49 protein-coding genes (1 of these 49 running past the window's edge) are annotated in these 57,671 nt (G+C 61.9%); 21 read left to right on the forward strand and 28 right to left on the reverse strand.

The annotated features are described in order from the left end of the window. Nucleotides 1-41: 41 nt before the first annotated feature. Entirely contained in the window at nucleotides 42-374 is a 333-nt protein-coding gene (locus tag K3174_RS17130) for a hypothetical protein (RefSeq protein ID WP_221554795.1), read from the reverse strand. A 652-nt stretch (nucleotides 375-1,026) separates the two neighbouring features. Here K3174_RS17130 and K3174_RS00010 point away from each other — a divergent pair. Next, entirely contained in the window at nucleotides 1,027-1,962 is a 936-nt protein-coding gene (locus tag K3174_RS00010; protein WP_221554796.1) for a hypothetical protein, read from the forward strand. A 168-nt stretch (nucleotides 1,963-2,130) separates the two neighbouring features. Here the strand turns inward: K3174_RS00010 and K3174_RS00015 are convergent, their stop codons facing one another. After that, complete coding sequence (locus K3174_RS00015) at nucleotides 2,131-2,835, reverse strand: helix-turn-helix transcriptional regulator (protein WP_221554797.1); 705 nt, start codon at nucleotides 2,833-2,835, stop codon at nucleotides 2,131-2,133. A 221-nt stretch (nucleotides 2,836-3,056) separates the two neighbouring features. Here K3174_RS00015 and K3174_RS00020 point away from each other — a divergent pair, with 221 nt between their 5' ends. Further along, entirely contained in the window at nucleotides 3,057-3,659 is a 603-nt protein-coding gene (locus K3174_RS00020) for a response regulator transcription factor (protein ID WP_221554798.1), read from the forward strand. 34 nt (nucleotides 3,660-3,693) lie between these two features. On the opposite strand, the gene K3174_RS00025 is transcribed toward K3174_RS00020, so the two are convergent. Further along, entirely contained in the window at nucleotides 3,694-4,206 is a 513-nt protein-coding gene (locus tag K3174_RS00025; protein WP_221554799.1) for a septal ring lytic transglycosylase RlpA family protein, read from the reverse strand. A gap of 902 nt (nucleotides 4,207-5,108) precedes the next feature. Continuing rightward, a complete protein-coding gene (locus K3174_RS00030) occupies nucleotides 5,109-6,323 on the reverse strand; it encodes an argininosuccinate synthase (RefSeq protein ID WP_221554800.1) in 1,215 nt (404 codons plus the stop codon). Between the two features lie 143 nt (nucleotides 6,324-6,466). On the opposite strand from K3174_RS00030, the gene K3174_RS00035 reads away from it, so the two are divergent. Further along, a complete protein-coding gene (locus K3174_RS00035; protein ID WP_221554801.1) occupies nucleotides 6,467-7,834 on the forward strand; it encodes an acyltransferase family protein in 1,368 nt (455 codons plus the stop codon). Between the two features lie 6 nt (nucleotides 7,835-7,840). Here K3174_RS00035 and K3174_RS00040 read toward each other — a convergent pair whose 3' ends face one another. Then, nucleotides 7,841-9,136 (reverse strand): SAM-dependent methyltransferase, encoded by a 1,296-nt coding sequence (locus K3174_RS00040; protein ID WP_221554802.1) that lies wholly within the window; start codon nucleotides 9,134-9,136, stop codon nucleotides 7,841-7,843. A gap of 65 nt (nucleotides 9,137-9,201) precedes the next feature. On the opposite strand from K3174_RS00040, the gene K3174_RS00045 reads away from it, so the two are divergent. Then, a complete protein-coding gene (locus K3174_RS00045) occupies nucleotides 9,202-9,657 on the forward strand; it encodes a DUF1801 domain-containing protein (protein WP_247711784.1) in 456 nt (151 codons plus the stop codon). Here K3174_RS00045 and K3174_RS00050 read toward each other — a convergent pair whose 3' ends face one another. The 9 genes from K3174_RS00050 to rlmN form a co-directional block, all read right to left on the reverse strand. After that, nucleotides 9,658-10,398 (reverse strand): molybdopterin-dependent oxidoreductase, encoded by a 741-nt coding sequence (locus K3174_RS00050; RefSeq protein ID WP_221554803.1) that lies wholly within the window; start codon nucleotides 10,396-10,398, stop codon nucleotides 9,658-9,660. After that, nucleotides 10,395-11,060: a cytochrome b/b6 domain-containing protein gene (locus tag K3174_RS00055; RefSeq protein WP_221554804.1), complete on the reverse strand. Its 666-nt coding sequence runs from the start codon at nucleotides 11,058-11,060 to the stop codon at nucleotides 10,395-10,397. Before K3174_RS00055 ends, K3174_RS00050 begins: the two co-directional genes overlap by 4 nt. Beyond that, complete coding sequence (locus K3174_RS00060; protein WP_221554805.1) at nucleotides 11,057-11,827, reverse strand: SDR family oxidoreductase; 771 nt, start codon at nucleotides 11,825-11,827, stop codon at nucleotides 11,057-11,059. The genes K3174_RS00055 and K3174_RS00060 overlap by 4 nt, the downstream gene beginning before the upstream one ends. Nucleotides 11,828-11,929: 102 nt before the next feature. Next, entirely contained in the window at nucleotides 11,930-12,316 is a 387-nt protein-coding gene (locus K3174_RS00065; RefSeq protein WP_221554806.1) for a glycine zipper 2TM domain-containing protein, read from the reverse strand. A 267-nt stretch (nucleotides 12,317-12,583) separates the two neighbouring features. Continuing rightward, complete coding sequence (locus K3174_RS00070) at nucleotides 12,584-13,015, reverse strand: glycine zipper 2TM domain-containing protein (protein WP_221554807.1); 432 nt, start codon at nucleotides 13,013-13,015, stop codon at nucleotides 12,584-12,586. A gap of 130 nt (nucleotides 13,016-13,145) precedes the next feature. Beyond that, complete coding sequence (locus tag K3174_RS00075) at nucleotides 13,146-13,793, reverse strand: MOSC domain-containing protein (RefSeq protein ID WP_221554808.1); 648 nt, start codon at nucleotides 13,791-13,793, stop codon at nucleotides 13,146-13,148. Nucleotides 13,794-13,973: 180 nt separating this feature from the next. Further along, a complete protein-coding gene (locus K3174_RS00080; protein WP_221554809.1) occupies nucleotides 13,974-14,570 on the reverse strand; it encodes a class I SAM-dependent DNA methyltransferase in 597 nt (198 codons plus the stop codon). Then, complete coding sequence (locus K3174_RS00085) at nucleotides 14,567-15,547, reverse strand: acyl-CoA thioester hydrolase/BAAT C-terminal domain-containing protein (protein ID WP_345719546.1); 981 nt, start codon at nucleotides 15,545-15,547, stop codon at nucleotides 14,567-14,569. The genes K3174_RS00080 and K3174_RS00085 overlap by 4 nt, the downstream gene beginning before the upstream one ends. A 70-nt stretch (nucleotides 15,548-15,617) precedes the next feature. Next, the gene (gene rlmN / locus K3174_RS00090; RefSeq protein ID WP_221554811.1) at nucleotides 15,618-16,874 is read right to left on the reverse strand and encodes a dual-specificity RNA methyltransferase RlmN; all 1,257 of its coding nucleotides are present in this window, start codon (nucleotides 16,872-16,874) and stop codon (nucleotides 15,618-15,620) included. 288 nt (nucleotides 16,875-17,162) lie between these two features. Between rlmN and K3174_RS00095 the strand changes: the two genes are divergently transcribed. Next, on the forward strand, nucleotides 17,163-17,828 hold the full coding sequence (locus tag K3174_RS00095) for an outer membrane protein (protein ID WP_221554812.1): 666 nt from the start codon (nucleotides 17,163-17,165) through the stop codon (nucleotides 17,826-17,828). 59 nt (nucleotides 17,829-17,887) lie between these two features. On the opposite strand, the gene K3174_RS00100 is transcribed toward K3174_RS00095, so the two are convergent. The 3 genes from K3174_RS00100 to K3174_RS00110 are packed head-to-tail and all read right to left on the reverse strand — an operon-like array spanning nucleotide 17,888 to nucleotide 20,767. Next, complete coding sequence (locus tag K3174_RS00100) at nucleotides 17,888-18,370, reverse strand: invasion associated locus B family protein (RefSeq protein WP_221554813.1); 483 nt, start codon at nucleotides 18,368-18,370, stop codon at nucleotides 17,888-17,890. After that, entirely contained in the window at nucleotides 18,363-18,842 is a 480-nt protein-coding gene (locus tag K3174_RS00105; RefSeq protein WP_221554814.1) for a GreA/GreB family elongation factor, read from the reverse strand. Before K3174_RS00105 ends, K3174_RS00100 begins: the two co-directional genes overlap by 8 nt. Nucleotides 18,843-18,865: 23 nt before the next feature. Beyond that, nucleotides 18,866-20,767: a lytic transglycosylase domain-containing protein gene (locus tag K3174_RS00110; RefSeq protein ID WP_345719547.1), complete on the reverse strand. Its 1,902-nt coding sequence runs from the start codon at nucleotides 20,765-20,767 to the stop codon at nucleotides 18,866-18,868. 137 nt (nucleotides 20,768-20,904) lie between these two features. Between K3174_RS00110 and dapA the strand changes: the two genes are divergently transcribed. Then, nucleotides 20,905-21,786 carry a 4-hydroxy-tetrahydrodipicolinate synthase gene (gene dapA, locus K3174_RS00115; protein WP_221554816.1) on the forward strand — a complete coding sequence of 294 codons (882 nt, stop codon included), beginning with the start codon at nucleotides 20,905-20,907 and terminating at the stop codon, nucleotides 21,784-21,786. Between the two features lies 1 nt (nucleotide 21,787). On the opposite strand, the gene K3174_RS00120 is transcribed toward dapA, so the two are convergent. Further along, entirely contained in the window at nucleotides 21,788-22,861 is a 1,074-nt protein-coding gene (locus K3174_RS00120) for a succinylglutamate desuccinylase/aspartoacylase family protein (protein WP_221554817.1), read from the reverse strand. Between the two features lie 93 nt (nucleotides 22,862-22,954). On the opposite strand from K3174_RS00120, the gene smpB reads away from it, so the two are divergent. From smpB to alaS, 8 genes are all read left to right on the forward strand, one after another. After that, nucleotides 22,955-23,437: an SsrA-binding protein SmpB gene (smpB, locus tag K3174_RS00125; RefSeq protein WP_221554818.1), complete on the forward strand. Its 483-nt coding sequence runs from the start codon at nucleotides 22,955-22,957 to the stop codon at nucleotides 23,435-23,437. Nucleotides 23,438-23,567: 130 nt separating this feature from the next. Further along, nucleotides 23,568-24,176, forward strand: coding sequence for a DUF2062 domain-containing protein (locus K3174_RS00130; RefSeq protein ID WP_221554819.1), 609 nt, complete (start codon nucleotides 23,568-23,570; stop codon nucleotides 24,174-24,176). Beyond that, nucleotides 24,173-26,647, forward strand: a complete 2,475-nt coding sequence (locus tag K3174_RS00135; RefSeq protein ID WP_221554820.1) for a hybrid sensor histidine kinase/response regulator — start codon at nucleotides 24,173-24,175, stop codon at nucleotides 26,645-26,647. Before K3174_RS00130 ends, K3174_RS00135 begins: the two co-directional genes overlap by 4 nt. Nucleotides 26,648-26,791: 144 nt before the next feature. Further along, nucleotides 26,792-27,856 (forward strand): recombinase RecA, encoded by a 1,065-nt coding sequence (gene recA, locus K3174_RS00140; protein WP_221554821.1) that lies wholly within the window; start codon nucleotides 26,792-26,794, stop codon nucleotides 27,854-27,856. A 197-nt stretch (nucleotides 27,857-28,053) separates the two neighbouring features. Further along, nucleotides 28,054-28,680, forward strand: coding sequence for a glutathione S-transferase family protein (locus K3174_RS00145; RefSeq protein WP_221554822.1), 627 nt, complete (start codon nucleotides 28,054-28,056; stop codon nucleotides 28,678-28,680). Nucleotides 28,681-28,875: 195 nt separating this feature from the next. Then, nucleotides 28,876-29,898, forward strand: a complete 1,023-nt coding sequence (locus K3174_RS00150) for an NAD-dependent epimerase/dehydratase family protein (protein WP_221554823.1) — start codon at nucleotides 28,876-28,878, stop codon at nucleotides 29,896-29,898. Between the two features lie 4 nt (nucleotides 29,899-29,902). Next, on the forward strand, nucleotides 29,903-30,733 hold the full coding sequence (locus K3174_RS00155) for a class I SAM-dependent methyltransferase (RefSeq protein WP_221554824.1): 831 nt from the start codon (nucleotides 29,903-29,905) through the stop codon (nucleotides 30,731-30,733). Between the two features lie 72 nt (nucleotides 30,734-30,805). Then, a complete protein-coding gene (alaS, locus tag K3174_RS00160) occupies nucleotides 30,806-33,469 on the forward strand; it encodes an alanine--tRNA ligase (RefSeq protein WP_221554825.1) in 2,664 nt (887 codons plus the stop codon). Here alaS and K3174_RS00165 read toward each other — a convergent pair. The 4 genes from K3174_RS00165 to K3174_RS00180 form a co-directional block, all read right to left on the reverse strand. Further along, nucleotides 33,466-33,969 carry a hypothetical protein gene (locus tag K3174_RS00165; protein ID WP_221554826.1) on the reverse strand — a complete coding sequence of 168 codons (504 nt, stop codon included), beginning with the start codon at nucleotides 33,967-33,969 and terminating at the stop codon, nucleotides 33,466-33,468. The genes alaS and K3174_RS00165 overlap by 4 nt on opposite strands. A 3-nt stretch (nucleotides 33,970-33,972) precedes the next feature. Beyond that, a complete protein-coding gene (locus tag K3174_RS00170) occupies nucleotides 33,973-35,733 on the reverse strand; it encodes a cation:proton antiporter domain-containing protein (protein ID WP_221554827.1) in 1,761 nt (586 codons plus the stop codon). Nucleotides 35,734-35,782: 49 nt separating this feature from the next. Continuing rightward, nucleotides 35,783-37,438, reverse strand: coding sequence for a carbon-nitrogen hydrolase family protein (locus tag K3174_RS00175; RefSeq protein WP_221554828.1), 1,656 nt, complete (start codon nucleotides 37,436-37,438; stop codon nucleotides 35,783-35,785). A gap of 111 nt (nucleotides 37,439-37,549) precedes the next feature. Further along, a complete protein-coding gene (locus K3174_RS00180) occupies nucleotides 37,550-38,770 on the reverse strand; it encodes an NADP-dependent isocitrate dehydrogenase (RefSeq protein WP_221554829.1) in 1,221 nt (406 codons plus the stop codon). Between the two features lie 369 nt (nucleotides 38,771-39,139). Here K3174_RS00180 and K3174_RS00185 point away from each other — a divergent pair, with 369 nt between their 5' ends. Then, nucleotides 39,140-40,084: a glycoside hydrolase family 113 gene (locus tag K3174_RS00185; RefSeq protein ID WP_221554830.1), complete on the forward strand. Its 945-nt coding sequence runs from the start codon at nucleotides 39,140-39,142 to the stop codon at nucleotides 40,082-40,084. A gap of 4 nt (nucleotides 40,085-40,088) precedes the next feature. On the opposite strand, the gene K3174_RS00190 is transcribed toward K3174_RS00185, so the two are convergent. From K3174_RS00190 to K3174_RS00210, 5 genes are read right to left on the reverse strand one after another with little or no spacing between them, the layout of a single operon-like run. Beyond that, the gene (locus tag K3174_RS00190; RefSeq protein WP_221554831.1) at nucleotides 40,089-40,892 is read right to left on the reverse strand and encodes a transporter; all 804 of its coding nucleotides are present in this window, start codon (nucleotides 40,890-40,892) and stop codon (nucleotides 40,089-40,091) included. Further along, nucleotides 40,889-41,851: a response regulator gene (locus K3174_RS00195; protein ID WP_221554832.1), complete on the reverse strand. Its 963-nt coding sequence runs from the start codon at nucleotides 41,849-41,851 to the stop codon at nucleotides 40,889-40,891. Before K3174_RS00195 ends, K3174_RS00190 begins: the two co-directional genes overlap by 4 nt. Beyond that, nucleotides 41,848-43,314, reverse strand: coding sequence for a hypothetical protein (locus tag K3174_RS00200; RefSeq protein ID WP_221554833.1), 1,467 nt, complete (start codon nucleotides 43,312-43,314; stop codon nucleotides 41,848-41,850). The genes K3174_RS00195 and K3174_RS00200 overlap by 4 nt, the downstream gene beginning before the upstream one ends. Further along, nucleotides 43,311-45,197 carry a glycosyltransferase family 2 protein gene (locus K3174_RS00205; RefSeq protein ID WP_221554834.1) on the reverse strand — a complete coding sequence of 629 codons (1,887 nt, stop codon included), beginning with the start codon at nucleotides 45,195-45,197 and terminating at the stop codon, nucleotides 43,311-43,313. The genes K3174_RS00200 and K3174_RS00205 overlap by 4 nt, the downstream gene beginning before the upstream one ends. A 2-nt stretch (nucleotides 45,198-45,199) precedes the next feature. Then, nucleotides 45,200-47,140 carry a cellulose biosynthesis cyclic di-GMP-binding regulatory protein BcsB gene (locus K3174_RS00210; protein ID WP_221554835.1) on the reverse strand — a complete coding sequence of 647 codons (1,941 nt, stop codon included), beginning with the start codon at nucleotides 47,138-47,140 and terminating at the stop codon, nucleotides 45,200-45,202. Between the two features lie 224 nt (nucleotides 47,141-47,364). Here K3174_RS00210 and K3174_RS00215 point away from each other — a divergent pair, with 224 nt between their 5' ends. Continuing rightward, nucleotides 47,365-49,773, forward strand: coding sequence for a PAS domain-containing protein (locus tag K3174_RS00215; protein WP_221554836.1), 2,409 nt, complete (start codon nucleotides 47,365-47,367; stop codon nucleotides 49,771-49,773). A gap of 39 nt (nucleotides 49,774-49,812) precedes the next feature. On the opposite strand, the gene K3174_RS00220 is transcribed toward K3174_RS00215, so the two are convergent. Further along, nucleotides 49,813-50,391: a TetR/AcrR family transcriptional regulator gene (locus K3174_RS00220; RefSeq protein ID WP_221554837.1), complete on the reverse strand. Its 579-nt coding sequence runs from the start codon at nucleotides 50,389-50,391 to the stop codon at nucleotides 49,813-49,815. Nucleotides 50,392-50,509: 118 nt separating this feature from the next. Between K3174_RS00220 and K3174_RS00225 the strand changes: the two genes are divergently transcribed. The 5 genes from K3174_RS00225 to K3174_RS00245 form a co-directional block, all read left to right on the forward strand. Continuing rightward, a complete protein-coding gene (locus K3174_RS00225) occupies nucleotides 50,510-51,670 on the forward strand; it encodes an efflux RND transporter periplasmic adaptor subunit (RefSeq protein ID WP_221554838.1) in 1,161 nt (386 codons plus the stop codon). 2 nt (nucleotides 51,671-51,672) lie between these two features. Beyond that, nucleotides 51,673-54,885, forward strand: coding sequence for an efflux RND transporter permease subunit (locus K3174_RS00230; RefSeq protein WP_221554839.1), 3,213 nt, complete (start codon nucleotides 51,673-51,675; stop codon nucleotides 54,883-54,885). Then, nucleotides 54,882-56,291 (forward strand): efflux transporter outer membrane subunit, encoded by a 1,410-nt coding sequence (locus tag K3174_RS00235; protein WP_221554840.1) that lies wholly within the window; start codon nucleotides 54,882-54,884, stop codon nucleotides 56,289-56,291. The genes K3174_RS00230 and K3174_RS00235 overlap by 4 nt, the downstream gene beginning before the upstream one ends. An 81-nt stretch (nucleotides 56,292-56,372) precedes the next feature. Continuing rightward, entirely contained in the window at nucleotides 56,373-56,849 is a 477-nt protein-coding gene (gene moaC / locus K3174_RS00240; RefSeq protein ID WP_221554841.1) for a cyclic pyranopterin monophosphate synthase MoaC, read from the forward strand. Further along, nucleotides 56,846-57,671, forward strand: the 5' portion of a protein-coding gene (locus K3174_RS00245) for a molybdopterin molybdotransferase MoeA (RefSeq protein WP_221554842.1). 353 nt of this gene lie beyond the right edge of the window; only the first 826 of its 1,179 coding nucleotides appear in the window; it begins with the start codon at nucleotides 56,846-56,848; its stop codon lies off the right edge, out of view. Before moaC ends, K3174_RS00245 begins: the two co-directional genes overlap by 4 nt.

Here is a 57,671-nt window from a genome sequence, read left to right on the forward strand (position 1 = left end):
GCCATCACGCCCAAGCACGGGCATCAAAACGGCCCAAGGCTCTACTCGTAAATGGTAGAAACTTCGGGCTCAGACCAAATTTTCTGCATTTCAAGATAGCACGCGCGGTACTCGGCGGCCTTTCTTTCGAGCACACCTGTCGCCAAGAACGTCGAGGAAGCAAATATCGCTATTGAGCCTGCGGCAAAAATTATCTCATAATTGGATATACTTATTGCCTTAGACGATATCGCAATCGAAGCAACAATCATTAAAAATGAATACCAAATGATAATCACATTCGCCAATCGCGAGTAGAGTCTATACCTATCTTCGGCCTTTATTCGAGCTTTATAGGTAAGGTAAATACGATTTGACTGCTTTGCTTCAGTCATGAGGTGGTGGGCGCATACAATGTAACACTAGTTCCTCATTGAAGACAGCATTGCTCAGGCGAACTCAACTGTAAGGACAACCTCTGAAAAGGCTAGTGACCGAAGTCACTCCGCCCACCGACAGTGTAGTTAATCGCTCAGAGCAAACGCGGCAATAGCTGCGGGACAGACGAAGCTCGGGCACGCAATTTCGAGTTCTGCGTCTGCTCTCACGCTTGCTCGCCATTTTCCTACAAACCCCCGCATGTATAAAGGACCCGGTTCCCTGCCACTTTGCCCACAGGTGAACCCATGCCCTACCAACCCGCTCATAACGGTCTGCTCGTCTCCCCGACGCCCGCGCCGGTAGCTCCCGAACCCGCGGCGACGCCCGCCGCTCCCGCGCCCGAGCAACCCGTCGATCCGCGCGCGCGTATCGTCTCCGCGCGCGCGTATCGTCGCTGCGCTCCACCGGCGGGGCGAGGGCGGCCACCACCCGCAAACCGCCTCTTCCAACGAGGAGGGGGCTTCCGCCACTCCGCCACCCGCACCCGCCGCCAACCTCCCCGCGTGCATCGCCGATCTCCCCGAGGACGATACCCGCGCGCCGCAGACGCAGTTCACGCTCGACCTGCAGATCGCCTTTTTCGAGGCGCTGGCGGTCAGCGGCAGCGTGCGCTCCGCGGCGAAGCGGGTGAAGGTGTCGCACCAGACCTGCTATCGCGCGCGCCGCAACTCCGCCGCCTTCGGGCGCGCCTGGGATGCGGCGCTCGTCGTCGCGCGCGGCTCGGCCGAGGCCAAGCTGGCCGATTGCGCCATCGACGGCGTGCGCGAGGAGGTGTGGTATCACGGCGAACTGGTCGGCGAGCGCACGCGCTTTTCCGAACGGCTGCTGCTCGCCCATCTCGGGCGGCTCGACCGCATGCGCTCCGACGCGCGGATCGATGCGCTGGCCGAGGATTTCGGCGCCATGCTGCGCCGCATGCGCGCGGGCGAGCCGATCGATGTGGAGGTGAATGAGGCACACGGTTCCGCTCACCCTGCGCCTGCATCCCCTAACACCGCTCATCCTGAGCCTGCATCCATCAACACCGCTCATCCTGAGCCTGTCGAACGAGGATGGTCTGGCTCTGCCACCCTTCGACAGGCTCAGGGTGAGCGGGCCGGTGTCAGGACCCCGAAGTTTTCTTCGCCTGGACAGTGTAACACCCGGTCCATGTCTCCCGGCGGGGAGGTGCCGGACGTGCGGGCGGAGCCGCCTTGCGACTGCCCCGGCACGCGGCATGGCTTCGATGGCGGGCGGACGCATTACAGCAACGGGCCGGACGGGCCCGAGCCGGTGATCAATCTCGACGGCTCCGGCCCCTGCTGCGACCGTCCGCGCTGGCCCGGCTGCGCCGAGTGCCCGCATTACTCGCCCGTCAGCCGCGAGCTGAACGCAATGAGGGACGACCGGCCCGCCGATGCGCCCAGGATCGACGAGATGGGGGGCGATCCGCTGGAGATCGAGCAATGCCAGCTGACCGCGTTCAGGTCGGGGGCCTTGCCCGACGGCGGGCCGGCTCGCCGCCCCGCATGGACCGCACGGCTCGTCGCAGATGCGGGATAGCGACAGTGGGCGGGCGATTGGGTGGAACGGGGGCCCGGCCGCGGGGCGCGACGATCCCTCCCCTCCCTGAAGCGCCCCGCGGTCGGCATCCTCCACGGCGGAGATACCGATGCGTTATCAGACCCTTGCCGCCATCGCCGCGACTGCCAGCCGCCGCGATGGGCGCGCTCAGATCGAGATGATGCCGTATTTGAGCCCCTTGACCGCGGCGGCCGACCGGTCGGTCACCTCCAGCTTGCCGAACAGCCGCTGGATATAGGTCGATACGGTAGGCAGCCCGATGCCGACGATCCTGGCGATCTCGGCATTGGTCTTGCCCCGGGCGATCCAGTGCAGGATCTCCACCTCGCGCGGCGCCAGCCTCGGCCGGATCGCGCGGGACTGGGTTTCGAGCTGGTCGAGCCGCGTATGCGCCGCCTGGACGATGACCTCGATCTCGTCCAGATCGGCCGTGTCGAGCACGCCCGGATCGGTCACTTGCCCGAGCGCGAACATGCCCATGTGCTGGTGCACGCCGAAGGTCGGGATCAGGAACCCGTCGGTGACGCCCGCCGCGCGCGACCGTTCGATGAACTCGCGCTCCGCCGTGCTGAGCGTGGTTTCGTCTTCGATCTTCGACAGCCGGAGCGGGCGCAAGTGCCGCGCGACATGCTGCGGGAACGGATCGGACTTGCTCAGGCCTTCGGCCTCGTAGATCGCCTGCCAATCTGCCGGGAAGCCGCGCATGTCGAGCACCGTCTTCCCCGGGTCCTGGCGCGAAGGGACGATATAGCCGAATGCCCCGAACCCCATGGCGCGGAAGTGATGCCACAACATGTCGAACAACGTGCCGCGGTCGGGGCAGGACTTGATCCGTTTGAGCAGTTCGATCATGGTCGGCTCCTGTGGATCGGGACTCACAAAGCAGTGCCTTGCCATGTCCCCCTATCGAATGACATCCATAAGAACGACATCGATTCGGATGGCATAAGCGTACATGTCATCCGTAGCGTTGTCATTCCGGTAAACGGCTCGCGAATCAAAGACCTAATCATTAACCCTTAGTTGACCATTCGGGGCGGCACTGGCACCGATGGGATAACAGGGTCGAAAACTTGAACGTCAGAACCTTCATCGTGGTGGATCGCGACTTTGGAAGTCGCAACAAACTGGTCCGCAATCTCTCGCACAAGGGGTATGTCATCCCGCTCGACCGCATGGACGAGCTGGGCGATCAATGGCCTGAAGATGCGTGGGTATTCGTCGGCGACGAAGGCGGACAGGTCCTTGCCACGGCAGAGGTGCTGGGCAAGGCGATGCAAAGCTATCCGCTGGTCGCCTACGGCAAGTCCCCGATCATGAGCCGGGTACTCGAACTCATCAACGGCCCCTGCATCGGCTACGTCCAATGGCCTGTGGACGGGGCAGAATTCTGGCGCACGTTCGAAGCACTCGAAAGGCGCATTCCCATGCACTCCGAAGCGGCGCAGGTCGCCGCCCGGGCCCGACGCATGCTGGCAATGCTCACGGATCGCGAGCGCGAAATCGCACATGGCATCTCGCACGGCCTGTCGACCAAGGAAATGGCCGGGCCGCTTGGTATCAGCCCCCGCACGATCGAGGTGCATCGGGGCAACATCCTTGCGAAGCTCGATGCCAAGAACATGGCGGATCTGGTCAGGCTGGTGGTCGAGGCAGAGATCCCGTCGACCGATTAGCTTCGCTCGGCCGGTGAATGCCGGCGCGACCGCTCTAGGGTAGCAGCGCGAGCTCGACCGATCCGCGTCCAGGGCCGATCAGGCCGAGTTCGGTCGCGGCGGCACGGCTCACATCGATGACGCGGTTGCCATGAAAGGGGCCGCGATCGTTGATGCGCACGGTTACCTTCTTGCCGTTGCGCGGATTGGTCACTTCGACAAGACTGCCGAAAGGCAAGGTGCGATGGGCAGCGGTCATCGCGTGCATGTCGAACCGTTCGCCGTTGGCGGTACGGCGGCCATGGAACCGGCGACCGTAATAAGACGCGACACCGCCGTCGATCGGGGTCGCTGCAGGCGGCAATTCGACCGTCGGCTCGATGGTGCTGAGATCGACCACATGCGCTGCCGCATCGGGCGAGGGCGGCAAAGCGGAATGCGCGGCAAAGCTGGCGTCGAAATCCGTCGAAACAGCGGCGGTGCGAATATTCTCTTGCGGCTGAGCCGCAGTGGCGGGCAGCGCCAGGGCTGCCAGAAATAGAGTGCTGCGAAACACGCGAATGGCCATGATTGGCACCTCCCGTTCGGGTCCGGCGGCTATACGGGACTGCGGCGCGAGAGTCCTTAACGTGCGCGTCAACCGCCCCATTCGCGCCACAGTTCGTCGCGCTTCGGGAACGAAGATGCGCTTTCCTACAGCATTTCGGGGATGCTAGCGATGTGGGATACCAAAGATTGATATGCCGATCGCGCGGCTCTTTGAACTCGTCGAACAGCAAATGGGGCCGGCATTGCTGCCGACCCCACTCTCACCGATGCGTGGTCATGTCCGAAGACAGGAACTTGGCATCCGATGTTTTCCCTTTCGGGTGCCCAAAGGCATCCGTCCGGTTCTGTCACCGGCGCTCGCACCGGCATCCGGCTCCTCCCTCCAGCCTACCCGGTCGAGTGCGCCAGGTCCGAAAACCCTCGCTTCTGTCCCAGGCCGACCTTCAATGGGCGGCTCCGCGATCGCACCTTCCGTTGATGGTCGCCTGCCTTAAACGGTTGCATCCGCAATCCAGTCCGAAGACCTTTTCGCAATATGCCTCCTCGGCGTTCGACCGGGTCGGTCCGATCCATAAAAGAAGACCTCTGCGCTCCGTCATCGACCTACTTGCATCCGACCGAAGTCCTCTGCATGCCGGTCTCAGGAAACACATGGACAGCTTCTTCCATGTCTTTCCGGTCTGGAATTTCTCCTAGATTTCAGATCGTTAGATCGTCTATCCGGTAGAGCTTCCACGCCGTTCCGATAACTTGAAGCTGCCCCCGATCAGGCGATTCGGCAAGCTGGCAAGACCGGACTTATCCACTTTCCCCCGAATCCCTTGTGGAGGGGGGTGGAAAAATCAACGGTTCGTCGCAAAATCGTAATGTCGGTCACGAAAGCTACGCAATATCGCGCCGCATTGCGAGGCCTTCACGCAATTAGCGATCGCGTTTGGCCAGCAGCCTCAGCCGCAGCGCGTTGAGCTTGATGAAGCCTTCCGCATCTTTCTGGTCGTACGCGCCTGCATCGTCCTCGAACGTCACATGCGCTTCGGAGTAGAGCGAGTTCGCCGATTTCCGCCCGACGACGCCGGCAACGCCCTTGTAGAGCTTGAGGCGGACCGTGCCGCTGACCTTTTCCTGGCTCAAATCCACCGCCGCCTGCAGCATCTCCCGTTCGGGGCTGAACCACAGACCGTTATAGACCAGCTCGGCATAGCGCGGCATCAGCTCGTCCTTGAGATGCGCTGCGCCGCGATCGAGCGTGATCTGCTCGATCCCGCGATGGGCGCGGGCGTAGATCTCGCCGCCCGGTGTCTCGTACATGCCGCGACTCTTCATGCCGACGAAACGGTTTTCGACCAGATCGAGCCGGCCGATCCCATGCTTGCGGCCGAGTTCGTTGAGTGCGGCGAGCAGGGTGGCGGGGCTCATCGCCTCGCCGTTCAGGGCGACGCCATCGCCTCGCTCGAAATCGATCGCGATGTATTCTGGCGCGTCCGGCGCGTCCTCGGGGTGATCGGTGCGGGAATAAACATAGTCCGGCGTTTCCTCCCATGGATCCTCGAGGACCTTGCCCTCGCTCGAAGTGTGAAGGAGGTTCGCATCGGTCGAAAACGGGCTCTCGCCGCGCTTATCCTTGGGCACGGCGATCTGATGCGCCTCGGCCCAGGCGATTAGTGCGGTGCGGCTGGTGAGGTCCCATTCGCGCCACGGAGCGATGACCTTGATGTCCGGATCGAGCGCATATGCCGACAGCTCGAAGCGCACCTGATCGTTGCCCTTGCCGGTCGCACCATGGGCAATGGCGTCGGCCCCGGTCTCATGTGCGATCTCGACGAGGTGTTTGGAGATCAGCGGGCGCGCAATGCTGGTGCCGAGCAGATAGTCGCCCTCGTACCGGGCATTGGCGCGCATCATGGGGAACACGAAATCGCGCACGAACTCCTCGCGCAGATCCTCGATGAAGATGTGCTTGTCCGGGATGCCCATCGCGCGGGCTTTCTCGCGTGCCGGCCCGATCTCCTCGCCCTGACCGAGGTCGGCGGTGAAGGTGACCACCTCCAGCCCGCGTTCGACCTCGAGCCATTTGGCGATGACGGAAGTATCGAGACCGCCGGAATAGGCAAGGACGACGCGCTTGATATCGGACATGGGGGTACCTTGTTGTTGCCGGCGCGCGGCTAGCAGGGGTGGGGGAGAGCTTCAATGCTTTCGAAAGCATTTCCGCCGCAAGAGCTTGCAGATCGGCGCGAGGCACCCGATGTTCGGGAGCGCAAGGGGATGGAGGGGTCGCAATGCTGACAATGTGGAAGAAGGCGCGCGAGATGGCCGAACTCGCACCGCCCGAGCGCAACCGCTGGGTCGACTTCCTGAGAGCTTTGTCGATCCTTGCCGTGGTGTTCGGTCATTGGCTGATGGCGGGCCTCTACCTCAACGACGCTGGCGAGTTGCAGCGCGGCGACCTGCTCAGCGTGTCGTCTTGGGCGCACTGGCTAACCTGGGGTTTCCAGGTGATGCCGGTGTTCTTCCTCGTCGGCGGCTATTCGAACTCGGTCAGCTGGGAAGCGACGCTGCGAAAGGCGGGTAAGGGGCAGGTCGGCAAGTATCGCGATTGGCTGGCGAGCCGGGTGCAGCGTCTGATCGCGCCAACCTTCCCGGTGTTGCTGCTCTGGGCGGTGCTGGCGGTGGTGCTGACCCAACTGGGCCTCCCGCGCGAGCAGATCCGAATGGCGACCGAGGCAGCGCTGATCCCGGTATGGTTCCTGGCGGTCTATCTGCTCGTCACGGCGGCGACCCCGCTCACCTATGCGGCGTGGAGGCGTTTCGGGTGGCTGAGCTTTGCGTGGTACATCCCGGCAGCGATGCTGGTCGACTGGCTGACCTTCGCGCAGAGCGTACCCTATCTCAACTTCACCAACTTCCTGTGGGTGTTTCTCGCGATCCACCAACTGGGTTTTGCGTGGCGCGAGGGGCGGTTCGACAACCGCCGGTTCGCGGGCCTGTGGTTCGCGGTCGGGGCGATCGTGCTGGTTTCGATCACGGTCTATGGCTTTTACCCCGTCGCTATGGTCTCTGCCCCCGGAGGCTTCTCCAACTCGCTCCCACCGACACTTGCGCTGTTTGCGCTGGGCGTTGCGCAGACCGGGCTGGTCCTGTCGCTCGAGCCAGTGGGCCGCCGGATGCTCGATAATCTCAAGGTCTGGACCGCAACGGTCTTGATGAACGGGATGATCATGACCGTCTATCTGTGGCACCTTACCGCCTTTGTGCTGGTGATGACGGTCGTGTGGCTGGGCCTTGGCGGCCTGGGGCTCGACAGCGTGCCGGGCAGCGCCGCATGGTGGGCCTCGCGCCCGATGTGGTTGGCGATCTACATCCTGGCGCTTCTGCCGATGATCGTGGTCTTCGCCAAGCATGAGCGCACGTTCCGCCCCATCCGGCAGGGGCGCACCGTACCCAAGGCAAGGGTGGTGGCAGGCGTGTTGCTGATCTGCGTTGGATTGGCGGCGACTGCAGGGGTGACCATTGCGAGCCCGGACAGCCTCTCGGGGATACGCTTGTCGGTGGTCGCCGCGCCGTTCGTGGGCGCGGCGCTGCTGGGCTTCGGACCGATCTACGAGTTCATCACGCGGCGGCGCGAGAAGCGTGAAGGGGCAGCCTGAAGCGAGCTACTCCGCCGCTTCGCGCAGCGCCGGATCGAGATGCCAGCGCGGCACGTTGCCCTCGTCGGCGGCTCGCAGCCGTGCGCTCTCCGCCTCCACATATTCGCGCGTCATCGGGATCGCTTCGCGGTCCTTCACATACTGGACCTGCCAGTTGACCATATTGCCGTGGCGGAAGCTCTGCTCTGCTCCGGCGAGGTAGAACAGCCACATCCGGTAGAAGCGCTCATCATAGAGATCGATAATCTCCTGCCGGTGTAGCACGGTTCGGTTGTACCATTCTTCCAGCGTATGGCTGTAGTGGAAGCGCATCGCCTCCACGTCCATGACCTGCCAGCCATACTTTTCGCTCTGCGTGACGAGTTCGGACAGGGCGGGGATGTAGCCGCCGGGGAAGATGTACTTGCGCGTCCACTTGTCGGTGAAGCCGGGAGGTCCCGCGCGGCCGCAGCAATGACTGATCATGACGCCGTCCGGCGCAAGCAACCGCGCGGTATGTTCATAGAATTGCGGATAATGCGGCGTCCCGACATGTTCGAGCAAGCCGACCGAACTGATGCGGTCGAACTGCCCGCGAACGTCGCGATAATCCATCAGTTCGAACCTGACCTTGCTGGCGACGCCCGCCTGCTCGGCGCGTTCCTTGCAAAAGGCGATTTGGTCGGGAGCGAGAGCGACGCCTGTGACTTCGACGTCGTAATGCCGCGCGAGATAGAGCGCGAACCCGCCCCAGCCGCAGCCAATGTCGAGAATGCGCTGGCCGGGCTTGATGTACATCTTGGCAGCAAGATGCGCCTTCTTGTCGAGCTGGGCCTTCTCGAGTGAGGTCGCCCACGGGTCCTCGCGGTAATAGGCCATTGTGTATTGCCGGTCCTCGTCGAGAAACAGCTCGTAGAGACGGCGGGTCAGATTGTAGGTGTGCTCGGCGTTTCTGCGCGCCTTGGTACGCAGGTTTATACTGTCCGTCTTGGCGACCAGTTTCTGCGCTGCGCTGCGCAACGGGCCCCGGGGTTTGAGCGCGGCTCCATCGTTGCGCTTTGCATTGCGGGTAACGAAGAGAATGAGGTCGCGGATATCGTGAGGCTCGTCGACTTCCAGCCAGCCCCACATGAATGCCTCGCCCGCTCCGACCTGCGGATAGCGGGCAATGTGGTTGGCCGCCTTCTTGTGCGTCAGACGAATCCGCAATGGCGGTTCGTTTCCGTCGGGCGAACCATAGTTGTGAGACGTGCCGTCGTAATTGGTGACGACCATGTGTCCCTTGGTGATCGCAGCTTTCAGAAACTTGTCGAGCAGCCACATAGGTGCAAGTTCTCCCGTTGAATTCCCCTAGCGTGCAGACTGTGGCACATGGGGCGTCGAGTCAATTGAAGCGAGCATTCGAGGTGGTGGAAGCGAAGACGCAGATTACCGAGATCGATCCGCTGGATTTCATGGCGACCATCGAACCGGAGCAGAAACGCCGAGAGTCCGAGGTGCTCGACGCGCTGTTCCGCCGGGTGACCGGTGAGGAGCCGAAGATGTGGGGGCCGAGCATCATCGGCTACGGTACCTATCGGACGACCTACGCCAGCGGGCGCGACGTACACTGGATGCGCGCCGGTTTCTCACCGCGGAAGGCGAAGCATTCGCTTTATCTGATGGGCGGCTATTGCGATGCAGAAACCGGCGAGAAACATGCCAATCGACTGGCGCGTTTGGGCAAACATACTCGGGGGAAGAGCTGTCTTTACGTCAACAAGCTGGCCGATATCGACCTTGGCGTACTCGAAGAATTGATCCGCGAAGACTGGCGAGAAATGAGCCGGCGGTACCCGGACTGATCAGATGCCGGCATACCACTGATAGCCCGCCCGGTCTTCCCAATACCCACCTTGGCCATCGCCGATGCCGTCCAGGCTTGCGACCGCTTCGACGGCAGTGAGATACTTGGCGTGTTTGTACCCCAGCTGCCGCTCGATCCGCATCCGCAGGGGTGCGCCATTACGGATCGGCAAAGGCTCGCCGTTGAGGGTATGTGCGACGATGGTCTGCGGGTGGTAGGCGTCGATCAGATCGACACTCTCGTAATAATCGGCTCCGCTCAGATTGTCGGCGCAGCGAAAGACGATGAACCTGGCGTCTTCGCTCAGTCGAGCAGCATCGAGCAGTACCGATAGCTGCGGTCCGGTCCATTCTCCGATCGCGCTCCAGCCCTCGACGCAATCGTGCCGAGTAATCTGGGTACGTTGCGGCAGCCTGCGGATATTCTCCAGGCTGAGACTTAGCGGGTTGGCGACCAGTCCGCCGACTTCGAGCCGCCAGTTTGCGAAACCCTCCTCGACATGGCGTGGATAGTCGCCGTTCTGCGGATCGGTGGAGCCATTGCCGCGGAAGAAGGGTGAGATGGCGCTTTTGGGATATTCGGGGGCGAGCGCTTCCCGGTCGACCAGCAATCGGTGCGCGCTCTTATGCCAGCTTTCGGCGGCATTCAGCACCGCCTTCCCGGCGTCCGTTTCGGCGATCCGGTTGCACCCGGCGACGAAGGCTGCTCCGGCAGCGACGAGGAAGTTGCGGCGTTTCATACCTCGCGACCTCCCGTTATCATGTCGCGTATCTGGCGGATCGGCCCGGCCAGAATGACCAGCACGACATGCACGACGAAGAACGCTGCCGTAGCGAACGCAAACAGGAAATGCAGCGTGCGCGCCGATTGCCTGCCGCCGAGCAAGTCGACCAACCAGCCGAAGGTCGGCTCCATGCCGGGACTGATCGAAATGCCCGTGAAGACCATCATCGGCAGGAACACGCCGAGCACCAGGCCGTAGGCGAGCTTCTGCAGGAAATTGTACTTCGCGCCCTGATGGTCGAAATTGAGTTTGAGATGTTCGACGATATCGCGCCGGATCGCCGATGGACGCCACTCCCTGCGCGCCGTGACGATGTCGCGCTTGAAATGGCGATTGATCAGCATTGCCGCCCACATAAACAGGAGACCCAGGGCGAAAGGCCATGCCATCAGGATATGCCAGTCGCGCGCGACGGAGAGGCTGTAGTAGCCCGGGATCGTCATCCAGTCCGGAAAGCGCGGCACGATCAGCCAGGCCTGGCTCGCATCGAAACCCCAATCTCCCCAATAGAGGCGCGGGTGTGCGTTCGAGATCGTCAGCCCCGACATGAACAGCGTGACTACGCAAAGCAGGTTGAGCCAGTGCCACAGACGTGTGCTGAGCGCGTGCCGTTTCATGTCCTGTGCTCCTCCCGGGCCAAGTAGATCACGTCGCGTGGCTGTGACAGCAAATGTTGTCCGCTGTCGCAATAGAGCATCTGACCGCTGGCGAGATGACCTTGCGCGAGGAAGAGCGCCGCTTGCGCGACTTCTTCGGGCCGGGTCTGGCGGTGAAGCAGGTTCATCCGGTGGGAAACTTCCGTTTCCTCTTCACGCTGATCGTGGCTGGCCAGGATCGCTCCCGGAGCGAGCGCATATACCCGGTCTGCCATAGTAGCTGCGCCCATGGCGAGCATCGGTACGGTCGATGCGAGAGCATGTTTGCTCATGGTATAGCTGAAGAAATCGGGGTTTGGGTTGGCGATCTTCTGGTCCGTCAACTGGACGACACGGCGGCCGCTCTTCGCCCGAGCCTTGGCGAGATAGGCCTGTGCCATGCGGGCGGGCGTAGTGGCGTTGATCTGCATCGACCGGGCATTCGTCGCCGGATCGAGCCCGGTTACATCGTCGGGTTCGAAAATCGCGGCACAGTTTACGAGCGCGCGCCAATCGGGCAAACGATCGGCCAGCTCCGCAATCATCGCTACCGCCGCCGATCCGTCCGCCAGATCGCATTGCATCGTTTCCGCCGACGGGAGATCGCTTGCGAGCGCTTCAGCTTCGGCCCGCGACGACCCGTAGTGGAGGACCACATGCCAGTCTGCGGCGCCGAAGGCGCGAGCGATGGCCGCACCAAGGCGTTTTGCTCCGCCCGTAACGAGAACTGCTGGCCTGGTATCGATCATCGCGCGCAACCATAGCGGGACGCATGCCAAAGGAAAGACGCGCCGTCACCGAATGGATCGGTGACGGCGCGCCTTGCAAGCAGCCTTTAGGCCGGATCGGTTCTAGCGACAGTTCAGGCTGCCACGGTCGATTTCGCGACCGACGACGGCACCGACGGCGCCGCCGAGGATGGCGCCGAGAGTCCGGTCGCCGCTGCCGGCGATCTCATGGCCGGCGAGGGCACCCACACCTGCACCGATCACAAGGCCGGTGGTGCCGTTGTCGCGACGGCAGTAGTAACGTCCGTCATCGCCACGCCACATACGGTCGCTGCGCGTGATACGACGCGGTTCGGCGTAGTAGCCGCGGCTGTCATAGACGGCGCGGTCCTTGGCGCGTTTACCGTGGGCCGGGGCCCAGCTCGGCGGGTCGGCGGCAGCAGGTGCAGCAAGGCCGATGCCGGTAACTGCCAGCGCGCCGGCGGCGAATGCGAGGGTAAGTCTTTTCATGTTTATGCCTCCTATGGTTATCGGTTGGGCAATCAACGGATGTGGCGTTGCCGGGGTCCACAACCTCGGATGAACGGCTCATTCCCTGAGGGAAATCACGCCGAATCGAGCTCTATATGGGGTGAAGCGTTGCCACATCATCGTGCCACGGCTGTTGTGGAGAGCCCGGCACGATGCTGGGTGACCTGGCAAATTCCGGCCACCCAGCCATTGGGGCCATCCAATTACCGACGGACTGCCGACCGCTTGAAGGGCCAGCTTATCGTGTTAGCGGCACTTCAGGCTGCCGCGGTCGATTTCTCGACCGACCAGCGCACCGACCGTCCCGCCGAGGATGGCGCCCAGAGTGCGATCTCCGCGTCCGGCGATTTCGTGGCCGGCCAGCGCCCCGACACCTGCACCGATTACCAGACCGGTCGTGCCGTTGTCGCGGCGGCAGTAGTAGCGCCCGTCATTGCCGCGCCACATGCGATCGCGGCGGCTGATCCGACGCGGCTCGTAGTAGCGCCCGTCGCGGTCGTAGTACCGGTCATGACCACGGCCATGACGCCAGCGACGGTCCTTGCGGTCGCCATAGTCTGCGGTTACGTCGGCCACTGCGAAGGTCTGAACATTGGTGGCGGGAAGTTCGACTGCCGCGGCTGGGGCGGCCATGATGGCCAGCGATCCGGCGGCAAATCCTAGAGCCAGTGTCTTCATCGTTTCGTCCTCACTTTTGACTTTGTGTGTCGATGACACATGAAGTCGTCGGAAGGTCCACAACCTCGGATGAACGGGTCGTTGTCTATCCGGAAACGCGGCAAATCGAGGTATATTGCAAGGTGAACCGTTAGCGATGCAGCTTATCGAAAGCGCTTTTTCGCAGCTCTGCGCTCAATCGGCCAAGCCCTGCGATGCCGTCAAGTTCGGCTGAATCGGCACGCTGCGCCGGATCGTAGAGTTTGCCGAACAAGCGGGCGACGCTCCACCCTTCATGCCCCGTTTCGACGCGTTGCAGCGCGTCGCCAGCCTGGGCTTCGCCTTCATCGATCACGCGATAGTACCAGCCGCAATTATGCGTTTTCACGATCCGCGCGACCATGCCCTTGCGGCCGAACCGGTGGTCGATCTTCCAGCACGGCTTGCGCGGCTGACTGACTTCCAGCAAGGCACTGCCGAGGCGGAAGCGATCGCCGATATGGACCGCCGTTTCGACAAGCCCGGATGCGTGAACATTCTCGCCGAATGCCCCCGGCCTGGCGAGAAGTTCATGCCCTCCCAGCCATTTGCCCCAGCCGGCATAGTGATCGTGCGGGTAGTGATGGACGGCCATGTCGGCCCCGCCGTGATGCTTTGTATCGGCGACCATATCGCCCTCCAGACCGAAGCTGCGGATCGTCACCGGTCCATCGACCGGCCGCTTGTCGATCGCGCTCAGTTCCGCGCCGTTGAAGGGTTTGGGAAGACCGACGCAAAGCGCCTCGACGACGAGGCTCATCGCAAGCCTCCCGATCCTACAGAAATGGAGACATGGACCGCATGGACCACTGTCCAGGGCCAAAAAACGCCGATGCTCGCGAAGCGGCGGATTTCGGTGGGTTGGAGACGTTCATCGTGTGCCATGCGGCTCTTTCAGCACAAGGCGCAAAAGTAGGAAAGGAGTCTCTCGCCGCGAAGGTCAGAGCGGACGCTGCACGGTGAGCGCCGCCCAGTCCCGTTGCGTTCCATCCGCCCCCAGACCGGGATAGATTTCCACTGCGGCGATCTCGAAGCCTACGGCACGATACGTCGCCTTAAGCCAAGGTGCGGCGGGAAAATTGTGCAAGCGGCCCAGCAGATCGCGTCCCTCGCCATCGCCGAGTTTGTAATTGGCGAAATGCCAGCCGCCCGGAACGAGCGCGCGACATATCGCGGCCAATATACCGGGCAGGTCGTCCCGCGCGAGATGGAGCAGGCAGGCATTTGCCCAGACCGCGTCATAGGTTTGATCCGCCTCGAGTTCGTCGAACCGCATGACCCGCGCGCCCACGCCGAACCGCTCATTGGCCTTGTGCACCATGGCTGGCGTGCCGTCGGTCGGGTCCAACGCGAACCCTCGTTCGATCATTCGTGCTGCATCGCGTCCACCGCCGCAGCCAAGCTCGAGGATGCGGCAGCCAGGCGTAAGCCGGTCGAGAAACCCGTCGAGGTGCCGGCTTGGCGCTTGTCCGAAGTTCAGCGTGTAGCGCGGCGCATTGGCCTGGTAATAGGCGATCGTGGCCGGATCGGCGCTCACTCCCCTTTGAGGTGCCGTGCCAGGAATGCCAGCGTTGCCGGCCATATTTCTTGCTGCGCTTTCAACGTGGCATCGTCATACCGGAATTCACCCTCGGTGCGCTGGACACCGTTGCCCGACAACGCATGGCCGGCCTCGGGGTAGATCAGCGCGACCGTTTCGAGGCCGTCCGTTGCGGCACGCCGTTCGGAAATGTTCTGCGCCATCGCTCCCGAACTCCAGACGTCGTCGGCATCGCCGCCTGCTACGAGTACCGGTTCGTCGATATTCTCGACGCGGATGCGTGCTGCCGGAACCCGCTCCGGATTGGCGCGGCGTCCGGCATCCTGCGGCGTGCGCAAACGTACGGTGGCACCGGGAATCGCGTATTTCTTGAACTCTTCCTCCATCCCCAGATAGGGCACGAAGGGCAGCGCCTTTCCTTCCCAGGAAAAGCTGCTGACTTCGCCCGGCGTCGCATTCGGTCCCCAGCCTTCCCAGATCACGTCGCTGGGAACGATCGCGACTACGGCGGCGAAGCCATCGATGCGGCTGGCCCCGGCCAGCACAAATTCAGCGCCCTTGGAAACACCGTAGAGCCCGATGCCATCTTCCTTGATGTCATCCCGCTCCCGTAGCCAGTCGCGTGCGATGGCTAGCTTTTCCAAAGGGATCGAATCGAAACCTGCCGGAAGATCGGACAGTTGGCGGTCGGCGGGTAGATAGCCCGGCGAATAATAGGGCAGGCCAAGCACTGCGTACCCCTGTTCGAGAAACTGGGGCGCGGACCCGCGCGAACCGCGATCGCCACCTTCGCTTCCGCCAAGCAGGATAAGCGCGGGGAAGGGGCCGTCGCCTCCCGGAGTGGCGAAGAAGGCATATGGCAGTTCATCGCCCACCATGACTTCGTTGGGGGCGACCGGCGGGCCGGGGTCCGCCACCGCCGGAGCGCAAAAAGCCAATCCCAGAGCGGCAACGAAAGCCTTGAAATACGCCACGGACATCCTCCCAAGTGTGTTAGGGATGTATGTCAGTTGGGGTGGCTGCAATCAACCCCGACGTTCAGAGCTACGCAGCGGCGTCTGCCGCGGCTGCAACCTCGGCGGCCTCGCGATCCCGCTGGGCACGGCTTTTCTTCTCGGCCGCCGTCTTGAGCTGGCCGCAGGCCGCATCGATGTCGCGTCCGCGTGGCGTGCGAACCGGTGCGCTGATGCCGTGTTCGAAGACGATTTCGGAGAACCGCTTCACCCGTTCCGGCGTCGAGCATTCATAGGGCGCGCCCGGCCAGGGGTTGAACGGGATCAGGTTGACCTTGGCGGGCAACCGGTACTGCTTGAGCAGCCGCACCAGCTCACGGGCATGCTCGTCGGAATCGTTCTTGTCCTTCAGCATGACATATTCGAAAGTGATCCGCCGGGCATTGCTGGCGCCGGGGTAGGCGGCGCATGCTTCCAGCAGTTCCTCGATGCCGTATTTCTTGTTGAGCGGAACGATCTCGTCGCGGATTTCCTTGGTAACCGCATGGAGCGAGACGGCGAGATTGACGCCGATCTCCTCGCCGCAGCGTTCCATCGCCGGAACGACGCCACTGGTCGACAGGGTAATGCGACGCTTCGACAGGGCCAGCCCGTCGCCGTCCATGACCAGCTTCAGCGCACCCTTGACGTTGTCGAAATTGTAGAGCGGTTCGCCCATGCCCATCATGACGATATTGGTCAGCAGGCGGCCGTCGGACGTGTAGTGCGCGCTATCCTCTTCCGCGTCGAGGCCGGCCATGCTGCCCTTCGGCCATTCGCCCAGCGCATCGCGGGCGAGCATGACCTGGCCGACGATTTCGCCCGGCGTGAGGTTGCGCACCAGGCGCATGGTACCGGTATGGCAGAAACGGCAGTTCAGCGTGCAGCCGACCTGGCTGGACACGCACAACGTCCCGCGATCCGCATCGGGGATGAAGACCATCTCGAATTCGTGGCCGTCCGAGGTGCGCAGCAACCATTTGCGCGTGCCATCGGTCGAATGCTGCGCCTCGACCACTTCGGGCCGCCCGACAAAGAAGCGTTCGGCCAGCCAGGGGCGCATGGTCTTGGCGATATCGGTCATCGCCTCGAAATCGGTGACGCCGCGATGGTAGAGCCAATGGAACACCTGCTTGGCGCGCAATTTGGCCTGGCGCGCATCGAGCCCGGCTTCGGCGAAAAGTTCGCGGATGCGGTCCTTGGGGAGACCGATCAGGTCCACGCGACCATCCGCCCGCGGGGTGATGTCGCGCGCGACGGGAACCGGATCCACCTGCCCAGGGATGCTCATGAGTGTCGTATCGGCCATGGGAGCGGCGCATATAGTGCCAAATCGCGCGAAAGCAAAGCACGAGCGTGCCCGTGCGAGCGCGTCTAACCCGGCACTCGGCGGAGCGTTCCCGCCCGACAGCCAATTGTCGCGGATCCCGTCAGGCGACGCATTCCGTCGGTCGGGGACACCCCTTCGTCGCGTAATATGTGTTCAATTTGCCACAATTTTCTGTTGTGTCACGTTAATGAAACTATTCCCGATTCCGCAACGTTCTCGCAATCCACGCAGTAAAAAAGCTGCGGGACACATAAACGGAGTTCGTAAATGAATAAGATTTCCACCTTGCTCGTCGCCGGTTCGCTGGTCGCCTTCTCGGCGCCTGCCATGGCACAGGACAGCGGCAGCAGTTTCGATGGCTTCCGCGTCCAGGGCGTGCTCGGCTATGACGCCTTGCAGGCAGGAAGCAGCGTCGACGACGATAGCGAGATCGACAATGACGAGTCGATCGATGGCGTGGTCTATGGCGTCCAGGCCGGTTACGACATCGATCTTGGCGGTGCCGTCGTAGGCCTCGAAGCCGAACTGACCGATTCGAGTGCCGAAAGCGAATTCGTCGACGGCGATTTCGAAGGCTTCGGATTTGGCCGGGTGGATGCCGGCCGCGACCTGTTCGTCGGCGCGCGCGTCGGTGCCAAGGTTACTCCGGACGTGCTGCTCTATGCCAAGGGCGGTTACACCAATGCCAAGCTCAACATCCTCTCCAACGACGGCACGACCGAGTATAACGAAGACTTCGACCTCGACGGCTGGCGTGCCGGTGCGGGTCTGGAATATGCGCTGAACCCGCGGACCTTCGTGAACCTCGAATATCGTTATTCGAACTACAGCAAGGGCGAAGTCGATTTCGACGGCGACCTGCCCGACAGCGAACGCTTCGGCGTCGATCTCGACCGTCACCAGGTCATGGCAGGCGTCGGCGTGCGCTTCTAAGCGATTGCGCCTGACATGATCGGGGCCGGGCAGCGCAAGGGCGCTTCCCGGCCCCTTTTTTATCGTCGCGAACAGGCGAGAGTTGCCGCGTCCATCGCCGTGGCCGCACCTGCCAGCGAGTAGGAGTTCGAGAAGCGGTTGCCGCGAGTGTCGCTCGCGCGGACGGTCATCCGGCTGGCGGAGCGCATGGCCGCCACGATGGCGGCGTCCATGGTGCGGTCCGCAGCCCAGGCATCGCCGCCGCCGCCCGTCAGCCGGAACGTTTTTCCGCCGATCGAAAGCGAAATGTTCGGTCGCGTCGAAAGCTGCCGCGAGAGGCGAAAGTGCACCTGTCCGCGAAGGTTCTGGCGAGGCCAGGAACCGATCGTGGCGAAGGGTTCGAAATCGCGCCGCATGCTACTGGGTTCGGGGATGGCGATGGCATAGCAACGCGGGACCGAAGGATCGCGGAAGGCACCCCAGTCGGAAAACACGCCGAGACTGTCCTTGGCGGACAGCGGGGCGGCCAGCACAAGAACCAGGAGAGCGGCGAGCTTACGCATAGTCGATTGCCACAATCTCCCATTCCTTCGCACCGCCGGGCAGGCGCACGCTGCGCAAATCCCCGACCGATGCGCCCTTGAGCGCGCGTGCCATGGGGGACGACCAGCCGATCCGGCCGGCGCTTGCGTCCTGTTCGTCGTCCCCCACCAGCGTCACGACCTTTTCGACGTCGTCTTCGTCGGCGAGGGTGACGGTGGCACCGAAGAAGGCGCGCGACTTGTCCGGCTGCTCTGCCGGATCGATCACCCGTGCGGACTTCATCCGGCGCGCGAGATGCGCCAGTTCGCGGTCGATCTCGCGCATCCGCTTGCGGCCATAGAGATAGTCGCCATTCTCGCTGCGATCGCCATTGCCCGCCGCCCAACTGACGATCTCCACGATCTCCGGGCGCTCGGTGCCGAGCAGATGGTCGTAGCGCGCCTTCATCGCGGCAAGGCCCGCGGGCGTGACGGGGTTGGATTTCGGCTGCATGAGGCTGGCGCCTCTAGCGCAAATCAGCGGCGCAGGTAATTGCCGATGTCACGCTCGTAATTGGCCGATTTATCCGGGTGCATGTTGGCATAGCTGACCGCGTTCCCGATCACCCGCATCACATAATACCGAGTCTCGAAATTCGCCGGGATCTGTTCGATCCAGGTCACCCAGTCGACCGCGCCCGTCCGCGGATCGCCATTCGCCGCAAGCCACTGGTTCACGCGTCCGGGACCGGCGTTATAGGCAGCGATCGCCAGCGGATAGGCACCGCCATAGCGGTCCATCAGCCGCGCGAAATGGGCATCGCCGAGGCGGATATTGTAGCTGGGATTTGCGGTGAGATCGGCGGACATATAGCTGACGCCGATCTTGCCCGCTTCTTCCCGCGCCGTGCCGGGCATGAGCTGCATCATGCCGCGCGCGCCGGCGTGGCTCACGCGGTTGCGATCGAATTCGCTTTCCTGCCGCGCGATGGCGTGAACCATGGTCCAGTTGGCACCCGCATGGGTCTGTACGGTAGGATATCCCAGGCGTTCGAAGCCCTGAAGGCCGTGTTCGCCGGCCACGAGACCCGCAACGACCGCCAGCTCATCCATGCCCATGTCGCGCGCCAGCTGGCCGACAAGGGCCATCTCGCCCGGCGTCTCGGCCTTCTGCGCGATCGCTTCAAAAAAGGCGCGTTCGGTCCGCCAGTCGCGCCGGTTGCGGGCAATCGCCCGCAGCGCACCCGTCAGCGGATCGGCCTCGAAAGCCGCTCGCTCGGCGGCATTGGGCGCGGGAACGCTGGCAAAGGTCGGCATCGGTTTGCCGAGTTCGTTCAGGGCCAACTGACCATAATACCAATCGGGATATTCGGCGGCCATTTCCCAATAGCGCTGCGCTCCCGCACGATCGCCGGCGCGTGCTGCGGCGCGGCCCGCCCAGTAGAACCCTTTCGACCGGGTCAGCGGCGTCTTCGCGGCGGTGCCGTAGCGATAGAACAACGGCGCCGCCTGCCTGCCATCGCCCAGCGACCACAGCGCCTTGGTTCCGCCGAGCCACATCAGGTCGGTGTATTTGTCCCGCAGCGTGAAGGAGCCTTCTGAAATGTCGGTCCCCGGGGCGAAGACGTCGTCCACTTTAGAGGCGATGCTCACCGCCTGCGTCGCACCCGCGCTCTTGGCCACGGCCAGCGCTTCGCTGACGAACTGGGTGCCGTCGAAGGCCGGGGCCGAAAATGCGGCCCGGGACGAGAGCAGGTTTACTGCTTCGTAAGGCTGCCCCGAATTGCGATATTGGCGGGTCAGGTTGTAGACATAGCCCGCATCGGTCATCGCCCCTGCCGGAACCGGCAACCCCGCCTGCGACGGGGTGCTGCCCTGCAACATGGCGAGTCTCGCCTGCGCCGTCGGACGATAGGCGGGCGACGTACGAACGATCTGGCGCGAAGCGCCTTCGTAATTGCCCTGCCACAGCAACGCATCCATCCGGGCATCCTGATCTTCGGGCGCGAAACGGTTGCCGAACAGGCCTTGCATATAGAGTTCGGTCGGCCCGCTCATCGTACCGCCGCGCCAGGCTTCCCGTGCGATGTTCTGCGCCTCCGAGCGGTTAAGCGAGGCAAGCGCCAGAGCGTAGCGAGCCTTGCCGCTATTCGTCAGCGGGGGGTGGCGGTCGAAGAAGGCGACGAGGGTCTGCGGCGAGGGCGCTTCCCGATCGAGCGCAGCTTCCGCCCGCCGCTGGAGCAGTTCGCGCTTGGGAAAATCCGGGTAGCTGGTCAGGAACCCTGCATAGGAAGAGAACGGCAGGCTTTCCTGGCTCGTCAGATATTCCCACTGACCCACGGCCTGGTCGATCTGACCCGGCTGCTGTGCGACGAGGCTGGTGCGCGAGCCATCCTGTGCGTTCGAAACTGCTGGGAAGGCCAGTGCGCTACCGGCCACAAATGCGAGTGTGAAAGCTGTTTTTCTGCCCATGCTGGACATAGTGCCCGGCCCCTCCTTATCAGGCGCTTAACGAATTTCGGCACGACCCGTCGAAAATCGCCTTGTTTCATAGCTCTAACCCAGGACGCACGTAAATGTTTTCAGGATCGATTCCGGCTCTGGCGACTCCTTTTCGCGACGGATCGTTCGACGAAGTCGCTTTTCGCAAGCTGGTGGATTGGCAGATCGAAAACGGCAGCAAAGGCCTGGTGCCGTGCGGCACGACGGGCGAGGCCTCGACTCTGTCCAATGCCGAACACCACCGCGTGATCGAAGTCTGCATAGAACAGGCCGCCGGCCGTGTGCCGGTGATTGCGGGCTGCGGTTCCAACGACACCCGCAACGCGTTGCTGCACATGCAGTTCTCGAAGAAGGCAGGCGCTGCCGCCGGGCTGTGCGTCGCACCCTATTACAACCGGCCGAGCCAGGCTGGGCTTATCGCACATTTCAGCTTTTTGGCCGAGAACAGCGATCTGCCGATCGTGCTGTACAACGTGCCCGGCCGCACGGTTACCGATATCGAAGACGAGACGGTCGTCGAACTGGTGCGCAAATATCCGGAAAGGATCGTCGCCATCAAGGATGCCAGCGGCGATCTGTCGCGCGTCGCCGATCACCGCATGGGTATCGGGCGCGACTTCTGCCAGCTTTCGGGCAATGACGAATTGTGGCTGCCGCATTCGGCGGCTGGAGGTGCGGGATGCATTTCCGTCACCGCCAACGTCGCTCCCGCGCTCTGCGCCGAATTCCACGAGGCGATTGCGGCCAACGACCTCGTGAAGGCGCGCGAGCTCAACGATCGCCTGTTCCCGCTACATTATGCCATGTTTTCCGATGCCAGCCCAGCGCCCGCCAAATACGCCTTGAGCCGCGTCCACGACTGGTTCTCGCCCGACGTTCGCCTGCCACTGTGCAATGCGAGCGAGGCGAGCCGCAAGGCGGTCGACGAAGCGCTCGCGCATGCGGGCCTGGTCTGAGCTAGATCACTTCGTCTTCATCTAGCAGCGGCGCCGGCGGGAAGGGTGGGGCGCTGACTGCAAGCGCCGCCACGATGCTGTCGGTATGCTCGCCCGCGTGATCGAGCGTGTCGACTTCAGCGATGTGGAACAGCGCGTCGCCCTGATTGACGATCGGCAGCGTGGCGTGGCCGACGATCACTCCGTCGATCGGGCTGACAAGATCTTCCCGTTCCTCGCCGAACAGTCCGCCGACTTGTGCGAGCAGATCGCCCTGGCGCACGACATCGCCCGATTTGCGGATGCGGCGCGACACGCCGCCGCGCGGGGCACGTACCCAGCTCGACCGGTTCGAACGCAGCGGGACTTCGACCTGCTCCGGTCCATCGTCGGTTGCGATCATTCCGATATGCGCGAGCACGCGCACCACGCCGGCAACGCCTACGCCGATTGAAAAGCGGTCGAACCGCAGCGCTTCGCCGGCTTCCAGCAGTAGTATCGGCGTATCGCGATCGGCTGCCAGCGCGCGCATCGACCCGGGACGAAGCGGGCTTTCTATGATGATGGGAGCCCCGAAGGCCATCGCCAGTTCGGACAGATAGGGGCTGCCCGATGCGATGCGGATCTGCGGCAGGTTGTAGCGATGGACCGCTGCGGAATGGATGTCGATCCCCAGAGAACAACGGTCGATCACATGAGTGAGGAAGCAATGCGCCAGTTGCGCGGCCAGGCTGCCGTGCTCGTAACCGGGGAAGCTGCGATTCAGATCGCGGCGGTCGGGCAGGTAGCGGCTATGCGCCACGAACCCATAGATGTTCACCGCAGGCGCGAAGATGATCGTGCCCGAAAGCGTTTCGGGAGACAGGCGCTCGAGCAGCCGCTGGATGACCGCTGCTCCCACGATCTCGTCGCCATGGACCGCGCCGCTGACGAAGATGCAGGGGCCGGGCCGTGCGCCATGCAAAATTCGCAGCGCGAGAGCCGAGTTGAGACCCGTGACCTGCTGGCTCACCGGAATTGCCACGGTGGCCGACATGCCCGGTGCGATGGTCGTGTCATGAATTGTGAAGGGCTCGGCAATGCTGTCGGTCGTCATGCCCGGTTCTCGCCACGGCAAGGGGCGGCTTGGCAAGAGAAATCGCGCCTCCCCTTTCCAAGCGCCGCCGGCTCGCCTACATGCGCCCGCCTTATGGCCCGTCCGAAGCCCGCCACTTTCGACAAGCAGAAGACCGTCGCCGACAACCGGCGCGTGCGGTTCGACTATCACGTCGAGGATACGTTCGAAGCCGGGCTGGCGCTGCAGGGGACCGAGGTCAAGGCGCTGCGCGCGGGCGAGGCGAGCATCAAGGAAAGCTATGCCGAAGTGCGCGATGGGCAGGTCTGGCTGATCAATGCGAACATCCCCGAGTATTCGCACGGCAACCGGCTGAATCACGAGCCCCGTCGGCCGCGCAAGCTGTTGCTGCATGCGCGCGAGATCGAGAAGCTGTTCGGTGCGGTCGAACGCAAGGGCATGACCCTTGTCCCGCTATCCATCTATTTCAATTCCACGGGCCGAGCGAAGGTCGAGCTCGCGCTGGCCAAGGGCAAGCAGGCGCACGACAAACGCGCGAGTATCAAGGATCGGGACTGGCAGCGCGACAAGGCCCGGCTGATGCGCGAACGCGGGTGATCCCGCCGCCTCGGCCCTTACAAAACGTGCGGGCGCTAACCACATCGACAGCCATGCCGCATTCGTCGCAATTCGCTTCGCGCGCCCCCTTGAACTCGCCATTGAGGCGGCGCATGGCGGGGTCGTGTCGATGAGTGAGCGCAGATCGAAAACCTTTCTGGCGGACTGGTTCCGCCAGCACATGCCCACGCGCGAGCAAATGGCCGAGAACAAGTATTTGCGGCCCATTGCACACCGATTTCTGACCCCCGAGTTGTGGCGTTTCACCCGGCGCAGCGTGCCGCGCGGAGTTGCCTTGGGAATCTTTGCCGGATTTATCATTCCGGTCGGTCAGATATTCCTTGCCGCGTTCATGGCGCTTCCGGCCCGGGCGAATGTGCCGTTGTCCGCGCTGGTGACGTTCATCACCAATCCGCTGACCTTTCCCTTCTGGGCCGTGGTCGCCAACAAGCTGGGCGCATTCATTCTCAAGGTCGATCTGGCGGCGACCGGCGGAGTGGCGCAGGACGAAATCACCAGCGGCCGCTGGGCCTGGTTCCTCAATCTGTTCGAAGGCGTCGGAGTAACCGTTCTGGTGACCATATTCGGATTCATCGTCCTGGCGGTCGTCGGCGCGACGGTTGGGTATCTTCTGGCCGGCATCGCCTGGCGTTTCATCGTGGCACGCAAGCGTCGGCGCCGCCTGCGTGCAATGGCCCGCCGCCTTGACGAACGTATCGGGAAAGATACCGAGGCATGATTGTGCCGGACGATAACCCCGTAAACCGCCTGCCACCCGCCCCGCTGATGCTGGGGGTGACTGCCGCCTGCATCATTTCCATCGCGCTGGTGTGGCTGGTCGGTCAGCAGACCATGGTGGCGCTGGCCTATGGCGGATCGCTCGTCGCGGTTCTCTTGATGCTGCTGTTGGCGGCCCGTCTCAAGACCGCACCTGCCGAGCAGGAAGTACTTCAACCCGACTGGTCGGTGACCAGCGCGGCAATCGAAGATCGTCGCCGGGCGGTGGCGATTATCGATCGTGCGAACCGGCTTGTCTGCGCAAATTCGACCTATGAGCACTGGTTCAACGGCGTCTCTGCTCCCTACGAACTGGCATTCCAGCCGGCCTCGCGCGACGCCGTGCAGGCTGCCGCCCGTACGGCATGGCGGGATGGGACGGCAGAGGTCGAGGAAATCCAGCTCGCCGGTATCGATGCCCGTTACCGCTTGCGGATCGATCGTAGCGGAAGGGGAGAGGCCTATCTGGTCTGGCGGTTCGACGAGATTCGCCAGCAGCGCAGCTATGACGGCCTGTCCGAACGGATCGCTGGAGCATTGGGCGAGGTCATGTCGCGCGCCGGAGTCGAAGTGGCCCTGGTAGCTCCCGATGGCATCGTGCAGACGACGACGCCCGGATTGGCGGAGCGGGCAACCGGCAGTCGTGACAACGCGCTCGGCGGTCTCGAATTCGTGCAATTGCTGCGCTCGGACGATCGCGATCGCATTTTCTTCGCGCGCGAGGGACAGCAAGGCTCGCCGCAAACGCTGGTGCACGTCCCCCTCGATATGCCGAACAGCACAAAGATGAGCGATGCCGATCAGGCGCCATCGCTGATGCTGCTGGTCGACAGTACCGTGGGCATCGGCGGAGGGTGGGAGAGCAGTGGCAAGGCGGCGGTCCCACAATTGGAGGCGTTGCTGTCGGCTCTTCCGCTGGGGCTTGCCCTGACCGATCGCGACGGCCGGTTTCTTTTCGCCAACAAGGCATTCCTGCGCGCGGTCGAGCGCGAGACTGCGGGTTTGCCGCAGTTCCCCTCGGACCTGGTGGTGCGCGAAGACAAGGCCGCCATTGCCGATACGGTCCGGCGCTTCGCCAAGGGGGCGACCGCGAGCGGGGACATGGCGGTACGGCTCGCCAACAACAAAGAGGAACCGGTCTCGATCGGCCTTGCCGGGGTGCGGGGGCTGGGCGATGCGGCGGTGTTGCTGTCGATTTCGGATTCCTCCGAAGAAAAACGCCTGCGCCGCCAGGTGGCCCAGGCCACCAAGATGCAGGCGGTCGGGCAGCTCGCGGGCGGTGTCGCACACGACTTCAACAATGTGCTGACGGCGATCATCGGTTACTGCGATCTGATGCTGCTGCGCCATACCCCGGGCGATAGCGATTATGACGATATTCAGCAGATCAAGGCGAATTCGAACCGGGCCGCCAGTCTGACGCGCCAGCTGCTTGCGTTCAGCCGCCAGCAGACGCTGCGCCCCGTCGTCCTCCAATTGCCCGACGTCGTCAGCGAAGTGAGCCAGCTATTGAAGCGCCTGATGGGCGAGAAGATCGAATTCTCGGTCCGTCACGACCGCGAACTGGGCTCGGTGCGGGCCGACCCGCAGCAGCTCGAGCAAGTCATCATCAATCTCGCCGTCAATGCGCGCGATGCCATGCAGACTCACGCAACGAAGCGGGGCAAGCCGGACTGGAAAGGCCGTCTGACGCTTGCGACGCGTCGCGTGTCCGCGCGCGATGTGCGCAAGATGGGCATCGATATCATGCCGGCCGACGACTACACGGTCCTCATCGTCCAGGACACTGGCGGGGGGATCCCGGAAGAGCATCTCAACAAGATATTCGAGCCTTTCTTCACCACCAAGGAACAGGGCAAGGGCACCGGTCTCGGCCTGTCGACCGTCTACGGCATCGTCAAGCAGTCGAACGGCTTTATTTTCGCCGACAATGTCCAGGGGCCGGACGGCGCCCCGATCGGCGCGCGCTTCACCGTCTATCTGCCGGTACACAAGGGTGAACTCCCGGCCATCATGCGCGCCGAAGAGCCGGAGGAGCCGAAGGCGACCGAATGGTCCGCCGGAGGCAAGCTGTTGCTGGTCGAGGACGAGGACATGGTACGCGCCGTCGCCGAACGGGCGCTGGTGCGCGCGGGCTACACCATCACCACCGCTGCCAACGGAGAGGAAGGGCTGGCAGCGATCGCCAATGGCGATATCGAATTCGACCTGATCGTTTCCGATGTCGTTATGCCGGCGATGGATGGACCTGCCATGGCCCGCGCCATCCGCGGCGTGAAAGCGGATATTCCGATCCTTTTCATGTCCGGCTATGCAGAGGAACAGCTGCGCAACGAAATCGACATCGACAATATGCACTTCATACCCAAGCCCTTCAGCGTACAGCAGATCAACGCCAAGGTAGCCGAGGTACTGAGCGAGCAGCGCAAATAGGGTGAAGACCGCCGCGAACTGCTGTCAGGAACAAAACCGGAAAATAATTTTCGTTCCACTCTTGTTCTTTGAGAACAAAGCCGATACATCACTTCTCAGTTGAAGAGTCGATACCGGCTCTGGCCAAGCGCAGGAGGTAATGTCATGGCGGCAAGTCTGAAGCTCGTAGAGGACGGAAAAGTGGACGCAGACCGCCAGAAGGCATTGGACGCCGCGCTCGCGCAGATCGATCGCGCATTCGGCAAGGGTTCGGCGATGAAGCTGGGCCAGAAGGAAACGATGCAGGTGGAAGCGATTTCCACCGGCTCGCTCGGCCTCGATATCGCATTGGGTGTAGGTGGCCTGCCGAAGGGCCGGGTGATCGAGGTCTATGGGCCGGAAAGCTCGGGCAAAACCACCTTGGCACTTCATGTGATCGCCGAAGCACAGAAGGCTGGCGGTACTGCCGCTTTCGTGGATGCCGAACATGCGCTCGATCCGGTCTATGCCCGCAAGCTGGGCGTCGATATCGACGAACTTATCGTCTCGCAGCCCGATACGGGCGAACAGGCGCTCGAGATTACCGACACGCTGGTTCGGTCCAATGCGATCGATGTGCTGGTAGTCGATTCGGTTGCCGCGCTTGTCCCTCGCGCCGAAATCGAAGGTGAGATGGGCGATAGTCACGTCGGCTTGCAGGCCCGCCTGATGAGCCAGTCCCTGCGCAAGCTGACGGGTTCGATCAACCGTTCGAAATGTATGGTGATCTTCATCAACCAGCTGCGCATGAAGATCGGCGTGATGTACGGAAACCCGGAAACCACGACGGGCGGCAACGCGCTCAAGTTCTACGCGTCCGTCCGTCTCGACATTCGCCGTACGGGCCAGATCAAGGATCGCGACGATATCATCGGCAACTCGACCCGGGTGAAGGTCGTCAAGAACAAGGTCGCGCCGCCGTTCAAGCAGGTCGAATTCGACATCATGTATGGCGAAGGGATTTCGAAGATCGGCGAGATTCTCGACCTCGGCGTCAAAGCCGGCGTAGTCGAAAAGTCGGGCAGCTGGTTCAGCTACGACAGCGTCCGCATCGGTCAGGGGCGCGAAAACGCCAAGACCTTCCTCAAGGAAAACCCCGAAATGTGTGCCAAGTTGGAAGCCGCGATCCGCGGCCGCACCGACGAGGTCGCCGAAGAGATGATGACCGGCCCGGACGCGGACGAGGACTGAGTTCTCTTCAAGCGGGAGCGCGCCGGTCCAAACCTCCCCCGGACCCGCGCAATAGCCGGACTGTCCCCCGGCGCTCCCGAAAAAACGGAAAGCCGGTGCGCGCCGTTTTCTGGCCGCACCGGCTTTTCCGTGTTCGGGTTGGCACCCCTGTCGCGCTGCGCCTAGTGTGCCCGCGAATCGCCAGACAGGAGGGCTGCGTGACAATAATCGTCCATCATCTCAACAATAGCCGTTCGCAACGGATCCTGTGGCTGCTCGAGGAACTGGGTGTCGATTACGAGATCGCGCACTACCAGCGCGATGCGGACACCAATCTCGCTCCGCCCGAACTCAAACAGGCACATCCGCTCGGCAAGTCGCCGCTGATCGAGGATGATGGCCTGCGGATCGCGGAAAGCGGTGCGATCATCCAGTATCTGTGCGAGCGCCATGGCGGCGAGGCCTGGCTCCCGGCGTCCGATACGCAAGAACATGTCCGCAACCTCGAATGGATGCAGTTCGGAGAAAGCAGCTTCTTCGTGCCGGTCATGCTCAAGCTCTACACTGCCCGCCTGGGCGACGCTGCGGCTGCTCTCGCGCCGCGAATCGACGAACAGTTGGCGGCGCATGTGAAGTTCGCCGAGGATGAAATCTCCGACGATCTCCACTTTGTCGGCAGCGAATGGACGACGGCCGACGTGATGATGAGTTTCCCGGCGGAAATTGCCGTAATGCAGGGCTATGCGGGAACGGCACCGAAGCTTGCCCGCTTCGTCGAGGCGATCCATGCGCGCCCCGCGTGGCAGCGTGCGCGTGAGCGAGGCGGACCCTATTTCGGTTGGTAGGCTACCCCGTTTGGCGGACTTGCAAATGGTCCGGCGACCACACAGAAGCGCGCGTGCAGCCTGCGGGCAAAGTGACCGGACGGGAAATCAGATGAGAACAGTTGTCTTTGGCCTCGGTTATGCGGGCCCTTCCAACGCGACAATACGCGCGCCACACAATGCACTTGCCGAATGCGATCTGTTCGGAGCCGATCGATGAGCGAGACACGGACGGCGCTGGTTACCGGTTCGGCAGGCTTCATCGGTTATTACACCTGTCGCCGCCTGCTGGCCGACGGATTTCGAGTGATCGGCGTGGATTCCCTGTCGGACTATTACGATCCGGAGCTGAAGCGCCGACGGCAGGCCACCCTGCTACAGAATGCCGGCTTCGCTGCGATCAACGATCCAATCGAAACCCCGGAACTGCTCGCAAATCTCTTTGCCGAATACCGGCCCGATGTGGTCATCCACCTGGCCGCTCAGGCCGGGGTGCGTTACTCGATCGATAACCCGCGCAGCTATCTCGAGAGCAATCTGGTCGGCACCTTCGAACTTCTGGAAGCGGCGAGAGCGCACCCGCCGCAGCACATGCTGCTCGCTTCGACCTCGTCGGCCTACGGTGCCAATACCGAAATGCCCTATCGCGAGACGATGAAGACGGATCACCAGATGTCGTTCTATGCGGCGACGAAAAAAGCGACCGAGGCGATGGCGCATTCCTACGCGCACCTCTTCGATCTGCCGGTGACCATGTTCCGTTTCTTCACCGTCTACGGGCCGTGGGGCCGCCCGGACATGGCGCTGTTCAAGTTTACCCGCGCGATGCTCGCCGGCGAGCCGATCGACGTTTACAATCACGGCGAAATGATGCGCGACTTCACTTATGTCGAGGATCTCGTCGAGGCGATCCGTCGTCTGGTCGATACACCGCCCGTACGACCCGACAGTCCGGATGAGATCGCCGAAGTGGACAGTCTTTCGCCGGTAGCGCCCTGGCGGATTGTCAATATCGGCAATTCTCAGCCGGTGCAGCTCGGCGACATGATCGCCGCCATCGAAAGCGCGCTGGGGATCGCGGCAAAGCGCAATCTGATGCCGATGCAACCGGGTGACGTGCCCGCAACTTGGGCCGATGCCGAATTGTTGCGTTCGCTGACCGGCTATGTGCCCCAGACGGATATCGGGGAGGGCATTCGGCGCTTCGTCGACTGGTATCGCGATTACTATCAGGTCTGATGGAATGACCGATCGGACGGAGTGGACTGGCAAGGTCGGCAATGTCTGGGCCGATGAATGGCAGCGGACCGATCGCAGTTTCGGGCAGTTGACGGACCGTTTGCTCGAAATTGCGCAGAACGAAGAATTTACCAGGGCGGTCGATATCGGCTGCGGGGCCGGCGAGGTGACCTTGCGACTTGCGCAGGCCAACGAGTCGGCGGAGATTGTCGGGCTCGATATCTCCGAAGATCTCGTTTCCATTGCGCGGGAGCGGACGTCTTCCCAGCCCAATGTTCGTATCGAGCTGGGCGATGCCGCACATTGGCGTGCTGCCGACCGGGAGCGTCCGGATTGCATCGTCTCGCGTCATGGCGTGATGTTCTTCGATGACCCGGTGGCCGCATTTGCGCATGTTCTGAGCGAAGTCGCTCCGGGAGCACGAATGACCTTTTCGTGCTTTCGCGATCGCGCGGACAATGTGTGGGTGAAGGAACTTGCGGGAGCTTTGCCGCCCACCAGCGAGCCGCCAGCCGACCCCGAAGCGCCCGGTCCCTTCGCTTTCGGCAAGCGCGAACGGGTCGTGCGGATCCTCGGCGATGCCGGGTGGAGCGATATCGACTTCGACGCGATCGACTACTCGATGATCGCGGGTCGTGGCAGCGATGCGGTCGACGACGCTCTGTCCTACTTCCTGCGCATCGGTCCGGCCGCGCGTGCCGTCGCATCGTTGGAGGGCGCGGAGCGCAGGGCCGCGATCGCGAGCTTGCGAACTATGCTGGAGCGATTCTGCAAGGACGAGGCCGTCGCACTGCCTGCCGCCTGCTGGATCGTCACCGCCCGCGCCCCCGCCTGATCGCCATTCCTGCACAGTCTGGCCGGGCATTCGCGCTTGTCGCTGGCCCCCCGATTGCCTAACTGCCCGCTCATGATCTCGACCAACGACATTCGCCGCAGCTTCCTCGACTATTTCGCGCGACATGGGCACGCCGAAGTCGCCAGCGCGCCGCTCGTTCCGTTCAGCGATCCGACGCTGATGTTCGTCAATGCCGGCATGGTGCCGTTCAAGAACGCCTTCACCGGTCTCGAAACCCCTCCCGCACTACGCGCGACCAGCGCCCAGAAATGCGTGCGGGCAGGCGGCAAGCACAACGATCTCGACAATGTCGGCTACACGGCGCGCCACCACACATTCTTCGAAATGCTCGGGAATTTCTCGTTCGGCGATTATTTCAAGGAACAGGCGATCGATCACGCCTGGACGCTACTGACCAAGGAATGGGGCCTCGATTCCGAACGTCTGCTGGTCACCGTCTATCACACCGACGATGAAGCCTTCGACCTGTGGAAGAAGCAGACGGGCTTCGCCGATGAGAAGATCATCCGCATTCCGACCAAGGACAATTTCTGGGCCATGGGTTCGGATGGCCCGTGCGGGCCATGCTCGGAGATATTCTACGATCATGGCGATCACATCTGGGGCGGCCCTCCGGGATCGCCGGAAGAAGATGGCGACCGTTTCGTCGAGATATGGAATCTCGTCTTCATGCAGTTCACGCAGGAGAACGACGAGATCGTCGGCGATCTGCCCAAGCCGAGTATCGATACCGGAATGGGGATCGAGCGTGTCGCCGCGGTCATGCAGGGCGTGCACGACAATTACGATACCGACACCTTCCGCAATCTGATCGCCGCGAGCGAGAGCCTGACAGGCGTCAAGGCCGAGGGCGACAAGACCGCCAGCCACCGCGTGATCGCCGATCATCTGCGCTCGACCAGCTTCCTGATGGCCGATGGCGTTCTGCCTTCGAACGAGGGGCGCGGCTACGTCCTGCGCCGGATCATGCGCCGCGCCATGCGTCACGTCCATCTTCTGGGTGCGAGCGAGCCACTGATGTATCGCCTGGTGCCGGCTCTCGTCACCGAAATGGGGCAGGCCTATCCCGAACTGCAGCGCGGCCAGGCGCTAATTCAGGAAGTGCTCGAGCGCGAGGAAACCCAGTTCCGCCGCACGCTGGACAAGGGCCTCAAGCTGCTCGACGATGCGACGGTCGGTATGGACGAAGGCGATACGCTGCCCAGCGAAACCGTATTCAAGCTCTACGACACTTACGGCTTTCCCTACGACCTGACCGAGGACGCGCTTCGCTCGCAGGGAATTGCCGTCGACAAGGATGGTTTCGACGCCGCGATGGCGCAGCAAAAGGCCAAGGCGCGCGAAGCGTGGAAAGGCTCTGGCGAGGCGGCCAGCGAAGAAGTCTGGTTCGACATCGCCGAGCGCGAAGGTTCGACGGAGTTTACCGGCTATAGCTCGACCACAGGCGAGGCTGCGGTGGTGGCCATCGTCAAGGACGGCGTCGAAGTGCAATCGGCCGGCGAAGGCGACGAAGCCATCATCCTCACCAACCAGACCCCCTTCTATGGCGAGAGCGGCGGCCAGACCGGCGATGCCGGGCGGATTTGGACGCCCGAAAGTCTTGAATTTGCCGTAAACACTACGAACAAGCCCCTGGGGCGCCTGCACGCGCATGTCGGCAAGGTAGTCAAGGGATCCGTTTCGGTCGGCGATGCCGTCCACCTCGTCATCGATGCCGAGCGTCGCGACCGTATCCGTGCCAATCACTCGGCGACGCATCTGGTGCATGCAGCGCTGCGCAATCGTCTGGGCGGGCATGTTACGCAGAAGGGTTCGCTGGTCGCGGACGATCGTTTCCGCTTCGACTTTTCTCACCCCAAACCGCTGAGCGATGAGGATGTGGCTGCGATCGAGGCTGAGGTAAACGCGGAAATTCGCGCCAACGAGCAGGTCTTGACACGTCTGATGACACCCGACGATGCCGTCGCCGCCGGCGCACTGGCGCTGTTCGGCGAGAAATATGGCGACGAAGTCCGTGTGCTCTCTATGGGCAGCAAGGGCGACGAAGGGCGCAATTATTCGGTCGAATTGTGTGGCGGGACCCACGTCAAAGCAACCGGCGACATAGGCGTGTTCAAGATCGTCTCCGAAAGCGCAGTCAGTTCGGGCGTTCGCCGGATCGAGGCTTTGACGGGCGAAGCCGCGCGTCAATGGCTGGTTGCGCGCGACGAGGCGGTTCGGGCGATTGCGGGCGCTTTGAAGACGTCACCCGATGAGGCGCCCACTCGCGTCGCTGCACTGATCGAGGAACGTAAACGGCTCGAAAAGGATCTGGCCGAAGCGAAGCGCGCACTGGCGCTCGGCGGCGGCGGTACGGCAGATGCCGGTTCGGCGGACGAGGATATCGGGGGAGTTGCATTCTCGGGGCAGGTGATTGCGGGCCTCGACCCCAGGGAACTGCGCCCGCTGCTCGACGAGGCCAAGACCCGTATGGGGTCCGGCATTGCCGCTGTCTGTGCGGTCAATGATGGCAAGGGCGCCTTTGCGGTGGCGGTGACCGACGACCTTACCGATCGTTTTAGTGCAGTCGATCTCGTGCGCGCGGGTGTCGAAGCGCTGGGCGGCAAGGGCGGCGGCGGTCGTCCCGACATGGCGCAGGGCGGTGGCCCGGACGGCGCCAAGGCCGACGCTGCGATCGACGCTGTCCGTCAAGCGCTCGCAAAGTTTGCCGCTTAGGCGCCGATGCGCCGATAGAGGTCGCGCAGTTCGCGCTCTATCGCGGACATTTCGGCACTATCGCGGATATTTTCGAGACTTCGAGCGACGTGCTGCAGTCGGGCGGCCAAGCTGGTCGCCGTCGCTCGAACATCCTCTTCCTCGGCAATTTCGATTGCGCGCTTGGCGAGAAAGTTGAGGTCGGCGACGGGGCGCATGGCGAGAAAGGCATCGACCATCGGTGCCAACAGGTCAGGATCATCGCGCCAGTCGCGGCCGCCGAACAGGTGTTGCACCACATATTGCCCCGCACCGAAGCATTCGAACTGGATACATCCCGCAAAACCTTCCTCCGCGCGGGAGTCGTAGATCGTGCAAAGGCCATCAGCGCGCAGCTTCGGGCACGGTTCGCCCGCAGCCTTGGCTGCCGCAAAACCCGGCATTTCATCCGATGGATAGGCAATGCAGCATAGCGCGGCGCAGCGGCTGCAGTCCGAACGGGTTTCGAGCACGGCGGCCACGGTTCAGGCTTCCGACGTGCTCGTCCGCAGCTTCGGTTTGTAGGCCAGCGCGCCTTCCTGTTCGATCTGCTCGCGGAATTCATCGCGCTTTTCGTGGATCGAAGCGATTACCGGACCCATCGCCACACCGATATCGACCAGCACGGCTTCGGATAGCTGGAGCGAGCTTTCCAGCGTTTCGGGTACCGCATGGCTCGCTCCTACCCGATATAGCTCGGCGGCATGCTGCACGTCGCGCGCACGGCAGACGATCAGCAGATCCTCATGCTCCTTGCGCAGCTTGGAAACGAGGCGTTGGACCAGGACGGGTTCGTCCATGGTGAGGACCACGGCCAGCGCATTCTCGACCCCCAGACGATCCATGGAGTCGCCGCGCGCGGCATCCCCGAACGTCGCACGAAAGCCGCTGCGTTTCGCGCGCTCGATCAAGTCGGGATCGGCGTCCAGCGCGATGTAAGGCTTGCCATGCGCGTCGAGCATCTGTGCCACGAGAAGCCCGACGCGTCCCGCGCCAACGATGATCACGCGTCGCTCATCGCCGGTATCGTCGGGCACTTCGGGAATGGGTTCGACACGCCTCGCAATTGCGCGACCCAGCTGCGCCAGCAGGGGTGTGACGGTAAGGCCGATAGCGGTAACGATCTGCCAGAACTGCGCCGTACCCGGCTGGATCAGCAGCGCGGAACTGGCAGCGGCCAGAATGATCAGCGTGGTTTCCGAGGGGCTGGCCATCAGTATACCGGTTTCCGCTGCGGTGCTGCGGCGGGCGCCCATCAGGCGGAGGAGGACGCCGGTGACCAATGCCTTGAACGGAAGAATCAGCAGCACTGCCGTCGCGATCAGGCCGAGATTTTCCCAGATCGTCTGCAGATCGATGCTCATGCCCACGGTAATCAGGAAGATACCGAGAGCGAGCCCTTTGAAGGGCTCCATGATCGTCTCGACCTCGCCGTGATACTCGGTTTCTGCGATGAGCAGGCCAGCGATGAGCGCCCCTACGATCGGTGAAAGGCCGACCGCAGCGGTCGCAAGGCTCGCGCCGATCACGACCAGCAGCGAGGCGGCGAGGAACAGTTCGGGACTTTTCGTGCGAGCGGCCTGTCCGAACAGCCGGGGCAGGGCGAAACGGCCGAGCGCCATCATTGCAACGATCACGAGACCGCCCTGCCACAGCGTGGTCAACATGCCCTCCCAGCCTTCCCCCGCGGCATTCGGGGCCATGGCGCCCAGAACGAAGATGATCGGGACGATCATGATATCTTCGAACAGCAGCATCGACAGCGCCGCGCGCCCAACCGGCGAATGCGTGCCGGCGATCGGCAGCACGATGGCGGTGGAGGAAAACGCGAGGGCGAAACCAAGCGCGAGTGCGCCGGTCCAGTACTGGCCCATCATCGATAACGCGATCGCGAGCGATGTCCCGATAACGAGCAGTTCCATCGCCCCCAGGCCGAACACCAGTTTTCGCATCTGCCACAAGCGGTTGAAGCTCAGTTCGAGTCCGATGGTGAACAGCAGCAGGATAATCCCGAATTCGGCAAATGGCTCAAGAGCTTCGGGATCGGTTATCGTTATGTGATTCAGCCAGGGATGCTCGAACACCATCCGGCCGAGCCCGTAGGGTCCGACAGCGATCCCGATAAGGATGAAACCGATGATCGGCGTCACGCGAAATCGGGTGAACACCGGGATGACGAGCCCCGCCGCACCAAGGATGACGAGGGCGTCCGAGATCGCCGGGCTTGCAAATTCAGCGGATGCCATGGGCTTATCCGTAACCGCCCGGCGCTACGCTGTCACGACGCGATAACGCCTAACCCCCGCCGGGATGGGCGGGGCCGAGCGGTTCACGGCGAGGGCGCGGCTTCCCCGGATGCTTGCCGGTTTCATCCCATTCGATGCGATAGAGATCGAAGCGGCGGTCGGCGAGATTGCGTACCGTGCCCTCCGCCCGGGCCCATTGCAGATCTGCAAGATTGATATCGCTGATGGTCAACGTCTCTACGTTCTCGGTCGCTTCGGCGGCGATCCCGTCACGCGCGAACGGGAAGTCGCACGGCGTCAGGATGCAGCTCTGGGCGTACTGGATATCCATGTTGCCGACATTGGGCAGATTGCCGACATTGCCACTCAGCACGACGAAGCATTGGTTCTCGATTGCACGTGCCTGACCGCAATAGCGAACGCGGAGATAGCCCTGACGGCTATCGGTGCAGAAGGGCACGAAAATGATCCGCGCGCCTTCGTCCGCCAGCCGGCGGCTCAGTTCGGGAAACTCGCTGTCGTAGCAGATCTGCACTCCGATCGGACCGCAATCGGTCTGGATCACCTCGACCTTGTCGCCGCCCTTGATGTTCCACCAGTAGCGTTCATTGGGGGTGGGGTGGATCTTCTCCTGTGCATGGACCGACCCGTCACGCAGGCAGACATAGGCGACATTGTGTATGTCGCCATCTTCCATTCGCGTCGGGTGCGAGCCGGCGATGATGTTGATATTGTAGCGCATGGCCATTTCGGAAATGTCCGTGCGCAGGCGAGGGGTGTATTCGGACAGACGCTCGATCGCCTCTACCGGCGAGAGTTCCTTTTCCTCGAAGCTCAACAGCATCAGCGTGAAGAGTTCGGGAAAGACGATGAAGTCCGCTTCGTAATCGCTTGCTACATCCACGAAATAGGTCACGTGGCGCATGAACTCATCATAGTCCGACACCTGGCGGGCCTGCAGCTGGCAGGTAGCCACTCGAACGGCCTCGACCCCGCGCGGCAGGCGCTTCTTCACCGGTTGGTCGCGCTCGACATAGGGATTGCGCCAGACCATCATCACGGCGTTTGCCATCGAGGCCTTGTCCTCCGGCAGGTACCCTTCGATGATCCGCTCCGGCTCGAACCCGTTGGCCAATTGGAAACGGAGCACGGGGTCGTGCAGTTTTCCCTCGACCACCTTGTCCAGATAATCCTGCGGGTCGGCGACCCGGCGACGAAAGCGACGATAGTTCGGCATGCGGCCGGCAAAGACGATGCCGGTCAGATCTCTCTCTTCGGCCAGCGCGCGGCGTTCTTCGTAAAGGCGCCGTCCGATGCGGACGCCGCGCACCTTGGGATCGACGCACATCTCGTAACCATACAGCCAGTCCCCGGTCGGATCGTGACGGCTGCCGTAACCATTGCCGGTGATCTCGTCCCAGTCATGCGGCTGGAATGCGAGCGCTTCGGCAACCTGCATGGTCGCACAATAGCCCACTACCTCGTCGTCGAGCAGGGCCACGAAGCAGCCTTCCTTGAAGTTGTTGATCTGCCCGCGAATCTCGCCGTGAGTGTAGGCGGGCATGTCCTCATAGACCCGGCGCACCAGATCCGCGATTCCGCGGATATCCTTGATCTTGGCGTTGCGGATTTCGAGCCTGCGCTGACCGAATTTTTCCGTACCCTTGCGCTTAACCGTGCGCTTCTTCTGAACTGCCCTGGCCATGCATTCCCCGTCTGTTGGCGACGCCGAAAACGACAAGACCGGGAGCGGCATGTGCGCCGATCCCGGTCAGTCGCGTCACTGCTTAGGCAATGACGAAGTCGAAAGATGGTTTCAGGCCCAGTTGGCCATTTCCGTCTCGAGATTGTCGACGATGGCCTCGAAGAACTGCTCCGTGGTCATCCAGCTCTGGTTCGGACCGATAAGCAGCGCGAGGTCCTTGGTCATCTTGCCGCTCTCGACCGTCTTGATGCAGACCCGTTCGAGCGTTTCGGCGAACTTCACGACGTCCGGCGTATTGTCGAAACGACCGCGATAGATGAGGCCGCGAGTCCAGGCGAAGATGCTGGCGATCGGGTTGGTCGAAGTCGCCTTGCCCTGCTGGTGCTGACGGTAGTGGCGGGTTACGGTACCGTGAGCGGCTTCCGCTTCCACGGTCTTGCCGTCGGGCGTCATCAGCACCGAAGTCATCAGGCCGAGCGACCCGAAGCCCTGAGCCACCACGTCCGACTGCACGTCGCCGTCATAGTTCTTGCAGGCCCACACGAACTTGCCGCTCCACTTGAGCGCGGCGGCGACCATGTCGTCGATCAGGCGGTGCTCGTAAGTGATCTTCGCTTCGGCGAACTTGTCCTTGAATTCACTGTCGAACACTTCCTGGAACAGGTCTTTGAAGCGACCGTCATACTTCTTGAGGATGGTGTTCTTGGTCGACAGGTAGACCGGCCATTTGCGATCCAGGCCATAGTTCATGCAGGCCCGCGCAAAGTCGCGGATGCTGTCGTCGAGGTTGTACATGGCCATGGCCACGCCCGAACTCTGGAATTCGTAGACGTCGAGATCGATATTTTCGCCGTTCTCGCCTTCGAACACTAACCGCAGCTTACCCGCTCCGGGGATTAGCGTATCCTTGGCCCGGTACTGGTCGCCAAAGGCATGGCGGCCGACGACGATCGGATCGGTCCAGCCCGGCACCAGGCGAGGAACGTTGTCGATGACGATCGGCTCGCGGAAGACCACGCCGCCCAGAATGTTGCGGATCGTGCCGTTCGGGCTGACCCACATCTTCTTCAGATCGAACTCCTCGACGCGGGCTTCGTCCGGGGTGATGGTGGCGCATTTCACGCCGACGCCGTGTTCCTTGATGGCATTCGCGGCATCGACGGTGATCTGATCATCGGTCTCGTCGCGCTTTTCAATCGAGAGATCGTAATACTTCAGGTCGACGTCGAGATAAGGCAGGATCAACCGCTCGCGGATCCACTGCCAGATGATTCTTGTCATTTCGTCGCCGTCAAGCTCGACGATCGGGTTCGCAACCTTGATCTTCGCCATGGGTGTCCTGTTCGTTGGGATTTCAGTTGCGCGCGCCATAGCAGAGCGCTGGGCGAGGGCAAGGGAGCGGACCGGTTCTCGTGGGCGGAGGGTATCGAGCGCTTGGCTGGGGCGAGGGCGATGAGATCGAAAGGGAACTCGCCCTCGCAATAAACACAGCGTACACACTCCATGAGACAAAGGCTGAAAGGTTGGACAAATTCGCCTCTCTTCACGTCGTCTTTCGGTAATGGTAGATCGCTTGCGAAAGCGTGGCAGAATTTCAACGAGGTGAGATCGATCACCTGCAAGGATATGACGGGCAATTTCAAAGAGCTTTCAGGATTGCGACGAAGGGACTTCCTCGCCTCCTCGGCCGCGGTGCCGTTCATGATGTCATTGCCGGCCTCCGCATCCGGATCGTCGGTCACGACCGGGGCAAATCTGGTCGAGGCCGCGAATGCACCGTTCGGCAGCAATGCGGCGCTGGCCAGTTTCGAACATCTGGCCGCCAGCGGGGCCGGCGTGGTCGCGCTGATACCCTTCTTCTGGCAGTCGCATGAAAGCGATGCCAAGCTTGTACGGGGCAATGCTCTGCCGAACGAACGTCTGCAAGACGGTATTCTACAGGCGCACAAATCGGGGCTGGAGGTGCTGGTCAAACCCCATATATGGGTGCCCGATCGCTGGGCGGGCAGCATCACATTCTCCCTCGAAAGCGACTGGCAAGCCTGGTTCGCTGCGTATGAAGCGGCGCTGACGGATTGCGCCGACATCGCAGCCAAGGCAGGCGCACAGACGTTCTGTGTCGGAACAGAGCTGAAACAGGCTAGCGAGCGACCCGAATGGACGAAAGTGATTGCCCGAATACGGTCGGTCTTCCCGGGCAGGCTCACTTATGTCGCGCATAATGCGGCAGAAGCGCGGCAAGTCGGTTTTTGGGACCAGCTCGATATCGTCGCCATGTCCTCCTACCCGGCACTGGGTTCCCCGTCGGACCGTGCCGGTTGGCGCCGTGCGATAGGAAATGAAGCACGGGCGTTGAGGTTGCTCGCCGACCGGCACGGAAAGCCGGCTTGGCTGGGGGAAATCGGCATTCGCTCGGCCGTAGATGCGACATACAAACCTTGGGAGAGTGCCGAAGAACGCGATGCCCTGCCGGATATGGCAGTGCAGCGCGATGTGCTGCAAATGTGGCTCGAGATTGCGGACGAACAGAAAATAGACACCGCGCTGGTATGGCGCTGGCTGAGCGACCCGAACGGTGGCGGACCACGGGACACCGATTTCACGATTCAGAACAAACCGGCACAGGATTTGCTCGCGGCGCGCTAGTGGATCAGAACGAAACCCACACGCCGCCGAAGAAGCCGCGTTCGCGCAGTGCGTTTTCGCCCGCGATGGTGCCCATCAGTCCAGCCTGCAACGCCACCGAACGCGATACGTTGAGGACGCCGCTTAACTGCAGGTTGTGATAGCGGTACTCGTCGAAAATGCCTTGGCCGGCGCCGTCGCTGATCGTGTTGAACGACTGCGCCATCAGCAGAAAATCGGGGTCCGGACGATAGCCGAGTGTCACGTCGGCATGGAATTCGTTGGGCGGGTCGCCGTCGCGCAGACGATAGCTCGCTTGCGCGTCGACGAAGCCACCGCTGTTTCCGAGGGCGAGGTTATGGAACCCGCGCAACCGGAAATCATACTCGGCATCGGTGCTGCCGACCTGGGCCAGATTGTCGTCGCGTGAAACCCCGGGAATGCGGACTGTCGTCTCTACCGCGAACCAGCCATCCTGACTTTCGGCGAAGCGATAGCGCCCGCCGATGTCGGTGTAGCCCAACCCGCTGTCGTCATCGCCGCCTTCGACCGATACACCGCGAAAGCTCGGTTTGAAAATCAGGGTCAAATCGGGCACGATTTCGTATTCTGCGAGCAGAAACAGTTCGACCTTCTCGTAATCGGCAATGTCGATGCTGTTGCCATCGGCATCGAAGCCGCGGGAGCTTTTCGAATAATAGAAGCTCGCGATCACTTGCCCCTTGTCGGCCTGATCCGTCGTTGCGGGAACAACATCCTGCGCGACTGCGGGGTTTGCTGCCAGTAGGCCGGCAAGGGCGATGCCGAAGGCGCAGAATCTACCGGTCATTGTCGCTCCAGAAGGATTTGCTTGGTCGTGTCGACAAGATTGTCGGCGCTTAGTGCGAGATCGTCCGGCGGAGCCCAGGCGGTTGTCGTCCACAAGGTGACATATTCCGACTGGATCGAGTTGCCGTGGACCATCTGGGCTTGTTCCACCGCTCCTCTCGCCTTGCGGTTCCAAACCTCGAGCTCCTCGGCATCCGCAGCGCCGGGGTGGATGAGCAAGAAGGATCCCGGCCCGTTGGACACCATTAGTATATCGAGAGGGGCGGCGATGGACTGCAACAATTCGGCGAGATGGTGAGTGAGAACGTCGGCAGCCTCTTCGCCGCGCAGCGCGACAAAGGCGTCGAAATCGACGACCTGCAGCAGGCTGAGTGCCGCCGATCGATTCTGGCTGCGGCAGTCGGAAATGATCAGGTCGAAAATCCGGCGCTTGAGCAAGTCGGTTTGCGGTTCGATCAGACTCATGCCTGCTTGGCCTTGACGCAAGGCGTCATTCTGAATCCGCAGGTCCTCCTCGCGCAGCGCGCGCCGCTCCTGCTCGCGTCTGATCCTGAGCAAGGTACGGACACGCGCAAGCAGCCTTATTTCGTCGATCGGCTTGGTCAGAAAGTCGTCCGCGCCCGCCATGAAGGCCTGATTCAGCAGTTCGACATCAATCGTCGCGGTCAGCATAAGGATCGGCAGGTAACGTGTACGCTGCGACAGCCGCATGCGCGCGCAGACTTCCAAACCGTCCATATCGGGCATCATCACATCGAGGATGACCAACTGGTAGTCTACCTCGCCCTCCACAACGTCTTCGCCATCCTCGGCAACGCCGCATTTTTCGAGCGCGTCCCGGCCGCCGCGAGCGATGTCTATGTCCTTGAAATTGCCCCTGGCCAGCAGCGCTTTAGTGATCAGCGCGCTTTCAGGCACATCGTCCACGATCAGGATCTTGGATCGCCGAGTCTGGTTCATCGCTGGCCCTCTTCGCTGACTTCGTACACGCGCCAACGCGCTCCGTCATATTTGAGCCGATAGCCTGTTGCTCCGCTCTCATAGAGTGTTGGAAATATGCGACCAACGCGGTCGCTGCCCAATCCCGATCCGCTATTGCGTACCACCAGCATATCGGCATCGGTCCTCTGGCGGATCGACGCAACACGGAACTGCTGAGTATCACCGCTCCAGATACCGTCTGTACCGCTACGTAGCGCGATGACGGCGGGCACGGCTTCGGCATCGAACAGCACGTTGCTCTTTCCCGACAGGGCCCGTGCCAAGCCGGTCAATTCCGGATCGCTATCTGCGACCGTATGATTCATCACGGCCGCTTTCCAGCGTTCGCTTTCCGGAGCCGTATCTATGAAGACCAAAGCCGTACCACCAATCAGTCCGGCTGAAAGCAGGTTGAGTTCCACCCTGTTCAGGCGATTGATCGGCCAGCGCGCGACACAGGCGGCCGCGCCGGTGATCCCAAGACTGGCAGCAAGCGAGACCGAGGGAAAGAATCCGAAGGCCTGCGAGAGAAATATTCCGGACAAGAGCGTGGCGAATATCGCCAGTACGGCATAGCGCAGGGGACCCATGCCTCGTGCGGCCATAAAGAACGCCAGCAAAACAGGGCTGACCGCGAAGAGGCTGATCGCGGTGATCGCGAAGGTACGCCACGTCGGCTCGGATGCCGCGATCTGCGCGTCGGCCCCCAATCCAGCCGCCTCGCGACTGATCGTGTAAAGGAAGGCTGAGGCATCTCCCGCAAAGATCCAGTTGACATACATGAACGCGAAGAGGCTGAACCCGAACGGAAACAGCAACATCAGATACATCGGTATGGGCGCGGTACGCAGTCGATCAGGGGGCATGACCAGTGCCAGGAAAGGCAGGCTGGCGAAAACAAGGAGCAGGCCGAAGGGGTGCGCGAATGCCATTAATGCCAGCCCTACCGAAACCAGCATGAGATCGTTCACGCGTTCACCGCGCCGTAGACCGACAGTTCCTAGCGCGGTCAGCCACAACCCCCAATGAATCGCCACAAAGCCAACCCCCTCGGTTGCGGCGCGCAAAAATACCGGGTTGAGGCCCAGTGCGGCGCTTGCAGCGCAGGCTTCGAGTACGGAAAGCCCGTTGATCCGAAATGCGTTGAACCACGCCACGACCAACATTCCGGCGAGCCCCGCACTTAGAGCCGTGAGGCCCGTGGTACCGCCAGTCGGTACCACATAGCTCAGAACTATGGCCGAGATGTAAGGCACAGGCGGGAATGCAGTGATCACATTCTCGAACCGGATGAGCCCGTCCATGCTCAGCAGCGTTCGTCCCTGTAGGTCGAGATTGCTGGTGGAGACGTAGCCCCGCGCATGCAGCAGGAGCGCCAAGCCTACCAGCATCACCGCCACTGTCAGCGGGAAGAGATAGGGGGCAACCCTGCGCCAGTTCATGCCGCCAACTGCCCCGCTTGCGCCTTGCTGACCTCGTCGGCAGTATGTTTCGACAGGCCGTGTTCCGTCTTCTCCCAATAGAAGGGTTTGGTTATGAGCTGCCAGGCACCTTTCCACGCCGCGATCGACATCAGCACCCAATACCAGATGACCGTCAGGCTATAAGGCACAAGAGACAGCCAGTTGCGACGAAACGGCGCCAGCATCATCACGAATATGAACAAGCCGTTCCCGGCCAATAGATTGAACAGCGAGAGATACAGCAGTAGCGGCGGAAACACCGGGTCGAACAACCCGGTTTCGGTCACGAGCCAGACGCCGAAGATAAGCCAGAACAGCGGGTTGAGCAGCCCCGACAGCATTGTTCCGCCGATAAAGAAAATGAAGCCGAGGACCCCCAGCGGTCCGATGGTCTTGAGCAGGTGCAAGGGACGCCGGGTATGCACCAGGAAGGTTTGCATGTACCCCTTGATCCAGCGCGAACGCTGGCGGATCCAGTTGCTCTGCGAGACATTCGCTTCCTCGAAAGTGGTCGAGGCGGCGAGCCGCACCTCATAGCCCTTCTGCGTCAGCCGAATGCCGAGATCGGCATCTTCCGTAACATTGAACGGGTCCCAGGCACGCAATTCGCGCAGCACGTCCATCTTGAAATGGTTCGACGTACCGCCGAGCGGGATCGGTACCTTGAGCTTTTCCAGCCCCGGCAACATCAGATCGAACCACAGCGAATAGTCGAGTGTGAACAGGCGGGTGAGCCAGTTTTCTTCGCGATTGAAATAATTCAAACGGCATTGGACGCATGCAACGTTGTCGGGCGCCCGGTCGAAAGTCACGACCACCTTTTTGAGCTGGTCGGGCTCGGGCTTGTCCTCGGCATCGTAGATGACCAGATAGTCGCCGCGCGCAAACTGCAACGCGTAATTGCAGGCCTTGGGCTTGGTCTGCGGCTGCGACGGTGGGACCAGGATGATTTCGAAGATATCCTCGAGACCCAGGGCAGTCGCTGCGTCGATAGTCAGCTGGTCGCCTTCTTCGAGTACGATCTTGATGTCCAGCCGACTGGTCGGATAGTCGAGTTCGCGAAGGGCGTTTGCAAGGATCGGCAGCACATCCGGTTCGCGGAACATCGGCACCAGCACAGTGTAAATCGGCAGGTCCTCGTTGCGCAGGAGGCTGACGGCAGCATCGAGCTGGCGCTCGCGGGCATGCTGGTTCTTGCCGCCATACCAGATCAGCACGCTCTTGAAGACGAAGTTGCCGAGATAGAACACCGTCATCACCAGGTTGATCACGATCAGCGTCGCGATCGGAGCCAGCGCGAGTCCCGCCGCTGCCGCAGTCACCATCGCCCAGGCGATGACCAGTTGGGTCGGTGTGAACACGGTCTGGGCGGACATCACCGGATCATGATTGGCGAGATCGAAGACCGCCGCTTCGAGATAACGTGCGGAGAACACATCCTGCACCGCACGCTGTAGGTCCTTTTTGGGCGCGATGCGAATCTTGACGTTCTGGCCCCATTTACGGCGGGCGTAGAGGATCAGTTCGGGGCCCGGACGTGCCGTTACGATCGTGATATCCCCGTCGGTCTCACGCCAGGGGACTGCGAGTTCGCGCATGTAAACCGCGACTTCGGTGTGATCGAGCAATGCGGGGTCGAGCGGCTCTTTGCCGAGATCGACGAGTTCGACACTGAACCGTTCGGCAAGAGCCGCGTAATAGTCGTCCGCCGCAATCCAGTTCTTCGTCAGCATGACGTCGGCAAGGTTGGAGCCCCACCTTGTCGCCAATTCGCTGGCCTCGTTCAACTGCTGGGGCGTAACGAGGTCGCGCTCGGCGAGAAAATCGCCAGTCCAGCTGTCGATCGAGAGGAATTGCGCCACCGTCAGTCTTTAGGCTTGTTCGAGGCGATCACGCGGCGCAGCAGATAGACGAAGCCCAGCGTGAGCAGCAGCCACCCCAGACCGATAAACCACAGGCGATAACGCTGGAAAAACTGGGCAAAGGAGCTTTCATCCGGATACCGAATGTCGATCAGTCGCTCACGCTCGTCGTTGAAGGCAAAGTCGAGCTGGTCGGCGGCGAGAAAGGCAACATTCCCATAACCCAGCACCGGTGGGCTTGCACTCGACTCGAGTGCCGCAAAATCCGCGCCGGGCCGAATCCACAACAGTGGACGACCTCCCTGTTCGAGTATCTGGATCGTGGTCAGCGTTTCGATCGCATTGCGGTCGATAATCGTTTCGCCGTTCTCACCCGCGATCTCGACCTTCCCCTGGTCGAAGCGGACTGTCGGTTCGCTACCGGGCGGGGCGTCGCGTCCGACGTAAACCACCGCGCCTTCGGCAGGTATCCGACCATAGGAGACGCTCACCGGGCCTTCTCCGCTTGCGAGCGGTCCGAGGAACGCCGCGGCCGGTGCAAGGCTTGCGGCATTGGGCACAACAAGGGTGAAGCCGGAGTTCAGAGCGGTAGGCAGATCGGAGAAATCGTCCAGGGCATCCGCAGGACCGAGCTTGATGCGGCTCGACGGAAGTAGCTGAGCGGGATAGCCCTGCGGCGCATATTTGCAGTCGCCGCTGGCCGTCTGGCGAACCACGCTGACTTCGAGATTATTGCGCGATGTCGTCAACCCTTCGGGCAGATCGACATCGATCTGAGTGCGCCCGTCCTCTTCCGCCTCGGCGCTGGCCAGCAGGAAGCCGTTGAGCAGCACCGCGATCACCGGGCGCGAGGCTCCGCTGTCTTCCGCCACCGCGACATCGACGATCATTCCGGTCATACGCTGGCCTGCCGGGATGGCCGGAGCGGGTATGGCTACATTCCACTGCCCGCGATCCGAAATGCTCTGCACCGACGTATCCGCGCCGAGATCCGCCAGCGTCAGGCTTTCAACTGCGCCCGATGTGCCGCGCCCGGCCGTGGTCATGCTGGGCGACGCCGCAATCGCCTTCCAGCGGCTTTTCAGTAGGCGGGCGCTGGCAACGGGATCTTTCCCACCGATCTGTATCGCGGGCACCCCGTCACTCACCCGTACACCCAAGGCGGGTGCTGCCGCGGGGGCAAAACCGATGCGGGATATCCGCCACCCCTGGCCGGGGCCGGGACTTTGTCCTGGAGCGCCGTTCAGTCGGGAATCCGCGCCGCCGAGCATCAAGGTAAGCGCCGCCGCAGCCTGCGCGGTGCTGGCTCCTTCGGGTAGCGCAATGTCCATCGCCCGAGGCATGGCAGCAGATACCGCCGAAATACTCGCCAGGCTGCCACCATCGAATTGAGCCTCGAGCCCACCACCGCTGCCGAAAGCGAGATACGCACCGGAAAGGCGCTGGTCGATACAGCGATCCTCGGTAATTGCGCCCGAATAGACGATGCGGGCGGTCAGATAACCTTGGTCGATCAACGCAGGGTCGATCGGGATGTCGATCACGCCTTCGGAAAAACCTTCGGGCAGGGCAGTGGTATATTGCGTTCTTCCGCCGATGACGATCGAAACCGCCCGCCGGCTGCTGAACGAGGAATCCGCACGATAGGGCAGGACGAGACGCAGTCCTTCCACACCAACGGTCGCGGGCAGCGGAAAATAGAGATCGCGAGCGCCGGACAGACCGGCCATCTCGAAGCCGTTTTCGAACCCAAGCTCATCAAGTGCTATAAAACGAGCGACGGGTGCCGCGCCACCGCCTAGGGGTGCGGGCGTGGCAGGATCCGGTGTCGCGGGGGCTTCGACGGTTGGGGCCGACGCGTCGGGAACGGGGGCCTGTGCAATTCCTGCAGAAGCGAGCATGGCGGCTGCCGCCACGGCGCACAGGAACTTCTGTTTGGTCATGAAAACACCCCCCGGCTAGGTTGCGGTCAGTCGGTATCTACAGGCCGTCTTTCCGGCCAGAAGGGCAAACTAAAAGGTTAATTGCAACCCTGCTGCGGCCAATTGCCACAATTCCGGCCGTGATTAAGCGTTTCCACGCATTGGCGGCGGGATTGTTCGCAGCAAAGCTTTCTTGCATACCCGATATACGGGTTCTGCGGACTGACGATTTGAGCAGGGTGAGCATGAATATGGATGTGCAGTCGGGCCTGCTCGGCTTTGTTGGGGGAATTATCGCAGTCTCGTTGCTGATGGCGATCTGGTTGCGGGTGCGGGCATACGGTTCATCGCAGGTGGCTGCATCGCCAGTTATGCCAGATGGGCAAGAGGCCGGTGAGAAGGTCCAAAGCCCTTTCTACGCCGAACTCATGGACGCTGCGCCCGACATGTTGATTGTCATCGGGCCTGATCGGGTGCGCCGCTATATCAGCCCGTCGTGCGAGCGGCTCCTCGGTTACTCACCCGAACAGATGATCGGGCAGCCTCCGGTGAACGGTATCCACCCCGAAGATCGGGCGGCAGCCATGGAGGCGAGCGAACGCCTTTTTCGGGGTGAAGTCGTTTCCGCATTGACTACCTATCGTCACCGACATGCAGATGGCCATTACGTCTGGTTGGAAGCGAACTTCGCCCCTCGCTGGAGTGCGGCAGGCGAATTGCGCGATTTCGTGGGTGTGGTGCGCGACATTGGTGAGCGTCGGCGGGAGGAAATGCTCAAGACCGCACGCAATGCCCGGCTGCGCGAGAACAACCGTCTGCTCCAGATGGCCGAAAAAATCGCGAATATCGGTCACTGGCGCGTCGATGTGAAAGAGGGCACGTTGATCTGGTCGGACCAGGTCTATCGCATCCACGGTATGCCCGCGGACTATGTTCCCGACGTTGCCAAGGGCCTGGATTTCTATCACGAAGAAGATCGGGACATGGTGTCCAAAATGGTAGAAAGAGCCTTCAGCGATGGTGAGGGCTTCGAATTCCGTGCGCGGATCATCCGCGCCAACGGCGAGTTGCGGCACGTCGCCAGCGTAGGGCATGCCGAAAAATCTCCAACCGGAGAGGTGATCACGGTTTTCGGCGTCTTCAAGGACATTACGGAGACAGTCGGAGCCGAAGAACGTTTGCGTCAGTCGCGCGACGAGGCTGAGCGTGCTTCGCAGGCGAAGGCGCATTTCCTGGCCAATATGAGCCACGAAATCCGCACTCCGATGAACGGGGTGATCGGCTTTGCCGATCTGCTGCTCGAAAGCGATTTGTCTGCCGAGCACCATGAATATGTCCGGATGATCTCCGACTCCGGCAAAGCAATGCTCCGCCTGCTTAACGAATTGCTCGACATGTCCAAGATCGAAGCGGGGCGAATGCAACTATCGCGCGAGCCCGTCGATTACGGCCATCTGGTGCGGTCTAGTGTGCGGCTTTTCGAACCCAACGCCAAAGCGAAGGGAATTTCGCTGGAAATGGACATCGCGCCCGACCTGCCCGAAGGTATTGGCGACAAATTGCGGGTCCGTCAGATCATTCTCAACCTGGTGGGTAATGCCATCAAATTTACCGAACAGGGGGCGGTCCGCATAGAGGCCGGGAAAAGTAAGGATACGGTGCTGATCCGAGTTATCGACGATGGCCCCGGCATCGCGGAAGATCAGTTGTCCTACATCTTCGAGGAGTTCACCCAACTTCAAAGCGGTTCTTCAGATGCCTACAGAGGTGTTGGCACGGGTCTTGGTCTTGCAATCGCGCGCCAGTTGGCGGAGCTCATGGACGGCCAGTTGGACGTTACCAGCAAACTGGGCGAGGGCTCGATATTCGAACTCAGACTACCTTTGATCGAATGCTCTGCGGAGCAACCGATGGCCGCCGTCAATTCCCGGGATGCCGCATCTTTTCGCGAGATTTTGGGGGGGAAACGCGTGCTTCTGGCGGAAGATGCCGACATCAACCGCAAGCTCGCCATGACCATGCTTTCGCGTCTCGGCGTTTTGGTTGAAGCGGCCGAGAACGGCAAGGAGGCGGTCGACATGGTGCATGACGCGCGGGCACAGGGGAACCCGTTCCACGCGGTGTTGATGGACATGCAAATGCCGATCATGGACGGGCTCGATGCAACACGGACGTTACGCGCCGACGGAATTCCCGCTCGCGAACTTCCGATCATCGCGCTCACGGCGAATGCCTATGCCGACGACATAGAGCTCTGCCGCGCTGCAGGAATGCAAGATCACTTGGCCAAGCCCATCTCTATCGAACGGCTTGGCCTTAGTTTGGAGAACTGGTTGATGGATCAAGCCCCCAAAACTCAGCCCGAGGCCGACGAACCGGCTGCGGAGATCGACGAAGCACGCAAGATGTACGAGGATCGCAAAGCGGCATTGCATCGACTTTTGACATCGCTCGATGAAAGCTCGCTAGCCGATCCCCGGCAAATCGAAGACCTGCGCGAACAGCTCCACGTAATGGCCGGTATAGCTGCGCATTTCGACGATGCCGATCTGGGTGATCGAGCGCGCATCGCGGATCGCAGTCTGAAGATCGAATCCGATCCTAAAGCGGTAATGCGCGACCTTGATGCAGTGCGTGTGTGGTTCACCAAATAGGTGCTTTGGCGTTGATCAACCGCTCATGGATTGATCGAGTCAAGAGGTGGGGCAGAGCGCATCGTCCGTGATGGCGATCAGGCACGCCTTCATCGTCGCCACCACCGTTTCTATCTGCTCGCGGCTGGTCGAGCTCAGCTTTAGGCCGACGATCGACAGATGCAGCATTTCGGCTATGCCCCGGGCGCTGATACCTCGTGGCGCGAGCTTGTTTTCGTAGGGCAGGAAAAACTCGCATAGATTGAGCATGGCTTCCTTGTGGATGTCGTCGAGCCGCCGTCGCATCGTGGTGTCCAGTTCCAGCTCGAGCTCGTCGGCATGCGGCATCGCTTGCATGGACTCCCACGAACTGACGACCAGCATGTCGAGTAGAACCGATATCCGTTCGTGTCGGTCGTCGATATTGGCGATGGCTTCGCGGATCGCCCGCCATTTGGAATTGAAGTGATAGCGAACCACCCCGCCGAGGAGTTCCTCGCGGTTGGGGAAGATATTGTAGACCGTCTGTCGCGAAACGCCGGCAGCGACTGCTATATCGTTCATTGTCGCTCGACGGATTCCGTACTGGCTGATAACCTCGTACCCAGCCTGCGCGACCCTGCATGCTCTCTCGTCCATTCCGCTCAATTGGACATTTCATGCAAAATTGTCAATTTACATTTGTATTTGAATTGTCAAAAGGCTTCATTATCTGCGCCGCCGGTCACCCGGTGAGTCGCTTCGGCAAGGATTTCAAATGCAGCATATTCGCAACTTCCTCATCGTCGCGTTGAGTGTACTGGCCGTCGCCTGTTCGTCGGCCGATGACACGCAGCAGGGACAGGCACTCCCCGTCCGCACAGTGACGGTGGCCATGGCCGATCTCGACAATGTGATCGAACTGCCGGGCCGGGTAGAGCCCGTTCGCGTGGCGGAAGTGCGGGCGCGAGTGACCGGGATTGTGCAGAGCCGCGTGTACGAAGAAGGAACCGATGTCGGCGAAGGGCAGCCCCTGTTCCGTATCGACCCTTCCGAACTGCGGGCGAGCTATGCGCAGACGCAGGCGAGCCTCGAACGGGCACGAGCCACCGCTGCTAACGCGAATGCCGTGGTCCAGCGCTACCGTCCCCTGGTCGCGGAAAATGCAATCAGTGGGCAGGAATTCGATGCCGCACAAGCAGCTGCGCGCGAGGCGAATGCCAATGTTGCCGAAATCCAGGCCCAGTTGCGAGCGGCTTCGCTGCAGCTCGGCTATACGACAGTAAGCGCGCCGATTGCTGGCAGGGCGGGGCGAGCAGCCGTGACCGAAGGCGCGCTCGTCTCGCAAGCAGAGGGTACGCTGATGACGCGTATCGAGCAAATCTCGCCGATTTACGTCTCATTCTCGCAATCCGCGACCGAGGCACTCCGAATTCGCCGGGCGATCGATAGCGGTGAACTCGATCTCACACCGGGTGCCGTGGAGGTACGGCTTACGTTCCCGGACGGGAGCGACTACGAAATACCGGGGCTGATCGAGTTTCTCGATTTCTCGGTGGATGCCGCCACCGGCACCATCCAGCTACGCGCGGAATTTCCCAACCCCGAAGGTCTGCTGTTTTCGGGCGAGTTCGTGAATGCCCGCATTTACGCCGGCAAGATGAAGAATGTCATTGCCATCCCGCAACGCGCCGTGACTGTCGCCGATACGGGTGGCACCGTGATGATCGTGGACAAGGATGGCAAGGCAGCCGTTCGCCCGATCAAGCTCGGCCGTTTGATGGGTGACAATTGGGTCGTGGAAAGCGGGTTGAAACCGGGCGATCGGGTGATCGTATCGAACCTGCAGAAGCTCCAGCCCGGGATGCCGGTCCAGATCGCCAATCCGCAGGCCGATGGTAAGTCCGCGCCTTCCAAATCCGCAACAAAGGCCGAGTAGACATGTCTCGCTTTTTTATCGACCGCCCCATCTTCGCATGGGTGGTGGCGCTCGGCATTCTGCTGTCCGGCTTTATCGCCCTTCGCGCGCTGCCGATCGAGCAGTACCCAGAGGTTGCCCCGCCTTCGCTGGCGATCAACGTCGCCTACCCCGGTGCCGACGCGGAAACGCTGGAGCAGAACGTAACCCAGGTTATCGAGCAGCAGCTCAACGGGGTCGAAGGCTTCCTTTACATGTCCTCGTCCAGTCTTTCGAACGGCACGGCGTCCATCACGCTGACTTTCGAAGCGGGCACCGATATCGACATTGCACAGACAGAGGTGCAGAACCGTCTGAGCACCGTCGAGGCCCGCCTGCCCGAGGAGGTTCGCCGTCAGGGGATCACGGTTCGTCAGGCCAATGCCGGATTCCTGATGATCGTGGCGCTGACATCGGATTCGGGCTCGCTCGATTCCACCGATCTCGGCAATGTTGCCTCGACGCAGGTGATTGACGAATTGCGCCGTGTGACAGGGGTTGGCGATGTCACGCTCTTCGGCTCCGAATATGCGATGCGTATCTGGCTCGATCCGGACAAGCTGGCGTCCTACAACCTCTCGCCCACCGCGGTTGTCGCAGCGATCCAGGAACAGAATGCCCAGACTGCCGGAGGTTCGATCGGGGCACTTCCTTTGAGGGAAGGGCAGCAGATTACAGCCACGATCACGACCGAGAACCGTTTCGAAACCGAAGACGAGTTTCGCCGGATCATCCTCCGTGCCGATGAAGGCGGTGCCAGCGTGCGGCTCGGCGATGTCGCTCGCGTCGAGATTGGCGCACAGACTTACGCCACCTCTACCACGCTCGACGGGCAGCCGATGGCGGGCATGGCCGTTCAGCTGGCAACGGGCGCCAACGCGCTTGCTACTGCCGAAGGCGTGAAAGAGCGCATGGCTGAAATCGGTGAAGGCCTGCCGCAGGACGTTGCGTGGTCGATTCCGTATGACACAACGCCCTTCGTCGAAATTTCGGTCGAAGAGGTCGTGAAAACGCTCGTCGAGGCGATGGTGCTGGTGTTCATCGTCATGCTTCTGTTCCTGCAGAACTGGCGCGCCACATTGATTCCGACTCTGGTGGTGCCGATCGCCCTGGCGGGCGCGTGTCTTGGTCTCTGGCTGTTCGGCTTCTCGATCAACGTCCTCTCGCTGTTCGGTATGGTGCTGGCGATCGGTATCCTGGTCGACGATGCGATCGTGGTGATCGAGAATGTCGAGCGCATCATGCGCGAGGAAGGCCTTGGCCCGCTCGAGGCGACCCGTAAGGCCATGGACCAGATAACCGGCGCGATCATTGGCATCACACTGGTGCTGATCGCCGTATTCTTGCCGATGGCCTTCTTCCCCGGTTCGACCGGCGGTATCTATCGCCAGTTTTCGGTTACACTGGCGATCTCAATCTTCTTCTCTGCCGTGCTGGCGTTGTCGCTTACACCGGCACTTTGCGCCACTTTCCTGCGCGAAGACGACATCCAGAGCCACGAAGATACTAAAGAGGCGAACGACGAGAACGAGAAACCGCTGCCCGACGGTTGGCGCGGATTTTTCGAGCGAGGCCGTCGGGCGTCGGCGCGTTTCTTCAACCGCTTCAACCAGTGGTTCGCGCGGATGACCGACAAATACGGTCGCACTAACGAGAAAATTCTCAGCCGGCCGATCCGCGGCCTTGTGGTTTTCCTGTTGTTGGCAGGGCTCACCGGCCTGCTGTTTGCACGTTTGCCGGGAGGATTCCTGCCTACCGAAGACCAGGGCTATATCATCACGGTTGTCCAATCGCCTTCGGGTTCGACTCGCGAACGGCTGGACGAGGCCATAGAGCCAGTCGAAAATTTCTGGCGTTCGCAGGAAGAGGTCGAACGCGCGGTCGTCGTAAGAGGCTTCAGTTTCTTTGGGCAGGGACAAAACAATGCGATCATGTTCACGCCGCTGAAGGACTGGAGCGAACGTAGTTCGGCCGAGAGTTCTGCCGAGGGTCTGGTGGGGCGCGCGATGGGCACATTCATGGGCCTCGACAATGCTCTTGCCTTCGCCATCCAGCCACCTGCCATCCAGTCGCTGGGTCAGGCGAGCGGGTTCACGATCAAGCTGCAGGACCGCGGCGGTGTCGGTCGCGATGTGCTGACCGATGCTCGCAATCAGCTGCTCGGAATGGCGTCGCAAAGCGAAATGCTGGCCAATATCCGGCCGGAAGACGAAGCACCCGCCCCGCAACTTCATGTCGAAGTGGACCGGGTGCAGGCCCGTGCCATGGGGTTGTCGATGGACGATGTGAACAACGCGCTGTCGATCAATTTCGGCTCGTCTTATGCCAACGATTTCAACCGGCAGGGCCGCGTCTTGCAGGTGCTCGTCCAGGCGGATGCCGAGCATCGGATGACACCCGAAGACGTCCTGTCGCTCCGTATCCCGAATGCCCAGGGATCGCTGGTGCCGTTCAGTTCTTTCGCCACGGCGGAGTGGACGGCAGGTCCGCCCAGTCTGGCGCGGTATAATGGCTATCCGGCAATGACGATTTCGGGAACTGCTGCTCCCGGCCAGTCGTCGGGTGCAGCATTGATAGAGATGGAACAGCTTGCCAGTCAGCTACCCGAAGGCATCGGCTTCGAATGGACCGGCATAAGCTATGAAGAGAAGCAGGCGGGTGGCCAGATCGGGCTGCTGCTCGGCCTTTCGGTCGTCATTGTGTTCCTCGTGCTGGCGGCTCTTTACGAGAGTTGGTCGGTGCCCTTTTCGGTGCTGCTGATCGTGCCGATGGGCGTGTTGGGTGCCGTGCTGTTTACGATGCTGCGCGGGCTATCTGCCGACATCTATTTCAATGTGGGCCTGATCGCGATCATCGGGTTGGCTGCCAAGAACGCGATTCTGATCGTGGAATTCGCAATCGAGGAAGAAGCCGAAGGCAAGAGTCCGCTCGACGCTGTGAAAGCGGCGGCGCGCCTGCGCCTGCGCCCGATCATCATGACTTCGCTCGCGTTTATTCTCGGCATGGTTCCGCTGGTGCTATCGTCGGGCGCGGGGGCGGCGAGCCGTATTGCGGTTGGTACGGGGGTGATGGGCGGAATGATCGCTGCCACGGTCATAGGTATCTTCGTCATACCTCTGCTCTACCTGCTGGTCCGTACGCGGCTGGGAGGGCGCAAACCTAAACCGGCCGGCGAGCTCGAAGGAGAAACGGCATGACGCGCATGCTATCGGCCAGTGTGATGGCGCTGGCGCTCGCCGGGTGCGTCAACATGGCGCCCGATCACGAACGGCCTGCACTGGCCAGCGCTCCGGCCTATGATGCCGACTATCGGCCGGACGGGTCCGTCGTCGCCAGCAGCCTGTCCTATCAGGAGTGGTTTACCGATGAGCGCCTTGTTGCGCTGATCGATGCGGCAGTCGCCAATAATCGCGATCTGGTTGCGGCGACTGCCCGCATCGAGCAGGCGAGGGCGCAGTATCGCATCGAGGATAGCCGCCGATTGCCGACGCCGGTGGCAAATGCCGCGGCGAACCGAAGCCGCACGCCTCTGGGCAGCGTCCAGCCCGGAGTGTCCGGATCGGTGACGGCGAATCGTTTCGACGTCGGCGTGGGAGTGTCCGCGTTCGAACTCGATTTCTGGGGGCGGGTCGCCAATCTCTCCGAAGCTGCGCGCGCGCAGTACCTCGCGGCCGAAGCCAACCAGCGTGCTTTTTACCTCTCGCTGATCGCGGACACCGCTTCGACCTATTTCGAATTGCTCGAGGCGAACGACCAGATCGACCTTGCCCAGGCGACTCTCGACAGCCGCGAGGAAGGCCAGCGTATTGCCAAATTGCGGCTTGACGCCGGCGTGACGTCTGCGCTCCCGTTCCGACAGGCAGAGAGCCTGTTGACGACGGCCGAACAGCAACTTGCGGCCGGGCAGCTGGCCCAGGCACAACTGCGCAACCAGCTCGCCGTGCTTGTGGGTGGCACCATTCCAGCGAACCTGCCGGAGCCATTTCCCATGGATGCGCAGGACAACGGCATGGTGCTTGATGCCGGTACTCCTTCGGAGTTGATGCTCGTGCGCCCCGATATTTTGGCAGCGGAGGAACAGTTGCGGGCAGCCCGGGCGAATATCGGGGCCGCACGTGCCGCATTCTTCCCGACCATCTCGCTCACTGGCAACGCTGGGTTCTCGTCCTCCGACCTGGGTGACCTGTTCGGGTCGGACGGCCTTTCGTGGTCGTTCGGACCCTCGCTATCGCTACCGATCTTCGATTGGGGCGCACGCGAGGCGGATCTCGATCTCGCCAAGGCACGCGAAGTCGAGCAGGTCGCCGTTTATGAGAAGGCCGTGCAGACCGCGTTTCGCGAGGTGTCGGACGGCCTTGCCGGCCGCCGTTGGCTGGCCGAGCAGGTGGCCGCGCAAGAGCAAGGCGTTGCGGCGCTGGAAAGCATCGCCCGGCTTGCGCGCCTGCGCTATCGCGAGGGTGTGGCCGATTATCTCGAAGTGCTGGATGCGGAACGCAATCTGTTTGCCGCCCAGCAGCAATTGCTGACCACCCGCCGCGCCTATCTTCAGAACGGCACAACGCTCTTCGTCGCTCTGGGTGGCGGGCTCGATCGGTCGGAGTAGGTCGGGTGGCGAGCGTCTCTTCTGTCGCCTCTCGACAAGGAGATAAAACGATGCTGCAAGCCCTCTAAAGGAGGCTGGCGATTGTCCGACCTGTCGCATATCGACGAACATGGCCGCGCGAGGATGGTGGATGTGGGCGACAAATCCATCACCGCACGGCGGGCGACGGCTGCCGGCACGCTGACCTGCAACCCCACCACTCTGGAGTTGCTGAAGGCCAACAAGGTGCCCAAGGGCAACGTGATCGGGACGGCGGAACTCGCCGGGGTGATGGCCGCCAAGCGCACCGCGGACCTGATCCCCTTGTGTCATCCATTGCCCCTTTCGCAGATCGATGTTTCCATCGAGGCCGATGCCGGGCTGCCCGGTTTTGCCGTCGCAGCCAAAGTGCGTAGCGAAGGACGAACCGGTGTGGAGATGGAGGCGCTGACAGCCGTTTCGGTCGCGTGTCTGACGCTGTTCGACATGCTGAAGGCCATCGACAAGGAGATGACGATCGGGGACATACGGGTGACCGCCAAGGAAGGTGGGCGGTCCGGCGATTGGAAGCGCGGTTGATTTCCTTCGACGATGCGATGAGCCTGTTGGCCGACAATATCGTTCCGCTCGACGCCGAAGTTGTCGCTTTGGCGGATGCCGCGGAACGGAGGTTGGCGGAAGACGTGGTCGCCCGGTTGCCTTCGCCGCGCAAGACCGTGTCCGCAATGGATGGCTATGCGGTTAGGTTGAAGACAGTGGCCGCTGGCAGCACGCTGCGAATTGTGGGCGAATCTCGCCCCGGTCGCCCTCACTTGACGTCGATTGCGAAGGGCGAAGCCGTCCGGATTTTCACCGGAGCGCCAATTCCTGAAAACGCTGATGGCGTCATCATACAGGAATATGCCGAGCGTGACGGCGATAACGTGCGGTTTGCCGAAGGCTTCGGGCCGTCCGCTCATGTACGTCATCGGGGCAGTGATTTCGACAAGGGCGACGTGCTGTTGTCGAGCGGGACGAAGCTCGACCCTGGATCGCTTGTGGCCGCTGCCGCTGCCGATCTCGCGGAAGTCCGTGTCCATCGGCGGCCGATAGTGGCCTTGCTCGCGACTGGCGATGAACTGGCTGCGCCGGGCTTTGCCAGCAAAGATCCATACGCCATTCCGGACAGCATCACCTTCGCACTGGCCAGCCAGATCGTGCGGGAAGGGGGGACGGTGATGGCGCGTAGTCTGGCAAAAGACGACTTGCCGGGATTGGAAAAGCAGGCTGGCGGACTGCTCCCTACCGCAGATATTGTCGTCGTAACCGGCGGCGCTTCCGTCGGAGAACGCGATTTTGCCAAGCCCATGTTCAAGTCGCATGGCCTCGAACTGATCTTCGACAGGGTAGCCATCAAGCCCG

This window comes from Qipengyuania qiaonensis, from assembly GCF_019711515.1.
GTDB lineage: Bacteria > Pseudomonadota > Alphaproteobacteria > Sphingomonadales > Sphingomonadaceae > Qipengyuania > Qipengyuania qiaonensis.

Coding starts and splice junctions, on each gene's coding strand:
- K3174_RS17130 (WP_221554795.1), bottom strand. CDS start 374: ATGACTGAAGCAAAGCAGTCAAATCGTATTTACCTTACCTATAAAGCT.
- K3174_RS00015 (WP_221554797.1), bottom strand. CDS start 2,835: ATGATCGAACTGCTCAAACGGATCAAGTCCTGCCCCGACCGCGGCACG.
- K3174_RS00025 (WP_221554799.1), bottom strand. CDS start 4,206: ATGGCCATTCGCGTGTTTCGCAGCACTCTATTTCTGGCAGCCCTGGCG.
- K3174_RS00030 (WP_221554800.1), bottom strand. CDS start 6,323: ATGTCCGATATCAAGCGCGTCGTCCTTGCCTATTCCGGCGGTCTCGAT.
- K3174_RS00035 (WP_221554801.1), top strand. CDS start 6,467: ATGCTGACAATGTGGAAGAAGGCGCGCGAGATGGCCGAACTCGCACCG.
- K3174_RS00040 (WP_221554802.1), bottom strand. CDS start 9,136: ATGTGGCTGCTCGACAAGTTTCTGAAAGCTGCGATCACCAAGGGACAC.
- K3174_RS00050 (WP_221554803.1), bottom strand. CDS start 10,398: ATGAAACGCCGCAACTTCCTCGTCGCTGCCGGAGCAGCCTTCGTCGCC.
- K3174_RS00055 (WP_221554804.1), bottom strand. CDS start 11,060: ATGAAACGGCACGCGCTCAGCACACGTCTGTGGCACTGGCTCAACCTG.
- K3174_RS00060 (WP_221554805.1), bottom strand. CDS start 11,827: ATGATCGATACCAGGCCAGCAGTTCTCGTTACGGGCGGAGCAAAACGC.
- K3174_RS00065 (WP_221554806.1), bottom strand. CDS start 12,316: ATGAAAAGACTTACCCTCGCATTCGCCGCCGGCGCGCTGGCAGTTACC.
- K3174_RS00070 (WP_221554807.1), bottom strand. CDS start 13,015: ATGAAGACACTGGCTCTAGGATTTGCCGCCGGATCGCTGGCCATCATG.
- K3174_RS00075 (WP_221554808.1), bottom strand. CDS start 13,793: ATGAGCCTCGTCGTCGAGGCGCTTTGCGTCGGTCTTCCCAAACCCTTC.
- rlmN (WP_221554811.1), bottom strand. CDS start 16,874: ATGGCCGATACGACACTCATGAGCATCCCTGGGCAGGTGGATCCGGTT.
- K3174_RS00095 (WP_221554812.1), top strand. CDS start 17,163: ATGAATAAGATTTCCACCTTGCTCGTCGCCGGTTCGCTGGTCGCCTTC.
- K3174_RS00100 (WP_221554813.1), bottom strand. CDS start 18,370: ATGCGTAAGCTCGCCGCTCTCCTGGTTCTTGTGCTGGCCGCCCCGCTG.
- K3174_RS00105 (WP_221554814.1), bottom strand. CDS start 18,842: ATGCAGCCGAAATCCAACCCCGTCACGCCCGCGGGCCTTGCCGCGATG.
- dapA (WP_221554816.1), top strand. CDS start 20,905: ATGTTTTCAGGATCGATTCCGGCTCTGGCGACTCCTTTTCGCGACGGA.
- K3174_RS00120 (WP_221554817.1), bottom strand. CDS start 22,861: ATGACGACCGACAGCATTGCCGAGCCCTTCACAATTCATGACACGACC.
- smpB (WP_221554818.1), top strand. CDS start 22,955: ATGGCCCGTCCGAAGCCCGCCACTTTCGACAAGCAGAAGACCGTCGCC.
- K3174_RS00130 (WP_221554819.1), top strand. CDS start 23,568: ATGAGTGAGCGCAGATCGAAAACCTTTCTGGCGGACTGGTTCCGCCAG.
- K3174_RS00135 (WP_221554820.1), top strand. CDS start 24,173: ATGATTGTGCCGGACGATAACCCCGTAAACCGCCTGCCACCCGCCCCG.
- recA (WP_221554821.1), top strand. CDS start 26,792: ATGGCGGCAAGTCTGAAGCTCGTAGAGGACGGAAAAGTGGACGCAGAC.
- K3174_RS00150 (WP_221554823.1), top strand. CDS start 28,876: ATGAGCGAGACACGGACGGCGCTGGTTACCGGTTCGGCAGGCTTCATC.
- K3174_RS00155 (WP_221554824.1), top strand. CDS start 29,903: ATGACCGATCGGACGGAGTGGACTGGCAAGGTCGGCAATGTCTGGGCC.
- alaS (WP_221554825.1), top strand. CDS start 30,806: ATGATCTCGACCAACGACATTCGCCGCAGCTTCCTCGACTATTTCGCG.
- K3174_RS00170 (WP_221554827.1), bottom strand. CDS start 35,733: ATGGCATCCGCTGAATTTGCAAGCCCGGCGATCTCGGACGCCCTCGTC.
- K3174_RS00175 (WP_221554828.1), bottom strand. CDS start 37,438: ATGGCCAGGGCAGTTCAGAAGAAGCGCACGGTTAAGCGCAAGGGTACG.
- K3174_RS00180 (WP_221554829.1), bottom strand. CDS start 38,770: ATGGCGAAGATCAAGGTTGCGAACCCGATCGTCGAGCTTGACGGCGAC.
- K3174_RS00185 (WP_221554830.1), top strand. CDS start 39,140: ATGATGTCATTGCCGGCCTCCGCATCCGGATCGTCGGTCACGACCGGG.
- K3174_RS00190 (WP_221554831.1), bottom strand. CDS start 40,892: ATGACCGGTAGATTCTGCGCCTTCGGCATCGCCCTTGCCGGCCTACTG.
- K3174_RS00195 (WP_221554832.1), bottom strand. CDS start 41,851: ATGAACCAGACTCGGCGATCCAAGATCCTGATCGTGGACGATGTGCCT.
- K3174_RS00200 (WP_221554833.1), bottom strand. CDS start 43,314: ATGAACTGGCGCAGGGTTGCCCCCTATCTCTTCCCGCTGACAGTGGCG.
- K3174_RS00210 (WP_221554835.1), bottom strand. CDS start 47,140: ATGACCAAACAGAAGTTCCTGTGCGCCGTGGCGGCAGCCGCCATGCTC.
- K3174_RS00215 (WP_221554836.1), top strand. CDS start 47,365: ATGAATATGGATGTGCAGTCGGGCCTGCTCGGCTTTGTTGGGGGAATT.
- K3174_RS00220 (WP_221554837.1), bottom strand. CDS start 50,391: ATGGACGAGAGAGCATGCAGGGTCGCGCAGGCTGGGTACGAGGTTATC.
- K3174_RS00225 (WP_221554838.1), top strand. CDS start 50,510: ATGCAGCATATTCGCAACTTCCTCATCGTCGCGTTGAGTGTACTGGCC.
- K3174_RS00230 (WP_221554839.1), top strand. CDS start 51,673: ATGTCTCGCTTTTTTATCGACCGCCCCATCTTCGCATGGGTGGTGGCG.
- K3174_RS00235 (WP_221554840.1), top strand. CDS start 54,882: ATGACGCGCATGCTATCGGCCAGTGTGATGGCGCTGGCGCTCGCCGGG.